Genomic DNA, 57,671 nt, shown 5'->3' on the forward strand with positions numbered 1-57,671 from the left:
GACGTCAAGGGAAGGGTGATCGTGCTGCCGGCGGCGAACTTCCCCGCCGCGATGGCGGGGATGCGCACCTCGCCCATCGATGCGGGCAACCTCAACCGCAGCTTCCCCGGCGACCGCGACGGCACCCCAACCTGGATGATCGCCCACTACATCGAAACCGTGCTCTTTCCCATGGCCGATGTGGTTCTCGACATCCATTCCGGCGGCTCCAGCCTGCTCTATATCCCGAGCGCGCTCGTGCATGAGACGCCGGACAAGAAGCGCATGGCGCGGCTGATCGAGCTCGTCGAGGCCTTCGGCGCGCCCATCGGCTACGTGACCCATGGCCGCAAGGACGACCGCACCGGCACGGGTGCCGCCGAACGGGCCGGCACGCTTCGTCTCGGCACCGAGCTCGGCGGCGCCGGCATGGTTGGCGTAGACTCGACGCGGATCGCCGAGGCCGGCGTTGAGCGCATCCTCGAGTATCTCGGCATCCTGAAGCCGACCCAGCTCAGCCGGGCCAGGCAGAAGACCCGGCTCATGGATGTGATGAGCCAAGCCTATTACGTCTATGCGCCCGAGTCCGGCCTGTTTGAGCCCTATGTCGATCTGGGTGCCACGGTGAAGAAGGGCCAGCCGGCGGGTGCGGTGCAGTTCGTCGACAATCCCCTGCGCCAGCCGGTGATGACCTATTTCGGCCATGACGGCATGGTCTTGTGCAAGCGCGTGCCCGGCCGCATCGAGCGCGGCGACTGCCTCTTCCATCTCGCCACCGACCGGCGTTGAACGGCGGCATCGAATGCCCCCACCCCGACCCTCCCCCAAACAAGTTGGGGGAGGGAGGAGGAGGATCGCGTCTAGCTCCCTCCCTCGCCGGAGGCGGGGGAGGGTTGGGGTGGGGGCATTCGCGAGATGAGCGAAGCAGATGCGATCGGTGGCACCGGCTCAGGCGCTGGTGTCGTCGGTCTCGGTTAGAACGCAGCCATTGATCCGCCAGCTCCCGTCCGGCTGCTGCTCCATCATGTAGAGCGCCATCACCGGCTTGCCGTCGGGCCCGATCACGAGCACGCGCTGGGTGAGTTGGCCTTGATAGTCGACGATGTCGCGAAACTGCACGTCGCGCGGCCGGTAGACCGGCCTATAGCCGCCCCGGACCATGGCCATGAAATTCTCCGGCGTGCCGAAGAGGCCATGGATCATCGGCGAGGCGAAGGAAAAGGCGAGATCGCCGTCGTCCTTCTGGAAGGCCTGGATCTGGTTCTGGATGACGGAGCGGATCGCCTGACGATCCGACTCGCCCACAGACGGGCTAGCCGCCTCAGCGCCTCCGCCGGCGAGCCAGGCAACAGCCATCAGCAGGCATACAAACAGTCGAAGCGGCGCGGCGCGGGGCTGCATGGGCGTCTCCCTCATCGAGGACTGCCGGCGCTGAAACCAAGCACCGCAATGGTGCCAGGCTCCGCCGCCGAACGCCAGGCCGTGCACCCGATTGTGATGGCGCCATGCTGAGCACGCCCGGCGCCAGGCGCGGTATGGTCGTGGCGCCCCGCCACCTCGCCGTCCATGCCGGACTCGCCGTCCTGCGCGCGGCGAAAACGCGGTCGAGGCGATGGGCGTCACCCATAGGCGCGGCGTCAAAGGAAGAGCTTGGCGATCTCGCCTACTGGCAAGTACAACCGCCGCCCAATCAGTGGCAGAAAGCGATAGTGCCCATAGAAAGTCCATGCATGCTCATCCTTCGCATCGACGACGAAGGCAAAGCTGGCAATTTCGCTGCGCAAGGTCCGGCTGAATGCGTCGAAAAGCAGCAATTCGCCGAGCCGCCGGCCGCGATGCCGAGTATCGATCGCAAGCCGACCCATCAAGGTTGCGGGAATCATCGGATAGCGCGGCAAACGTTTCGCCAAATTCGAGGGGAGATCGGTTAGCGAAACGCTCGTCGCTGAGAGCGTATAGTAGCCGGCGATAATGTCGTCGCCTTCCGAAACCAAAACAAAGCACGACGCGACGCGCCTCCGCGCATCCTGACCGGCTTGCGTCCAGAGATAGCGGTCGAGAGGCTCTACTCCTGAAGAGAAGCCGGACGGGTCATGGCGGCTAGCGAGCGCTTCGATCCTAAACCGCTCGGCTGCCGCCGACACTCAGCGCTCGATAGCCGCGATGTAGCGTCTGGCGGCGGCACGCAATCGCTCGATCGGCTCGCGCGGCTTCAGGAGCGATTCCGCAAAAGCGCGGCTCTGCTCGGCATTGAGCCTAATTATCTGCAGCTCATCGATCGTGCGCAGCGCGGCCTGTTGGACGCTTGAGACCACGAAATCCGTCAAGGTGCGTCCCTGCAGTTCCGCCGCGCGTTGGAACAGGGCCTTCTGATCGCGCGAAATGCGCGCCTCCAGCCGTTCCTTGCGCGCCTGCGGGCGCCTTGTCGTTTCTGCGGCCCTATTCGCCATCAGCGTCACTCCGTGCCCCAAAGGTATGTACGGCTAATCGCCGGACAATTCAAGAACTCTACCGTGATCGAGCCCGAAGGGTGAAAGGCCGCATCATTGAGAGAGCGAATCCAGCTGGAGGCAAGCGCGCGAATCCCGCGGGGTGGCCAGAGTTCGCTCGCCTAGAGAGTATTGGGCCGGTTTTCGGCTCTACTTCTGCTGAGAACACTCTTCGCGCTGCCTCTATCGTCATGCAACCTATGGACACAGTAATGACGTGCCCGCCAACGTGCTCTGCCGGGTTGGTCAGCTCCGGCTACAGACTCGTCAGCAGAACACGCTCCAAGCCCAATTGGAGGACGCTATGAACTTGAACGATCTCCTCGCAAAGCAGAGCATCGATCCGAGCCTGGTCGTCGTCATGCGCCATCGGCCTTTCGAGGAAGAGCTGAGACAGATCCTGCCATGGCTAGCGGCAGAGAAGCCGCGCCTGTACAACGCCTACCAGCAGTCCCGCTATGAAAGGCAGGAAAAAGCGCTGTCGCGCGCCCGGTACATCGTGTCCCTCATTGGGCATGAACCCGATCGCGCGCTGTTCGTCGGCGTATACAAGGTTGGCGCAACAAGGACACTCAGTCGCAAGCAGTTCTGGGAAATTCCTGCTAACCTCGACCTCAGATCATTTGGGATGACCGGGTTCTCAGAGAACGACAAGCGAAATTCCACCCTGTTGTTCGAACTCGACCAAACCGACGTCTACGCGAAATGGAAGGGAAAACTCGTCCTCGGCTGGCCAGGCGGCGGACGCACCTGGTGTCGTTGGGCAGAGCGTAACGAGTTTCCTGTCGAGGCTATCCTTGATGAGAGCTTGCTGGTCCGTGCCATGCCCATTGCCGAGGAGCTTAGACTGTCATGGAAGGAGCTGACGGCGCTCCCGAAGTCATGGGGAATAAGCTTGTCCCAGTGGCGTGGAATCTACCTGATCGTCGACGCATCGGATGGAAAAGGCTATGTCGGCTCAGCCTATGGCGCTGACAATCTCCATCGACGTTGGTTGAGCTACGGAGCGTCGGGCCATGGAGGGAACAAGAGGCTCCGAGAGCGCGACCCGTACAATTTCCGATTCTCGATCCTGCAACTCCTAGCCCAAGACACGGAAAGCGAACAGGTGCTGCGCATCGAGAGCAATTGGAAAGAGCGCTTGCACACGCGCAAATTCGGCCTCAACGACAACTAAGATTCACACTCCGGCCTGCAAAGGTGAACCATCTTCTCCGGCCGGCTCATCTCGGCAGATCGAGCGCGCTCTCCACCACCCTCACCGTCATCTTCTCGGCACGGCCGCGAATGTCGATGTCGTGCCGGGGAAAGCGGCCGAGATCGACGCCGGCCAAGGCCTCGACCGCGCTGGAGACGATGAGCTGCGCCTTGAACTCCTTCGACAGGCTCTCGAGCCGGCTGGCGCTGTTGACGGCATCGCCGATGGCGGTGAGCGAGGTCGCCCGTCCGTAGCCCATCTCGCCGACGATCGCCGCTCCGGCGTGAATGCCGATGCCGATGCGCAACGGCTCGGAGAGCTCGCTCGCCAGCGAGGAGTTGAGCGTCTGCAGGTTCTCCGCCATGGCGCGGGCGGCGGCGAGCGCCTCCTTGGCGCCGGCGGCGGGGCTGGATTCGATCCCGAACAACGCCATCACGCCGTCGCCGATGAACTTGTCGACGCGGCCGCCGGCGCGCTCGACCGCATGTCCCATCTCGGCGAAATACCGGTTGAGCAGAAAGACCACGTCGAAGGGCAAGCGGTGCTCGGAGAGCCGGGTGAAGGCTCTGAGATCGGCGAAGAGGATGGCGATCTCCTGCTCGCGCCCGGCGAGATAGCCCGGCCGCCGCAACGCCTCCCTGGGCGTCGCCGTCGGCGGCAGGAGCGGGCTCACCTCGAGATCCGCGCTCGGGCGGATCTGGCAGGCCAGGCGCACCTTGGGCGGCGCTCCCACCCGGTCCAGGACCTTCTGCTCCTCGGGCAATGGCGGTTCAAGGAGCTCAGCACCGGCGCCGACGCGCACCCGGCAGGTGGAGCAGCGGCCGCGGCCGCCGCAGACCGAGGCATGGGGTATCACGGCCGACCGGCTGGCCTCGAGCACGGTCATGCCGGGCTGGATGACGACCGCTCGGCCATCGGGATAGCGGAGCGTGATGCCGCCCCGCCGCACCTCCACCAGCTGGCGGACCCAGCGCGCGAGGAGGACGCAGGCAAGCGCCGCGGCGAAGCCGATTTGGATGTCATCCTGCAGCGCCAGCAGGCGCTCTTGCATCTCGGCCGAGGGCTGGCCGATGGCAGCCAACGCCCTTTGCAGCCAACGCTCGTTCTGGGCGAGGATGAGGACGTTGCGACCGGCAACGCCGAAACCGAGCAGCGCCAGGACCGGCATCAAGAGGACGGCCCCATAGAGGTAGGGGACGGAGCGGGAATACCAGGGGCTGAGCCTCAGCCAGAAATGCAGCCCGATACAGCCATGCAGCCAGGCGACCAGCAGCACCACAACCTGCAGCAGGCCCGTCTGGGGGTTAAAGACCCAGTAGCTGAGCAGCACGTATGTGTAGCTGTCGTTGATGTCGAGGAAGTCGTGGGCAAGGCGGGTGCCGAAATAGTGCTGCAGCAGCATCGGCGGGATGCTGAGGCCGAGGAGCAACTGGGCCGCTTCCCAGGGCGGCATGCGGAGGCTGCGGCGGCGGTAGATCGACCACAGGGCCAGCAGGATGTGGGTGCCAAAGGCGGTGTAAAACACCACCGAAACCGGCGGGAAGCGCCAGAAGCCGATGAAGACCTGGCGGGCCAGTTCGAGCGCGTCCAGGGAAATCAACCCGAAGGCGTGGTTGGTGAGATGTGTGACCACGTAGGTGAAAAGCACGAGCCCGGAGCCTAGCCGCGTGCGGCGCACCATCAGCGCCCAGTCGACGCGCAGGGCCGCCATCGTGACGGTTCCCATGGCTGGTGCGCTCATGCTATCTCCCGGTGCCGTCCTCGGCTCCAACCTAGCACGGGGCGCCTTTCCGGCCGCCACGATGTTGCCGCAATTTGCTCTTTGCAATGCCGTGCCGACGGATGGCCGCTTGCGCCGGCGCGGCGCCGACGACAACGAAGTATGAGGGAGTCCGCATGGCGGCGATGATCGAGATCGAGGGCCTGACCAAAAGGTTCGGATCCATTCTCGCGGTCGATCACATCTCCTTCGCCGTCGATCACGGCGAGGTGCTGGGATTTCTCGGGCCGAACGGGGCCGGCAAGTCGACGACGATGAAGATGATCACCGGCTTCCTGGCACCCAGCTCCGGCTCGGCCCGCGTCTGCGGCTTCGACGTGGCCGATCGTCCGATCGAGGTGAAGAAGCGTGTCGGCTACCTGCCGGAGGGCGCGCCCGGATATCCCGACATGACGCCGGCGGCGTTCCTCGACTTCATCGCGCGCATCCGCAGCTACTCCGGCGCCGAGAAGCGGCGGCGGGTCGCCGAAGCGGTCGCCAAGACGCAGCTGGACGAAGTGCTCTACCAGCCGATCGACACCCTATCCAAGGGCTTCAAGCGGCGCGTCGGCCTGGCGCAGGCGCTCCTGCACGATCCCGAGGTCCTGATCCTGGACGAGCCCACTGACGGGCTCGACCCCAATCAGAAGCATGAGGTGCGCACCCTCATCCGCGCCATGGCGGCGGACAAGGCGATCATCATCTCGACCCACATCCTGGAGGAGGTGGACGCGGTGTGCACGCGGGCGGTGGTCATCGCCCAGGGCCGCATCGTCGCCGACGGGACGCCGGCCGAGCTGGAGCAGCGCTCGCGCTATCACAATGCCGTGACCATCCGCTTGGTGAACGGCGCCGATCTCGGCCCCATTCGCGCCGCCCTTCAGCGGCTCTCCAGCGTGGCCGCCGTCGATGCCGACGGCACCACCAACACGCTGACGGCGTTTGCCAGCAATCGCGACCGCATCGTCGAGGAGGTCGGCCAGATCAGCCGCGAGAACGAGTGGCCCATCGCCGAGATTCGCGTCGAGCGCGGGCGCCTCGACGAGGTCTTCCGCCGCGTCACCCAGCCCTGAGCGGGAGCAGAGCACGAGCATGCTGAACACCTTCACCATCTTTCGCCGCGAGCTAACGAGCTACTTCATCACGCCGCTCGCCTACATCTTCATCGTCATCTTCCTCGCCACCGCCGGCACGCTGACCTTTTTCGTCGGCAATTTCTTCACCCGCGGCCAGGCCGATCTCGAGCCCTTCTTCGGCTTTCATCCCTGGCTCTACCTCATCCTGATTCCGGCGATCACCATGCGGTTGTGGGCGGAGGAGCGGAAGACCGGCACGGTCGAGCTTTTGCTGACCCTGCCGATCTCGATGACCCAGGCGGTCCTGGGCAAGTTCCTGGCGGCCTGGGTGTTCGCGGGCATCGCGCTCGCCCTCACCTTTCCCATGTGGATCACCGTCAATGTGCTGGGCAGCCCCGACAACGGCACCGTCCTCGCCGCCTATGGCGGGAGCTGGCTCATGGCCGGCGCCTTTCTTGCCATCGGCGCGGCGATCTCGCCCTTGACCAAGAACCAGGTGATCGCCTTCGTGCTGACCACGGCGATCTGCTTCATCTTCACCGTCAGCGGCTCGGGCCTGGTGCTCAACTTCTTCAGCGGCTGGGCGCCGACCTTGGTGGTGGACACCATCGCCGCCTTCAGCTTCATCACCAACTTCAACGCCATCGCCCGCGGCGTCATCGACTTGCACAACCTCATCTACTTCGCCTCGATCATCGCCTTCTTCCTGTTCGTCAACGTGCAGCTGGTCGACCTGAAGAAGGCCGGGTGAAGGGGAACCGACCCATGGAATCGCGCACCCTCAAGAGCCGCCAGACCCTGACCTTGATCGCGATCGCGCTCGGCCTGGTGCTGTTCGTCGCCGTCAACGTGATCGTCAACCACACCCTGCGCGCGGCGCGCGTCGATCTCACGCAGACCCGGCTCTTTACCCTCTCCGAGGGAACCCACCGGATCCTCGGCAAGATCGACGAGCCGGTCACCATCAAGCTGTATTTCTCGCCCCGGCTCGGGCGCGAGATCCCGCTCTATGCCAACTACCATGCGCGCGTGCGCGACCTGCTGGAGGAGTATGCAAGCCTCGCCGGCGGCAAGCTCAAGACCGAGTATTACGATCCGACACCTTATTCCGACGTCGAGGACCGCGCCGTCGCCTACCGCCTGCAGGGCGTGCCCATGGAGGCGGGAGGCGAGCAGGTGTATTTCGGGCTCGCCGGCACGAATTCGACCGACGACGAGGAGATCATCCCGTTCTTCCAGCCGGAGCGCGAGCGGTTCCTCGAATACGATCTGACCAAGCTCGTCTACAACCTCGCCAATCCGAAGCGCCGCCAGGTCGGCCTGATCAGCGCCTTGCCGATCGCCGGCGATGCCATGCCGCGAATGCCCGGGCAGATGCCCGCACCCTGGGTGGTCGTCGACCAGATCCGCCAGAACTTCACGCTCCGGCAATTCGGCAGCGATACCGCCAACATCCCCTCCGACCTCGACCTCATCATGGTCGTGCATCCGAAGGAATTGAGCGAAGACGGACAATATGCGATCGACCAGTTCGTGCTGCGCGGCGGGCGGGCGCTCATCTTCGTCGATCCCAATTCCGAGGTCGATGCCCAGCGCCCGAATCCGAACGGCGTGCCGGGACCGACGGCCTCCGACCTGCCGACGCTGTTCAAGGCCTGGGGGATCGAGCTCGCCCAGGACCGGGTGATCGGCGACCGCTTCACCGCGATGAAGGTGAATGCCGGAACCCAGGCGAGGCCAAGGGTCATGGATTACATCGCCTGGATGAGCCTCAAGGCTCCCAATATGAACCGCAACGATGCGATCGCCGGCGAGCTCAATCAAATCAACCTCGCCAGCGCCGGCATTCTGAAGCCCACCGAGGGTGCGGCCACCAGCTTCACGCCGCTCCTCTATGCCAGCCCCGGAGCGATGTCGCTCGAGGTCGACAAGATCAAGTTCGGGCCCGATCCGGCGCAGCTCCTCAAGGACTACAAGGCCGGCAACGAGCAGCTGGTGATCGCGGCCCGCGTCTCGGGCCCGGCGAAGACCGCGTTTCCCGACGGCCCGCCCAAGGTCGAAGGGCGTCCGCCGGTGCCCGACCGCGCGCCGCACATCGCCGAGAGCCAGGGCCCGATCAACGTCATCGTGGTGAGCGACACCGACATGCTGGATGACCGCTTCTGGGTGTCGAGCCAGGACTTCTTCGGTCAGCGCGTGGTGCAGCCGAGCGCCAGCAACGGCGATTTCGTCGTCAACGCGCTCGACCAGCTCATGGGCGGCGGCGACCTCATCGGCCTTCGCTCGCGCGGCATCTCGGCCCGGCCGTTCGAGCTGGTGCAGTCGATCCAACGCGACGCCGAGCAGCAATATCGCTCCAAGGAGCGCGCGCTCCAGGACAAGCTCAGGGAAACCGAGAAGAAGCTGAGCGATCTGCAGACGCGCGATCAGGCAGGAGGAGCCGCCATCCTCTCGCCCGAGCAGCAGAAGGCCATCGAGGACGCGCGCCGCGACATCATCTCCACCCGCCAGGAGCTGCGTGGCGTGCAACGCGATTTGAGGCAGGACATCGACCGGCTGGAGACGACGCTCCGGGCCGCCAATATCGCGCTCGTTCCGGTACTGGTGGCCATCTTGGCGATGGTGCTGGGCTGGGTCAGAATTTGGCGCCGGCGCCGCCGCGCGGCGACCGCTTGAGATAAGGGAGAAGCAGAGCCATGCGTCCCAATACCGTCGTCGCGCTCGGCGCGGTGACCCTGATCGCGACCGGCACCGCCGCCTATCTCGCCTATCAGCGCGCCGCGGCGACGCTGGGCCGGGTCGCGAGCGAGACCGTGCTGCCCGGCTTCATCGCCCGCGTGAACGATGTCGCCTCCCTGGAGTTCAAGCGCGCCGCCGGCACCGTCTCGGTGGCGCGCTGGGGCGATCTTTGGGTGATGCCGGATCACGGCAACTATCCCGTGCGCTACGAGGTCATCAAGCAGAACTTGGTGACCATGGGCGAGCTCACCACGGTCGAGGCGAAGACCGCCAAGCCCGATCTGCATGACCGCATCGAGGTCGAGGACGTGACCGCCAAGGACGCGAAGTCGACCCTGGTGTCGGTCAAGGACGCGCAGGGTCAGACGATGGCTGAGCTCATCGTCGGCAAGCGCCGCTACGCGCCGATCGGCGGCAAGGACATGGTCTATGTCCGCAAGCCCGGCGACAACCGCGCCTGGCTCGCCGTCGGCGTTTTCGACTTGCGGCCGCAAGCCTCGGAGTGGCTGGTCAGGGAGATCAGCAATGTCTCCGACCGGCGTTGGCGGCTGATCAGCTTCAGCCATCCCGACGGCGCCACCGCGTCCTTGTCGCGCAAGGACGTCGAGCAGCAGAACTACGACGTCGACGGGCTGCCCGAGGGCCGCCAGATCAAGCCGCCGGGGGTGGTGAATGCGACGGCGTCGGCCTTCGAGTTCCTCAATCTGGACGATGTGACGCCTGCCGGCCAGCTCACCGACACCACGCCGGTCGCGACCTCGGTCTTCGAGAGCTTCGATGGGCTGGCGATGAACGCGGTCTTGAGCGAGAAAGACGGCGCCTTCTGGGCCACCTTCTCGGCCGAGGCGAGGCCCGGCGCGGACGGTGCGGCTCCGGCCGACACGGCAAAGGACGAGGCGGCGGCGCTCAACGAGAAGCTCCGGCCCTGGGCCTACAAGCTGCCGGAATGGAAGGCTAACTTCTTCAAGCGCAAGATGGATGACCTGATCGAGGCGGCGAAGCAGTCGTAGGTGCCGCCGACCGGCCCCAGGCGTTGCCCCCGCCCCGGCCCTCCCACAACAAGTTGGGGGAGGGGGTCACAGGCTTCCGCGTCTACTCCCTCCCTCGCGCAAAGCGCGGGGGAGGGCCGGGGTGGGGGCACTCGCCGCCGGAACGCCGCCAGAACTATCGCCTGACCAGCAGCGCCTCTTGCTCTTCCCGCTCGGCTTGCATCGCCTCGATCTCGCCGGTCATGAAATCGCGGAGCGAGACGATGCCGCGCACCCGCCCCCGCTCGACCACGGGCAGGTGACGGAAGCCGCCCTCATGCATGAGGTGAAGCGCGTCGACCGAGCGCTGGTCCGGAGCCACGGTGGCGGGGTCGCGGGTCATGACCTCGGCGAGCTTGGTCTTGTTCGGGTCGAGGTCGCGGGCGACGACCCGGTTCAGGAGGTCGCGCTCGGTGAAGATGCCGACGAGGCGGCCGCCTTCGCACACCAGTGCCGCGCCGACGCGACGGGCGGCCATCTGGCGCGCCGCCTCGCGCACGCTTTGGTCGGGCGTGAGCTGCACCAGGTCCTGGTCGTGCACCACGTCCGGGATGATCTTGCGAATCATCGGAATTGGCCCTTCATATCCCCTCCAGCGATTCGTCGGGATTATGCGCCGGGCGCGTCCCGGCCTCAAACCGTTTCCCCAAGCCTGCCAAGCCCTGGTCCCGGCCTCCGGCAGGGCCGCCGCGGCTGGTGCCTCGGAGCTAGCCCCTATTTCTCCCCGGGATCGGCGCAGCCGAGGCTTCTTCGGGGTCCTGGAAGCTGACATGATGGGGGCGGGAGAAACCGAGGGCTCGGAGGCATGGCGGAGAAGACGCCGTTCCTGAATGGCGACCGCGGGCGCCGGCCGCGGCCGAGCTGGCGCTACCTGCTGGCTTTGGCGATCCTGGCCTTGCTCGCCGGCGGCATCTATGCCCTCGAGAGCCAGGAGAGCGCCAGGCTCGGCACCTATGCGCGGCTCGTCGATCTTGCCGCCTGGCAGCGCAGCCTTGCCTTGAAAGCGGTGCTGGCGGCCCATGATCTGATCGCCGGCGCCAGCAGCGATGCTCGGGCCGACGCGCGCGATCGGCTGATGCTGGCGATCGACGAGATGGCGATGGTGCGCGACCGGCTGTCGGCGACCGCACCGCTGCCGGCCGAGGCGGCCGTGGCCCTGGGCGGGTTCCTCGACCGGGCCCGGGCCCTCGCCGAAACCCCCGACCCGCCCACCGATGCGAGCCAGAGCGACTACCAGCGCGTGGTGGCTGACGGCGCCGGGCCGGTCGTGGCTGCCTTCGATCGCCTCGTCGGCCGCTTCCAGAGCGAGGCCCGCGACGCAGCCGAGCGCCTCGGCGACATCGAGCTGGCGGCGCTTGCCGCGAGCCTGGCGGCGCTCGTCCTCGTCGGGCTGCTGCTGCTCCGCCCCTTGGCGATCCGGGCGCGGGCCGCGCTTGCCGCGGCCCAGGCCCTGCAGGCGCTGCCCGCTCCCGCCCCTCAGCCCAAGGTCAGCGATCGGCGGCAGGGGGAATTCCTGGTCGATCTCGAGCAGGCGATGACTGGTGCGGTCAAATCCGTCGTCGGCTTGTCCGATGTCCTGGTCCTGGGGGCGGCGGGGCCGCTCAGCGAGCGGCAAAGCGACTTTGCCCGCCGCATTCGCGAGAGCGCCCAGAAGCTTGCCCTGATGCTGGAGGATGTGCGCGAGCTGGCCTTGATCGACGCAGGTAGGCTCGCCCTCGACGAGCGGCCGGTCGATCTGAAGGAAACGGTGATCGCCGTGCTGCGCACGCTCAAGGGTGTGGCCGAAGAGCGCAACCTGTCGCTGATGCACAGCCTGCCCGTGGACGCGCCACGCCTCAGGGCCGATCCGGCCCGCCTCAGGCAAATGCTCTTGAAGCTGCTGCACAATGCCATGCGCTATTCGCCCCAGGGCGCCAGCATCCATGTGCGGGTGGCGATCGCCGGCCATGGCGGCATGACCATGGCGGTCGAGGACGCGGGTGTCGGTATCGCTCAAGAGGACATTCCCCGCGCGCTCGCCCGCCTCGGACGCCTGGGCGAGCCCCAGATCGCGAGCGGGGGGGCCTCCGGCGGACGACTCAATGGCGCCGGTCTCGGCCTACCCCTTGCGAAGGAACTGGTGGAGTTGCATGGCGGCAGTCTCACGCTCGCGAGCCAGCCCGGCAAAGGCACCACCGCCACCCTGTCGTTCCCGGCCGAGCGCACGCTGCGGGGACCGGCCGGCGCCAGCGCCCAGCCGGCGGCAGCGGCGGGCTCTGCCGACTGAGGCTTAGCCCCTAGTTCTCGCTGGGCTCGGGTGGAGAATGGGGAGCGAGGCGGGCGTCGACAGCGGCACCTGCCGCTGGCTGCGGCGCTGGATGGAATCGACGGGGAATCCCCAAACGCCGCGGCTCTGCGCCTGCGCCAGCCGCTCGTACTGGCGATATTCGTAGGGCGCATCCGGCCCGGCGAGCGCCCAACCCTGCAACAGCATCCAGGCCGATAGGTCTTCCCCCTCGAGCCGGCAGAGGCCGACGATGGTGCCGTCGGGATCTTGGCGCATCTCCTGGCAATGCACGAAGTTGCTGCCGATCTTGAAGCCGAGCTGCAAGGCCGAACGCGATCCGCATTCGACCGGCCGCTCGAAGGTTCGGCACTGGCGCTCGCTCGGGGGAATCATGATGCCGTATAGCCGCACCGGCCGGCCGCCCACCGACAGCACGCCGTCAGGGCGAACGATGGCGTAGCTGGAGATCTCCGCCCTTGCCGGGAGGCCGGCAAGCAGGCATGCGAAGACGAGGAAAGTGGCGAGGGCGCGCATGATGCGCTAAATCTACGCACGGCATCGTGGCGTTACCATGGCGGCCCTCGGGTTGCGCGTCGGACGCGCCGCAGTCGCCAACCGCTCGCGCATTGCGATGGTCTATCCCCTTGTCGTAGCATCATATTGACCCTGCGCCCGACTGCTGGCGCACCTATTCCCCGAGTGGCATTGCGAGGTCGGACTTGAGCCAAATGCCGGAATCGGCAACCGCGGGCGGTGCCGAAGAGCGCCGCGACGCTTCCGGCTGGCTTGTCCGCACGACACAGCAGCCGATCTTCATCCTGGGGCGCGCCCTCTATCGCCTCGTGCCGCTCCCGCCCGAGCGCAAGGCGCGCATCCGACACCAGCTGCTCACCGCGTTCAGCTTCCTGCTGCCGCCCGCCCATCGCCGGCCGACCCTGACGCCCGGCCCGGAGAGCGCTCCCTTCCGCGTCGCCAACCACCTGCCCGGCCCAAGCGGTCCTGCCGCGGACCCGCCGATGGTCTCCGTCATCATACCGATGTATGACAAGACCGAGTTCACCCTCCGTTGCCTTGTCTCGATCGCCGCGCATCTCCCGAGCCACCGCTTCGAGGTCATCGTGGTCGATGACGGCTCGAATGAGGACGTGGCGCCGCAACTGCCCCGGCATCCGTGGCTTCGCTCAATTCGCAGCCCCGTCAATGAAGGCTTCGTGCATGCCTGCAACCGCGGTGCGACCTTGGCCCGCGGGCGCTACATCCACTTCCTCAACAACGACACGGAGGTGGAGCCGGGCTGGCTCGACGAGCTCATCGATACCTTCGAGCGGGTGCCGAATGCCGGGCTGGTCGGCTCGATGCTGATCTATCCCGACGGTCGGCTGCAGGAGGCAGGCTCGATCGTGTGGCAGGACGGCTCCGCGTGGAATTACGGCCGCCATGACGACCCCAGCAAGCCCCCTTACAACCACTTGCGCCCGGTCGACTATTGCTCGGGTGCCAGCATCATGGTGCATGCGGCGCTGTTCCGCGAGCTCGGCGGCTTCGATGCGCTCTATGCGCCGGCCTACTACGAAGACACCGACCTCGCCTTCCGGCTGCGCTCCCTCGGCCTCAAGGTGCTCTACCAGCCGCTGTCGCGCATCGTGCACCACGAGGGCGTGTCCTCCGGCACCGACCTCACGCGCGGCATCAAGTCGCACCAGGTGGCCAACGGCCGCAAATTCCTCAGGCGCTGGAGTACCGACCTCGTTCGCCATGGCGCACCCGGCTCGGTGCCTCAAGACGGGATGGATCGGCACTTTCGGGGGCAGATCCTGGTGATCGATGCGACGCGGCCGGAGATCGGTCGCGCCAGCGCTCCCGTCGGCGTCGGCGCACTCATGCGCGCCTGCCTCGAGCTCGACTTTAAGGTGACGTTCATTCCCGAAGCCGATGCCGGGGGAGCGCTCGCCGACGCCCTGGCGCTGCAACGCCTCGGCGTCGAGGCGATCCTGCGCCTGCCGATGGCGCGGCTGGGTGAGTTTCTGCGCGCCCATGGCAAGTCCTTCACCGCCGTGGTCGTGGCCGGACAAGAGAATGCGCGACCGGCGCTGCGCGAAGCGCGCCGCTTCTGCCCTGGCCGCCCCATACTGCTCTTGGATGTGCCGCGCCGCGCGGCGACGTCAGCGGCCGACCGGCTCGACGATCTGGATCTCTTGCGCGCCTTCGACCTGACGCTGGTCGCCAGCGGCGCGCTGCCGCGCCGATTGGCGGAAGCGGCACCGGATCTCAAGCTGGCGCTGTGGGCGCCGGTTCTGCCGCAGCTGAACGAGGCCCCGCCCTACGCCGCGCGACGCGATTTGCTCATCGCCGGCGACTTCCGCCAGAGCTATATGGTCGACGCGAGCCTCTGGTTCGTCCGCGAGATATGGCCTGAGGTGGCTGCTTCCCTTCCCGGCGCCATGCTTTGGATCGCCGGTCAACAGCCGCCGCCGAGCCTGACCGCTCTCAAAAGCGGCCGCATCAACCTCGCCACCACGGCGGAGGCCGCCCTTCGCCTGCAGGATGAGGCGCGCCTGCTGCTGCTTCCCCTTGGCTACTCAGCCGAGCCCCAGCAGAGGATCGCCGGTGCCAGACGCGTGGTCGCCGGAGCCTTCGCGCGCGGCCTTCCGGTCGTGGCGACGTCGCTTGCCGTCGTCGGCATCCCCAACAGCAACGGCCCGGAGCTCGTCATCGCCGAGAACGCAGAAAACTTCGCAAACGCGATCGGCGCGCTCTACGACGATGCCAGCCGATGGCAGGCCGCCTCCCTCGCTTCGCTCGCGCGCGCGGCGGTCGAGCGCGCGGCCTTGGCCGAATGCGGCGCAGTCAACGATATTCTCGCGGCCGTCGGAGTGAGCGGCGCCAGTCACAAACTCGACGCCGTACCTTAAGATGGGCCGGGACGATCTGCTCGAGATTAAAGATGATCGCATTCGGCGGCAGTTGATCGAAATAGGAGGGATCGATTAGCTGCCCGCCGAGCACGATCAGCCTGACAGCTTCTAAGGGTGGCTCGATGATCTCTGCTGTATGCCCCACGGCGACGAACCCATGCTTCAGGGCGAGCGCGACCTCCTCGAAGGCGTCGCTATGGGGAAAGCCAGGGGCCGAACGATCCAGATACCAAAGCCCAATTCCGTCACAATCAGCCGCTTTGGGCCCGTCTCGAAATGTGACGGTATTTGAAGACGATCAGCGCCCAGAAGCGCGACCGATCCTTCGCAAACGAAATGGCGGTAAGAACTGCCTCCAATCGTGCCCCCCTTTTACAGTCCGGACTCTCCCAAACAGTTCAAAAAATGGCTGTCATGCACGCCAAGTTGGCTGTCATCCGGGGAATCCCGGCGAATGCGCATCGATCAACAGAGCGCTATGGCGTTGAAAGCATCGCTGTAGCGGTAACCGAGAGGCTGCTGAATTGATCGAGCCGTCCCGCTACCTTGAGCTGGTGAAGAAGGCGCTCGTCAACGAGCTCTACATCGAAGCCGAGGCGGAGATTATCTACCTGCTCGACTGCATAGTCAGACAGCAGGACGTGGATATCACGGTGGCGTCTCGGATTCGGGACGCGCCGGAGATTCTGCAACGCGTCGCCGAGGGCAAGGCGATAGGCCGCACATTCTTCCACATCGCCAAGCATATCATGAGGATCGACGAGCTCGGCCGCGATGCTCTGATTAACCCGTTGCGCGGCGCGGTCGAGGTGGCTCACACCATGATTGGCCGCGCCAGGCTGGATAGTCTGCACGCCTGTCTCGACATGATCCAGTCAGACGCCGTTCCAGGCGACTTGATCGAGACAGGTATCTGGAGGGGCGGCGCCACGATCTTCATGCGCGCATGGCTTATGGCCCACGGCATCACCGACCGCATCGTCTGGGCCGCCGACAGTTTCGATGGCGTGCCCCCATCCACACTGCCGCAGGATGCCGCGATGGATCTCTCCAAGCGGACCCACGCCTTCCTGGCAGTTTCCCGCGCCGAGGTGGAAGAGTTGTTCCGCCGATACGACCTGCTGGACGGGCAGGTGCGATTTCTGCAGGGCTGGTTCCGCGATACGCTGCCTTCGGCGCCGATTGAGAGTCTTGCCGTGCTGAGGCTGGATGGGGACCTCTACGAATCCACGATGGACGCCCTGGTGGCTCTCTACGACAAAGTTTCACCAGGCGGTTTCGTCATCGTGGATGACTATTATAGCAACGCAACGTGCGAAGCGGCCGTCTGTGACTTCCGCGCGGCACGCGGAATAAATGCCGGCACGACCGATATCGACGCCGACGCGCTTTACTGGCGCGTGCCGTAGCGAGTTGGACGCCTTCAAGCACGGCGTCGAACTTGCCGTCTGCATTCTTCGCGGTTCTAAGTCTCAATTCATCGGACGTCGCAAATTAACCTTTGCGTTCCCGCGGCGGAAATGCCGGAAAATGATCGGCTTTCATGAGCTCGCAGTTTAGATTGTAATAAGGATCATAGGGAAGAATGGCGCCCCAGCGCTTATGCATTGTGGCGATTTCGCCCTGGTATCGAGCGTAATTATTCAAATCCGTGTCGGAACTGCGTGACGCGGATTCATGATGGCGAAGTACAGCGTGTGGCGACCAAATCAACGCGTACCCTGCCCGACGCAGTCGCAGGCATAAGTCGATATCGTTGTAGGCGATCCGCAGCCTTTGTTCATCGAGCCCGCCAACCTCCTGGTAAACAGCCTTGCGCAAAACCATGCATGCGCCGGTAACGGCGGATACTTGTTGGCATACTCTGAGCCGCTGTTGATGTCCCGGTGCTCCATCAGGCGAACCGGCGTAAGCATGTCCGGCGACGCCGCCCGCACCAAGAACCACGCCAGCGTGCTGTATTGTGCCATTCGGATATAGCAATTTTGGACCAACAGCGCCGACTTCCGGGCGCACGGCGTGCGACACGAGTTCGTTCAGCCATGACGCGTCGATGATCTCAATGTCATTGTTCATGAGGCACAGTAAGTCGCCGCTTGCCTTGCTGACGGCATAGTTATTGAGGCCGGAAAAGTTGAATGCACCGGGGCGGCGAAAGACGCGGACGCAGGGCTCTTTGGAAATACGCGCCAGGTAGTCAAGCGTCTCAGGCTCGGAGCTATCGTTGTCTACGACAAGAATCTCCTTGTTTGGGTAAATTGTCGCCCGCATCAAGCCAGAAAGGCATGTTCTCAATAAGGGTAACCTGTCGCGAGTTGGGACAATAATGGAGACGAGCGGAGCTGGGGTCGGTAAGGTTCTTCGTATCCGCCGTGTCGGCCCGTTGCGCTCAACCACCAGGGACGCATCAAGATGGTTGAGTCTTTCCTGAACAACCCGAGTCTGTTCCGCTTCGACCTCATCGGATCGAAGATGGCCCCGAGGTAGGTGCACGAGCACCTTAGGAACGTGTCCAACCTTAGGACGCTCGCTACCTAACGCCACGCGCAGCAAGAGATCGTACACATAACTATGCTTCAATTCTTCGCGAAACCCGCCATTGTCGCGGGCAAGTTCCGTGCGGATGAATACCGGAGTTCCGATATAGTCCTGTTCAAGCAATCGGTCGATATCCCAATCGGGCTTGAAGCGCGGACGACGACGCATTCCAGCGGCCGTGATCTCATCGTCGTCTGAATAAATTACATCCAAATGCGGCATTTGATCGATCGCTGCCGCAAATGTTTCGAGGCAATTTGGACTCAGCAACATCCCGCTCTGCAGAAACGCGGTGAACTCCCCGGACGCTTCCTGCAGTGCCCGGTTAACGTCCGATATCTGGCCGCTATCGGACTGGAATGTCCTCATCTGAACCAAACGGTGACGGGTGGGCGTCGCGAACGGCACCGCCAAAGAAATGACGGTTATCTCGTACTCCTGAAGCGTCTGGTTCTCGATGGACTGCAGCGTGGCAAGAGCATCGGCCTCGCCGCCGCAGAGAATGAGGAGCGTGAAGCGTGGACGCCGCGCGGACGGAGTGGCAATAGGCCGCAGAGGTCTATTCCTAGAGGCTCGTGGTGGCTCAAAGAGCTCCAGCCATCGGCTGTAAAGACTGTCTTCGCTGAATTCCAGGAGCTCTCCGGGAACGGCGTAATGATTTGCGAAGCTCGCCAGTAGTCCATAAATGGAATTCAAATCACGGCCGGGACCGGTGACGCACCTGGCACCTTTGGTAAACGCCTCGACCGCCTCTACCAGGTAACCCATATCCGCATAGCAGCGCGCGAGGTTTGCCCAGAGTTCGGCTCGACCGGGTTCATAATCCAAGGCTGCCCTGTGGAAGCGTTCCGCTTGGGAGAAGTCTTTGAACCTCTGTAAAGCAGACGCGTAATTGGCCAGCGTGTCCGGGGATTGGGGCCTTATGGCGAGGCTTCGCTGAAACCACGCCATGGTTTCTCCGCGAACATCCATGCAGCCAAGCGTTCCGGCAAGATTGTTTTGAGCTCCTTGGTGCGATGGGGCAAGCGCAATAGCGCGCCTAAGGGGGGCCACAGCCGACGTGAAGCGATGGACTTCGAGCCAGCACTTGGCCGACTCAATGTACGCTTCGACGAGCGTCGGGGCGACGGCGAGCGCCTGGTTGTGAGCCTCCAGCGCAGCGAGCCAATCCAACTTGGTCATATGCAGTAGACCAAGATTGTAGTGCACTACACCAAGATAGTAGACGAATGGCCCCGAACGGCCGCAACAGGCGAGTGCTCTGGTAAGGCTACACCAAGACTGTTCGGCGCGACCAAGATCACGGTACATGGCGCCAAGGTCGCACCAACCGGCTATGTGACTTGGCATGAGTGCAAGAGCGCGTTGGCGCGCGGACCGTGCGTAACGAAATGCTCCCAGTGTCTGTTCGATATGGGCAAAGCGTAGCAGAGCGCCGACCGGCAAGGCTGTTTGCGCAATTTCGGTTCCCCCCGCGCGCAGGCGAGTGGTTGTTATCGCGACGAGACGGTGGAACCATTTGGCTGCAGCTTCGAGCTCCCCCATTTGCCAGAATAATGTACCCAGGCGCTCGACAGTGTCAGGGGCAGCAGGGTCGAATACTAACTTCCGCGTAGTGTCTTGCCGATTTGGTGGCCCGGCATCCGTTTCTAGCATCCGAGGAATCCACCTTGATTGATCTGTCGAAGCGCGAGCTGCTCGTCAAAATGCAGCCCAGCGTCAACCCTACACGGGATAGGGTTGTCGGGCGTCGTGAGCTTTAGGCCATCTGCAGGTCGCATGACGCGCATGAGCACCACAAGGTTTGAATAAAACGCTCGCGGGTCTTGCTCACCAATTTCGTACCCTTGACTCATCGCATGCGCGACTTTAGCCGCGTCGGAGATCACGTTTGCGTCGCGCAAATATCCGCCCACAATAATTTGGCTCGTACCGATAGCCAAAAGCTGCTCTCGCAGCGCTTGGAGTCGCGCTCGCTGTGTCGCGGACACCTGCATTCCGACTGGAACATTTGGAAGTGTCGCCTTTGAACTCAGCGGTTCCATTTCTTTGAGGATAAGCAGCCGTTGCGCTGCGAGCTTTGCATTAAGGCGGATGCCATAGTCGAGCAACTCCTTGATGGCGTTGGGCATAGTCACCTTTGGATGAGTCGACATTCTCCGGATGAGTCCGCCTTTCCGGCGTCAGGATAGCTACCCGGGAGCGCAGGAGTAAACGCGAGGGTGACCCGCTGTCGAACGATGCGCTCTATCAAGGTGTGTTAACCCAGTACGGAGGACGCCAGGTGCTTGGCGGATCATACGCGCCCCCGAACTTGACCAATGCCGCCGTCGGACCGGTTGCGAATTAATTTACCTCTCCGCCAGCGGGTATGTTGACCTTGCCCAACGGCAGCCAGGTTCCCATCCAGCGGTGCAGCTTCTGATGCCTCTTCGGCGCGCTGCTAAGCAATCCGGATGCAGAGAGAATCAATGATGAGTAAAGCGGGACGCAGGATCTGCGTGCCATGCGTTCATTATACAGGCCAGCACGGCCTGCGCGGGCGTCGCGGCTGCCTGTGCATCTGGAAGAATGGTTGCGATTTGCCAAGACTCCCGCGGCGGCGTATCGTAAGTGACTTCTTTTAGCAAGTCGTAGAGTGGGTAGTAGTGGCCTACTCGATGTGTGGGGCGGCTAAGCGAAGGAGCTCGGCTGTCCCACTCACGACTGCTTCACCAGCTCGGTCCGGTCGTTCGGCTTGCACTTGAAGAGGGCCGCCTTCCATCATCCTTAAATCACGTCGGCGAAGCCGCGCCTGGCCTTCATGAAGGCGAGATAGCCAAGCCAGGCCACGACCCATGCGCCGCCGGTCGCCAGCGCGAGCGCCCGCCAGTCCGGCATGATCCCCCACAACAGGCTGTTGCGCGCCTCGGTGATGAAGAAGCCGAGCGGGTTCCACTCGATCCAGAACCGAAAGCTCTCCGGCACCGCCGAGACCGGATAGAAGAGCGGCACCACGAACATGAGCAGCATGACCAGGAGCTGGATCACCTGGCCGATGTCGCGAAGATACACCCCGGCGGCGGCGAGCACCCAGCAGATCCCGATGAGGCCAAGCGCAAACGGGACAAGGATCAGCGGGAAGGCGAGCATCGACCAGGAGAGCGTGCCGCCCAGAACCAGCGAGGCAACGAGCAGAATCGCCGTGTTGACGGCAAGCTGGAAGAAGGAGGCGACGATCGCGACTGCGACCAGCGCTTCCAGCGGGAAGACGACCTTCTTGACGAACATGCCCTGGGCGAGGATGAGGCTTGGCGCCCGGCCGACCGCATCGGCGAAGCACCAGAAAACGATCAAGCCGGCGAACAGCACCACCGCAAACTCGCCGGTCCCGCCCGGCTGGTCGCCCCAGCGCACCTGGAAGACGAAGCGGAAGACGAAGGTGTACACGAGAAGCGTCAGCACCGGAGTGATGATCGACCAGAACACACCGAGGAAGGAGCCGCGATAGCGCATCTCCACCTCGCGGCGCGCCATCTCCAGGATCAGCGCGCGGTGGCGCCACAGGGAGCGGAACGGACCCAACGGGCTCGCATCGATCGCGTTCACGGCGTCGGTGATCCTCAGTCCCATCGCCATCAAGCCCGCCCATAGACGTCGTCGAGACGCACGATGTCGTCTTCGCCGACATAGCTGCCGGATTGCACCTCGATCAAATGCAGCGGCTCCAACCCGCGATTCTCCAGCCGATGCGTCATCCCGACGGCGATGTGGATCGACTCGTTCGTGCCGAGTGCCGCCGTCTCCTCGCCTCTTGTCACCCAGGCGGTTCCGGCGACCACCACCCAGTGCTCGGAGCGATGCCGATGGCGTTGCAGCGACAACCGGCCACCGGGGGTGACGACGATGCGCTTCACCTGGAAGCCGGGCCCGGCATCGATCGACTGGTAGTGGCCCCAGGGCCGCCAGACCACCGGATGCGACATGGTCTCGGCACGTCCGGCCGCCTTCAGGAGGTCGACCGCGACCTTGACCGACTGCGCCGCCTTCTTCGCCAGCACCAGAACCGCATCGGGCTCGACGATGACGATGAGGTCGTCGACGCCGACCGCGACCAGGAGACGGCCGTTGCTTCTGAGATAGGAATTGCGCGCCTCGATGACCTGCACGTCGCCGATCACCGCATTGCCGGACGCATCCTTGGGCGAGACCTCGTCGAGGGCCGACCATGAGCCGATATCGCTCCAACCCGGATCGACCGGCACCACGGCGGCCAACGTCGTGTGCTCCATGACGGCGTAGTCGATCGACTTCGCCGGAGCCTCGGCAAATGCGGCGGCGTCGAGACGGACGAAGTCGAGGTCGCGCTTGGCATGGGCCAGCGCCTCCCGGCAGGCTGCCAGCATCGCCGGCTCCAGCCGGGCGAGCTCGTCCAGGTATGAGCGAGCCGACATGAGGAACATGCCGCTGTTCCAGTAGTAGCCGCCGGCCGCGAGGAATTTCTCCGCGGTCTTTCGGTCGGGCTTCTCGACGAAGGACTCGACCGATCGGCACTCGGCCAAGCCGGCGATGGCGCTCCCCTCGCGCACGTAGCCATAGCCCGTGTCCGGCCGCGCCGGGCGAATGCCGAAGGTGACGATCCGTCCCTCGACTGCGGCCGGCAGCGCCGTCTCGATCGCGGCCAGCAGCGCCTCGGGGGCGCGGATCAAATGATCCGACGGCAGCACCAGCATCACCGCCTCGGGATTCCGCTGCTGGAGAGCGAGTGCGGCCACGGCCACGGCCGGCGCGCTGTTGCGCCCCTCGGGCTCGAGCAAGGTCGCGGTGGGCGGCTGCCCGATCTGGCGCAGCTGCTCGGCCACGACGAAGCGGTGCTCGGCGTTGCAGACGATCAATGGCGGGCCGAACCGCTTGGCATCGGCAAACCGCGCCGCCGTCTGCTGCAGGAGGCTGAGCTCGCCCACGAGCGGCAGCATCTGCTTGGGATATTGCGCCCGCGACATCGGCCAAAGCCGGGTGCCCGAGCCGCCGGAGAGAATCACCGGATCGATCAGTCGCTGCACGCTGCGAGAACTTTCCCTGAGGTCGGGGCCATCGGGCTAACGGAGGCAGCGAGGACTGTCAATAAGAGGCTTGTCCGGGCCTGCCTGCTGAGAGGACATTACTCGGCCGCGATGGTCAAGCCGCGCGCCGAGGCGCACCCGGTTATGGCCTTGCGCATCCATCGCAAGCCCTTGCGGGCATTGGACGCTGCCTCGATTTTCTGGCATCTTTTCCCGGCAAGAAATGCCCGATCGCGTCGTCGACTTCGCCGCTACGCCTACTCGAACGCCGCAGCCTCGCGACAATTCTTGACGTCAATCGGTCGGTGCCGAGCGATGAAACCGGTCGCTCTGTCGCCTTGCCTGCTGCGGGCTAGAAGCCGCCCCATCGCAACGGCGAACCCTCGGGAGTGAAGAATGACCGTCCGGGTCGAGGCCCTGGCTGAATCTCTAAGGGCGGCGGCGGCCACGGCGACCTGGCGGCGCGCGCGCCGCCTGCAAGCCTTGATCTCGAGCGTGCGCCGACAACCGGACAATGACGCGCTCGCGAATGCCGTCGCGCTGCTGGCAATCCATGGCGGCTATCTCGCCGGAGACGCGCAAGGCCATCACCATCTTCTCATGACCTTGAGCAAAGTTGCCTACAGCGTGGCGGAGGTGCGTCAGGCTCGCACCGTGCGCGTGATGACCCGGCTGAGGGGAGAAGCCTCCGATCCACTGCTGAAGGAGCTCAAGCGCTGCTCGGCTGCCATCGATCGGTTGCGGGGCGAGCTCGCCCGGAGCGGCGGGGAAAACGCCGTCGATGGCGACCCCGGCGTGCAGATGGGCGCGGCGTCGACGGATTTCGAGAAATGGCCCAGGCCCAAATCTCAGGAAGCAACCGTCGACGTGGTCATTCCGGTCTACCGTGGACGCGAAGAGACCCTTCGCTGCATCTACTCCGTCTTGAGCGCGCCGACGAGCGTCGCCTATCGGCTGCGTGTCATCGACGACGGGTCGCCGGAACCCGCCTTGAGCGAGTCGCTCCAGCGGTTGGACTCGCTGGGACTGGTGAGCCTCGACCGCAATCCTGAGAACCTCGGCTTCGTCCGCACCGTCAATCGCGGGCTCAGCGCCGCCGGCAATCGGGATGTCGTGCTGCTGAACAGCGATACGGAGGTCTATGGCGACTGGCTGGGCCGGCTGCGTGCGGCCGCTTACAGCGCTCCCGACATCGGCACCGCAACACCGCTCTCGAACAATGCGACGATTTGTTCCTATCCCTACACATTGCTCGAGAACGTCATTCCGAAAGACACATCGTCCCGCGAGATCGACCGGATCGCCCAGACAGTCAACGCCGGAGAGGTATGCGCGGCGCCGACGGCGATCGGGTTCTGCATGTATATCCGGGCGGATTGCCTCGCTGCCGTCGGAGTGTTCGATGCGGAGACGTTCGGCAGGGGTTACGGTGAGGAGAACGATTTTTGCGTTCGTGCCGCGACAATCGGCTATCTCAACGTCATCGCTGCCGATTGCTTCGTGTTCCACCGTGGCGGCGTGTCTTTTGCGGAAGAGGCCGATACGAGGAAGATCGAGGCGATGAGGGTGCTGCGCCGGCTGCATCCGGGCTATGAGCCGAGCGTGCACGAGTTCATCGGTCGCGATCCCTTGGCAAGCGCCCGTCGCCGAATCGATCTTGTCCGGCTCAGAGAACGGCACAGGACCTATGCGCGAAAGGCCGTCCTGTTCGTCACGCATGACCTTGGGGGAGGAACCGAGCAGCACATCGCCGAGCTGAAGAACTTTCTCGGCGAGGTCGGCAGGCCGGTCGTCGTGCTTCGGCCGCGCGCGCGCGACTCAAGCTACCTCTCGATCGAGTCGTCGCTCGTCTGGTCGATCCCCAATTGCAGCTTCGATGTCGCCGCAGATTGGGCGGAGCTGGTGGAGACCTTGCGGATCATCGGCATCGAATTCGTGCACTTCCATCACTTGATCGATCTGCCGGATCGCATCCGCACGCTGCCGGCGGAGCTGGGCGTAAGCTACGACTACACGGCTCACGACTACTTTCCGCTCTGCCCGAAGATCAACCTCATCGACCACCAAGGGGTCCTGTGCGAGGTTGCCGGCGTGCGCGCGTGCAACGTCTGCCTCAGCCGCGAGCCCGGTCCCGTGCCGGTGCCGCAGGGAGCGGGAGATTGGCGCAAGAGCTTCGCGGAATTCCTCATCGGCGCGCACCGCGTGTTTGCCCCGAGCCACGACACCGCCGGACGGTTCGAACGCCATATCGCCGGGCTGAAGGTCACTGTGCGGGCGCATCTCGACGCCGCCACATGGACACGGAAGGAGCCGGTGCGGCGCATCGCCATTCCCCCCAAGCAAGGGACCCGCGTTCTTGTGCTCGGCGCCCTCAGCCCTGCCAAAGGCGCGCACTTGCTGCGAGCCTGCGTTCTCGACGCCGAGCGGCGGCGATTGCCTCTCGAGTTCGTGGTTGTCGGCATCGTATTCGATCCGACGCTGTTCGCCGGCCTGAAGAAATGCCGGGTTCTCGGCCCCTATCACAACGACGAAGTCGGCGGGATGCTTGCATCGCTGGCGCCGGATTGCTGCTTCTTCCCGGCGATCTGGCCCGAAACCTACAGCTACACGCTGTCCGCGGTCATCGTGAACAGGCTGTTTCCGGTGGTTCTCGACGTCGGCGCGCCGGCAGATCGATTGCGCGCCTTGGCTTGGGGTGCGATCCTGCCTCGCGACGCCACGCCGTCGTTCATCAACGAGCAACTGATGGCAGCCCCGAGACCGGAATTGCCGCCCGAAGCATTGCAGGACGCGTTTGCGCATTATGCGTCTCCCGCTGACTACTACCAGCGAGAAGAGCTAGCGACCTCGGCATGATCGTCGACGTAGCGCTGCTCCACGCTCGCCAGGCCTTCCACGGCTACCTGGAGCGGACCGCCGACACGGAAATCGCCATCGGTCGAGGCATTGCCATACCCATTCGCGGCTGGCTCAGACATGACCCCCGGCTGGCGCTCTCCATGCACCTTCACGCCGAAGGTTGGAGTGTCCCGATCATCTGGAAGGACGATCTCAGGCCGGATCTGATCAGACGCACCGAAGAGGGACGCTGGGACGCAAGCGGACTTTTCGGCGGCTTTTGGGGCCTGCTCAGGCTGCCGGGTGGCGCAAGTCTGCCGGAGCTTGCCCGTCTCGACGTGGCGCTCTCCGACGGCGAGCATGCATCCTACCAAATTCCGCTGCCGAAAGGCCGCGAAGGACCGCTACGGCCGGCCGAGAAGGCGCCGCCTCTCGCGATTTGCTTGGCCACCTACCAACCCGAGTTAAGCTTGCTCGAGCGGCAGATTGCGTCGCTCAGAGCTCAGAGCGCCGAAGACTGGGTTTGCTTTGTCCAGGACGACGCCAGCGAGCCCGATCGATACCGGGAGCTGATGCGGCTGACCCAGGCCGATCGGCGCTTCATCGTCGCCCGGAATTCCGCTCGCCTCGGCTTCGTCAACAATTTTGGCGCGGCCCTGGCGCGCGTGCCGGCGGGGACGTCCTTGGTGGCGTTGTGCGACCAGGATGATTGGTGGCACCCGGACAAGCTGCAGCAGACCATCGACGCTCTCGGCCGTTTCGACCTCTGCTACTGCGACTCGCGCGCCGTCGATGCCTTCGGGCAGGAGCTGGCACCCAGCATGCAAGCCGCATTGGGCGGGCATAGACCCTCCCTCGCCAATCTCCTATTGGGAAACCTCGTCACCGGTGCTGCGTGCGTGTTTCGTGGCGACCTCTTGGATCTGGTCCTGCCGCTCCCGCAGCTCGACGGCGTGGTCCACGACCATTGGCTCGCCGTCTGCGCCGCGGCCAGCCGCGGCATCAAGCAATTGCCGCGCGTCCTCTACGACTACACGCAGCACGGCGACAACGCCATCGGCTTTCCCACCGCCAGCCAGCGCCCATGGCCTCGCTGGATGCACCTGCGGTCCTTCAGCTTGGCTGGCGCGCGCCGCCACGACACGCATGATTTCGTGCGTTGCGGATACGAGCTCTACTACGGCGATGCGGCGCATTGGCGCCAGGTCGTAGCACTGGCAGAGACGCTGCGTTTGCGATGTCCAGGGCAGGAGCTAGGCCCAGTCGCGGCGGCGGCCCGCTACGGGATGGACCGGCTGACATCGCTCCTGAAAGCGGCATCCTGCCAAGCGGCCCATGCAGGCCAGACGCGCGAGCTTGCCTGGGCGATCGGCGGTCGCCTGCTCCGTCGCCAGATGCGCCGCCACCGTCAGGCGTGGACCGAGCTCATCCTTGCGCATGAAGTCGCCGCTACCAAGGTGCCCGGAGCCGCGGCCGCGATCCTCTCTTTGGGGGATGACCGCTGAGCCTCGGATTGGCAGAGTCGACCGCGCGCTCCTCGCGCCGGCGCGGCCGGGTTGGCCGTCCGCCGTTGACTGCGCAAGAGGCCTAGGTGATACTACTTGATCTTGTGGAGCAATGGGGCGAGTAATGAATAGAATGTTCCGTGTTCGCACCGTTTTACTTGCGATATTACTAATAATTGCGGCGGCCTGGTCTTTAAAAGGCGCGACCGCCGCCGACATCATCGAAATCGACAACAATCTCGTCGAGGGACAAACCGTCTCCGCCACCATCCGCGTCGTCGGCTACGCGCAGATCCCCAATCGCGACGGTTATGTCGACATTTTCTTCAACGGCACCAAGATCGGCCGCGCCACCTACGGCACCAATCGGCCCGAGGCCGGCTTGCAGAACATGGGCTACATCCTCGATGTCGACACCGAGCCCCTGGCGAACGGCACGACGCTGATCGAGGCCAAGGCGTTCACCACGGCGGGGGCGCCCGTCGGCACCGCCTCCCGAAACGTCCGCATCAACAATCTGACGCTGATCGGCGCGATCGAAACGCCGGCGAGCGGCTCGACCGTATCGGGCGGCAGCGTGGTCCTCAAGGGTTGGGCTTTGGTCAGCGGCGGATTCAAGAGCCTCGAGATGCTGATGGACGGCCGTTTGCTGACCACGCTCGCGCTCGACCAAGCACGGCCCGACGTACTGACGGCGTTTCCGGGCTATAGCATCGCCACCCCGGGCTACCAGAAGACCGTCGATCTCTCGACCTCCGCCCAGGGCAATCACAGCCTCGCCCTGGTCGGGGTTGCCACCTCCGGCCGCCGGCGCCAGATCGCAACCTCGGTCTTCAAGCTCGACCTCGGCCTGGCGATGATCGGCTCGATCGACAGTCCCCTGATCAATCAGGCCCAGGCGCTGACCGACCCGACGGTAACGATCTCCGGTTGGGCCTCGAGCCCGCTCGCCGTGTCAAAGGTGCGCGCCTACGTCAATGATCGCCTGGTCGGCGAGACCAGCTACTTCACCGACCGCGCCGACATCCGCGCGCTCATTCCCAGCAACGCCTATGGGTCCGGCTATTACATGGTCGTGCCCAACCTGACGTTCCGTGACGGCGACAACACGCTTACGGTGGAGATCACCGACGTGGCCGGACGACGCGCCTTGGCCGACAGAGGGCTCAGCACGAGGCCGAGCTTCAACGTCACGAGCGGGCGGCGTCTGGTTGGAGCGCATCTGCGTCCGAAGACCGACTACCGGACGGCGATCGCCAATTTCGGCACGGCGGTCGGAAAGACGCCCGACATCGTCATGTATTTCATCGGCTTCAAGAGCGGAACGAGCGACACCACCTTCAACACCTACCCCTATCTGCCGACGCAGATCGGGCTCGCCGACGCCATCCCCATGATCACCTGGGAGACGCTGGCAACGGGCGACGTGGTGCAGCCGGCCTTTACCCTGGATCAGCTCAACGCCGGCGCTTACGACACCTACATCTCGAGCTTCGCCGCGCAGATCAAAGCCTTTGGCGATCCGGTGCTGATCCGCTTCGACCACGAGTTCAACGGCGACTATTATCCTTGGGCGCCGGCCGCCAACAACAACGGCAACGATCCGGAGAAATACATCGCGCTGTGGCGCCGCATGATCGGCCTCTTTGAGACCGCGGGCGCCACCAACGTCTTTTGGGTCTGGGCGCCCAACTATCAGGCGCCGACCACCGTGGCGGCGCCCGCGAACGATCCCCTCAACTACTATCCCGGCGACGGCTACGTGGATTTCATCGGCGTCAGCGCCTACAACTGGGGCCAGGATCCGGTGCGCGGCGCCGGCTGGCAGGTGCCGTCGGTCCTATTCGGCAATTTCGTCGCCACCATGGCCCGCAGCGTATCGTCCAAGCCGATCCTGGTTTCCGAGATCGGCACCTCGCCCTCCTATAGCAGCAACAGCGAGCCCACCTGGATCGGCGATGGGTTCACGCTGCTCGGCACTTATTCGAATGTCAAAGGCGCGGTCTGGTTCAACGACTTCGCCTACGAGGACAACAACGGCATGGATTTCCGCGTGGCGACCACGGCCGACGGAGGGGCGGTGTCCGCCGATGTGACCACCGCCTTCAAGACGGCGATTCAAGGTTTCACCACGCGCAACTCGTCGGCCTTGCGCTTGCCGGAATCCGGCTGGTGGTATTCCGCCAGCGAGCAGGGCAGCGGCTACGCCCTGGAGTTCCAGCGCTCGAGCCTGTTCATGGCCGTCTACACCTATGCGAGCGACGGCACCTCCCAGTGGTACGTTTCGCTCGGCCCCATGCAGTCGCCCACCCATTATGATGGGTCGCTGCTGGCCTATCAGAACGGGCAGACCTTGTCGGGCAGCTATCGCCAGCCCACGGTGGGCACTTCGCCAGGAACGGTCGCCCTCGACTTCAGCTCGCGAACCGCCGCGACTCTCACCGTCGGCGGTCGGCAGATCCAGATAACCCGGTTTCCGTTCGTCACCAACGGCATCGCGCTTCGCGGCACGGCTGGGTATGCGCAGACCGGCTGGTGGTGGAATCCCTCGCAAAGCGGCACCGGATACTTCATCGAGAATCAGGCAACGAGCCTCTATCTCGCCGCCTACTACTATGACAGCCGCGGCCAGGCGACCTGGTATTACAGCAGCGCGCCGAACCTGCTCCCGACCGTCTTCGGATCGAGCCTCTATTTGACTGCGAATGGGCCAATGATCTCCGGCCGCTCGACCGGCAGCCTGACGTCTGCCTCCGTCGGCGGGTTCTCGCTCAACACCAGCGCGCCCGACACCGGCACCGTGACCCTGCCCAATTCGACGACGGTTCCGCTGCAGCGGTACAGGTTCCAGTAGGCGCTTCGGCGGATGGGATCGCTAGAGCGCCGCCGCGGACGCGGGCGCACGCGCGGTTCCCGGCGGGATGGCGGCATCGCTGCCGCCGGCGGCCCAAGGCCGCACGACGCGCGGCGGATAGGCGATCTCGATCTGGGCGGCCATCAGCGACAGATTGGGACTGAAATAGGGATCTGAGGCAAGCGCTGCTCGCCAGCGCGCCGTCATATAGTCCGCCTCCTTCTTGAAGCGCTCGCTTCGGTCGCCGTCGAACACGTCGGAGCCGCGCGAGGCCGATTCGAGATGGTATAGCTCCGCATAGGGCGTCCAGACGATGCGATACCCCGCTTCTCTGAGCCTGAGGCAGAGGTCGACGTCGTTGTAGGCGACCTTCAAATTGACCTCGTCGAAGCCGCCAGCCGCTTCGAACAGCCGTCGCTTCACGATCATGCAAGCCGCAGTCACGCAAGAGACGCTGCGCACGATCTGCAATTGTCCATAATAGCCGATATCAGAGCGCGAGGTGTGGGTTTCCAAATGTCCGGCCACGCCCATGACGCCAAGCACCACGCCGGCATGCTGAACCGTGTCGTTCCGGTAGTAGAGCTTGGCACCGACCGCGGCGATGTCGGCGGGGATGACTTGCGCCACCATTTCCTCGAGCCAATCCGGCTGCATCACTTCGATGTCGTTGTTGATGAAGCCGATGATCTCTCCGGTTGCGATGCGCACCGCGGCGTTGTTCAAAGCAGCGAAATTGAATGCGCCTTCGATCCGAAGCACGCGGACTCGAGGGTCGGCAACGATCTGGCCGAGATAGTCCAGGGTCGCCGGCTCGCGGCTCTCGTTGTCGACGATCACAACCTCGAGGTCGGGATAGGCGGTGCGGTTGAGCAGCCCATCGACGCAAGTCCTCAACAGCTGCAACCGATCGCGGGTCGGAACGATCAGCGTGACGCGCGACGCCGGATCGGGCAGGAAGCGGCGGGCGCGGTACCAGGCGGCGATGCGATTCTCCTGGATCTCCACCCGCTCGCCCGTCGTAACGAAATGGTCGCGCAAGGCGCGGCGCGCCGCATCGGTGGCCACCTCGAGGTTGCGGCTGGAGAATGTCCCGGCACCCGGAAAGATGCGCCAGTGATAAAGGACGAAGGGGATGTGCCTGATACGCTCCGGCTTGGTGCTGGCCGAGATCCTGAGCGCCAGGTCATGATCCTGGCTGCCCTCGAAGCCCTCGCGGAAGCCGCCGAGCTCGCGCACCCGGGATGCGCGATAGACGCCGAGATGGCTCACGTAGTTCTGCGCGATGAGGCGCTCGGGATCCCAGTCCGGCTTGAAGAACGCCCCGTAGCGCCGGCCATTTTCGTCGAGCTTGTCCTCATCGGAGTAGATCAGGTCCGCATCCGGATGCTCATTGAGCTCCGCCACGACCATGTAGAGAGCATGCGTCGGCAGCAGATCGTCATGGTCCATCAACGCGATGAAGTCGCCGGTCGCGATCTCGAGCGCGGAGTTGCTCGCGGCCGATATGTGGCCGTTCTCCTTGCGAATCACCACCTTGATGCGCGGCTCGCGCTTGGCATACTCACGCAGCGTCTTCGCCACATGCGGATCCGTCGACGCATCATCGGCGATGCACAGCTCCCAATCGGCATAGAGCTGTGCCACGATCGAATCGATCGCGGCCCGAAGATAGGGCTCGGGCGTATTCCAGACTGGCATGACGACGGAGATTTTCGGCCGCAGCTTCAGGCGGCCGATGTGCCGCGTGATCGCCGCCTCATCCTCCGGACCCAGCGTATCGAAAAGCTTGACCCAAGAGTCGTAGCTGGCCACGTCGGCGCTGAACAGCTTGGTGATCCCGTTCTTGAATTCCCCGAAGCCCTTGCGCGGGACCATCCTGAGGCCGCGGATGAAGGCGCGCGGGTATCTGATCATGGCGCGCATCGCCAATCCGATCGGGCGCACCTCGCTGATGGCGATCGGGCCGAGCTTGAACTCCCCCGGCCGGTCGGTCGGATCGAGCCGCAGCGAGACGGTTTCTTCCGGCAAGCGTATGAGAGTCCTGCAGACGCCGCTGCGAAGGATCGGCAGCGGAATGCCTGCCAGCAACCCGCGCGCCGGCTCGCCGAACGCGTAGAGCACCGGCCGAACCGGCGGCTGCGCGTCCTCCACCTCGAAGCGAATGAATGCCCAGCCTCGGGGCGCCCTCCCGCGCGCGCTGTCGATCCAAATCTGCGGATCGAATCCGTCGCTGCGCCAGCGGCCGCCGCCCAGATCCTCGAGCTCGTGGCTGCTTGCGATCCGCATCTTGTGTCGCCGCGGATGTCTCAGGCCCAAGAACAACCGCAGCAAGCGGCCGGCCAAGCGGATCGGACGCGACCACCGCCACGACCGCGACGACACCATCGTCTCGATCTGCTGCTGGCGGAGCTGCGCGATCGTCTCGACGTTGGCGAGGCGATTCCTCGTTTCGGCCAGCCGGGCTTCGGTGCCGCTGAGCTGCTCGTCGCGCGTCCGCAGCTCAGCCTCGACGCTGCGCAGCCCCTCATCGCGCCCGTGCAGCAGCGCGCCGACCTCCGCTTCCCGGTTCCTGGCGGCTTCAGCCGCGCCTCTGACGCGCTCCTCCAGGTCGGCGATGACCGCCGCCTTCGCTTCTAGGATCTTGCCGATCTCCTTTTCCCGGTTCCTGCCGGCTTCGGCCGCGCTACGGATGCGCTCCTCCAGGACCGCAATGGTTGCCGCCCTCGCCTCCAGGATCTCGCCGATCTCTTTTTCGCGGTTCCTGGCGGCTTCGGCCGCATCTCGGATGCGCTCTTCGAGATCGGCGGCGTCCCGTTCAAGATTGGCAATGTGGGTTTCGCGCTCATCGAGCCGCTCGGAGAGTCGGCTCGCGGCCGCGCCGGCCATGATGCCGGAGCCAAGCGCGCCGAAGAAGCTGCGGACCTCGGAGGTGATCTGGCCGTCCTTCGCCGCAACCCGGGTCAGCCATTCGATCGCCGTCCCGCCGGCGCCGACCGCGAGAACGCCCAAGCCATTGCTGTGCAGGAATGTGAAGGATGGAAACTGCCGGCTGATTTCCTCCCAAAACCGCCACACGCCGAAATCATGCTCGTGCACGTTGATGTCGTGGAACAGCACGACCGCGCGCTGGCTCAGCTTTGGCAACCAGGTCTCGAAGTCGTGCTTGACGGCTTCGTAGGTGTGCATGCCGTCGATATGCAGGAGATCGATCGAACGCTCGGAGAAATGCGCGGCCGCCTCATCGAAGGTCGACTTCATCAGCCTCGAGAAATGCCCGTAAAGCGGATCGTGGTAGGAGCTGAGGTCTCGATAGACGGTCTCGTCGTAGAAACCGGCATGCTCGTCACCCCGCCAGGTATCGACGGCGTAGCACCGCGTGGACAGGCCGAGCTGGAGGACCGCCTGACAAAAGGCGAGGTAGGAATTGCCCATATGGGTCCCGAGCTCGACCAGGAGCGAGGGGCGCAGCACGTCGATGAGCCAGAATGCGAACGGGGTGTGCCCGTTCCAGGCGGGCGGCGGCGGCAGCCGGCTCGGCGACTGCAAGGCAATCGCCCGCAGCAGCATGGCAGCCGTCGTCGGATCGATCATCGTGTCCGCCCCGGTGCCGGCTGACTCGCCGGAACGCGTGCGCGCCGCTTTGGTCATTTTGCCACGCTTGGAATGTCCCTCAACCCGTCTGGGGCGCCGTCAGGCCCGCCCGTCGATCGCGGCCTCAAAATCCGCCATTTCGCAGCACGCGACAAGGCTGACGAAATACACCGTCTCCTGGACCCGGGTCATCGCGATACGTCCGAAATTCACCCGTTGGAAGAATGGCTTGAGGCACTCGAACAGGCTCTCCTGGGTGAAGAAGTTGAGATGGGTGGATTCCAGGAGGTGCCAGGGTATGAGTCCATGGCGAGAGCCGAGCGGAATAGCCGACATGTCGGGCACGGTCAATATCGCCTGGCGCCGGCAGATGCGAGCGATTTCGGCGATGGCGGCCCGATAGTCCTCGATGTGCTCGACGACCTCCGTCGCCACCACCACATCGAAGCTCTTGTCGCCGAACGGCATGGGCAAGCGCCCGTCATACAGCCTCACATAGGGGGCCGCCTCGGCGAGGAGAGCGTCTCGAATGGGCCCGCGATCAAGTTCGATGCCGAAGGCCTCCCGACCTTGGGCGCGCATCGCAGCCACCAGCGGACCGGCGCCGCAACCGAAGTCGAGCACGCTGCCCCTGGTGGACTCGACGAGCGCCAAGACCTCGGGGTGTACCTGCAAGCCTGGAGGGCCAAATCCATAGATTTGGTCCCGTCCCAGCACGCGCTTGGAATGGAATAGCTCGTAGAGGCCGGGCTGCGTGAATGGCCTCGGCTGGATCACCTTCGGTGGATGTCCTTCGATCTCGACGCTGACCGGCACCGCCGGCCTCAAGAGCCACGCCTCGGGCACGAGATATTCAAAGACGAAGCCGGGCATGGCGAAGGGGGGGCGCGGAGAGGCGGGCACGTCCGGACGAAAGCAGCGATAGAGCTTGTTCAACTCGAGCACGTCATCCCCGAGGCGCAGCCTGGGCGGATGCAATCGCTCGCTCGTCTCGTACGACCATCCAAAGATCCGAATGAGGCCGGTCGGATCGATATTGATCCAGTCGAGAATGCCCCATGGCGTGGTCCATCCGAGCGGCGTCGCGTCCGCCTGCGATGGTTCCGGCGGCAAGTCCTTGCGGGACCGACGACGGAGTCGTCCGAGCATTGAGGAGAAAGCAGACACCCGGCGCGAACCTCTCTGGCAGCCAGCCTTCGGCGGACGCAAGCTCGGTTACGTCTGGCCACATTGTCAACATGGCAGATCCGAAGCCGCCATGCGCTCGGCCCCGGGCCCCGGCAAAGATCACCGGCCGCTGACTGCACCCTTTGCCGGAGCCGGCGTCAGGCTCGACGCCGGGCTCGCTGCACCGCTATAAGTCTCCGTCCGCGAACCGCGGATATGGCGGGCGACCTTCGGGTCACCCGCGCCCAAGACCCGGCGAATACCACTGCCTCCAGCCATGTCCTCCGAGCCGATCGTCCGCGCCCAGCATCTGGGGAAGGTGTACCGCCTCTATGACCGGCCGCAAGACCGCCTGCTCGAAGCCCTGTCCTTCGGCCGGCGACGGCTGCATCGGGATTTCCACGCCCTCGAAGACGTCTCCTTCGAGGTGGCGCGCGGCGAGACCATCGGCATCATCGGCCGCAACGGCTCGGGCAAGTCGACCTTGCTGCAGATGGTCGCCGGCACTCTCAACCCGAGCGCCGGCTCGGTCGCGATCAAGGGGCGGGTGGCCGCCCTCTTGGAGCTCGGCGCCGGCTTCAATCCGGAGTTCACCGGCCGCGAGAACGTCCTCATCAACGGCATGCTCCTCGGGCTGAGCCGGGAGGAGGTGCTGGCCCGGTTCGATTCCATCCGCGCCTTCGCCGACATCGACGAGTTCCTGGATCAGCCGGTCAAGACCTATTCCAGCGGCATGTATACGAGGCTCGCCTTCGCCGTCGTCGCCCATGTCGATGCCGATTTGCTGATCATCGACGAGGTGCTGGCGGTGGGCGATGCCTTCTTCCAGCAGAAGTGCATGCGGTTCCTCAGATCCTTCCAAGAGCGCGGCGCGATTCTGTTCGTCAGCCACGACACCGCCGCCGTCACCGCGCTCTGCGGCCGCGCGCTTTGGCTGGACCGCGGCCGGCTGCGCGCGGAGGGCTCCGCCGAAGCGGTGAGCAAAGCCTATCTCGATGCGTTCTTGCTCGGCGACCGCGTCGAATCGAGGGTTGGCGAGGGCGCTCCCGGCACCGTCCCGGACGAGCGCCGGCGGCGCGATCAGAGACTTGATCTCGTCAATGCCAGCCGCTGGCGCAACGACATCGAGATCGTGGCCTTGGATGCGCCCGGCGACGGACGCGGCCAGGGCGGCGCCACCATTCGATCGGTCGAGCTGCAGGACGAGGCCGAACGGCCGCTCGCCTGGCTCGTGGGCGGCGAGATCGTCAGATTGGTCCTCGAGGGCGAGGCGCATCGGCATATCGACGGCGCCATTCTGGGCTTCTATTTCAAGGATCGCTTCGGCCAGTTCCTGTTCGGCGACAACACGCTGCTCAAGACCGCGGAGCGACCGCTGGTGCTGGAAGCGGGCGAGGCTTGTCGCGCCGTTTTCACCTTCCGCCTGCCGCTCCTGCCGCCGGGCGACTATGCGGTGTCGGCGGCGTTCGCCGAAGGCCACCGCATCGAGGAGCACGCGCAGCAGCATTGGCTGCACGAGGCGTTGGTGCTCAAGGTGCACTCCAGCAGCGTCCATCGCGGCCTCATCGGCCTGCCGATGATCGACATCGCCTTGGAGCGAGGCAGCGTCGCCGGCAAGGCCGGCGCCGTGGCACCGGGCTAGATAGCGATGCATTTGAGCTCGCTCGAGCACGTCCAGGATCTGGTCGCCCGCCACCTCGACCCGGCGCGGCCTCTCGAGGTCGTCGACGTCGGCGCCCATGACTACCACGCCGGCAGCGGGCAGCCGATGCCCGGAAGCTATCGCAGCCTGTTCCAGCAGCCCAATTGGCGCTATCGCGGCATGGATCTGGCGCCCGGGCCCAATGTCGACATCGTGCAGCAGAGCGCCTATCGGTTCCCGCTCCGGTCTCGCTCGGTCGACCTGGTGATCTCGGGCCAGACCTTCGAGCATGTGGAGTTCTTCTGGCTGACCTGGCTCGAGATGGTGCGCGTCGTCCGGCCCGGGGGCTTGATCTTCCTGTTGGCCCCGTCCAGGGGACCCGAGCATCGCTATCCCGTCGATTGCTGGCGATTCTATCCCGACGGATTGCGCGCGCTGTCGAAATTCGGCCGGCTCGAGCTCGTCGAGGTCACGACCGATTGGCACCAGCACGCCGACACGGCCAGTGCCGCTTGGGGCGACACCGTCGGCGTATTTCGCAAACCGGCGGATGGCGCGGCCCGCCAGCGGCTGCGCGCGCTGGCCTTGGGCATCCTTGCCCGCCTGCTGGCTCGCTAGCCCCTATTTCTCACCGGGACCGGGGCAGCGACGGGCTCATGCGGTCACAGGCGAGGAAAGCCGCGAAGAGCGATGCAGAGCATCGGTCGAGTGGCTTGACGCGGCATATGACCGCAGGAGCCCGTCCCTTCGGGTCGCATCACGCGGCTTGCCCGACATCGTCGCGGGCCTCAGCCGTAGCTCCGCTACGCCTTTCGGCCCGCTCCTTGCGGGGCGAGCCGCGTGATGCGACGCTGCTCCCGGTCCCGGTGAGAAATAGGGGCTAGAGGCCGCCTCCGGCGAGGCTAGAGCGGCAGCGGCCCCAGCAGCACCGTCGCCAAGCACCCCAAGGCGAGACCGGGGCCAAAGGGAATGCGCTCGCGGCCTCCGACCCGCCGGCCGGCGAGGCGCACGAGCCCGATCGCCAGAAGCGTGCCGAGCGCTGCCACCAGCAGCACCGAGCTCAGTCCCTGCCAGCCGACCCAAGCCCCGGCGACGGCCATCAGCTTCACATCGCCGAGGCCGAGCGCCTCGATGCCTCGGAATCGGCGATAGACGGCGCGCACGACCCACAAAAGCCCGCCGCCGAGTGCGGCACCCGCGAGCCCGTCGATCGGCTTGGGCCAGCCATCGGGCCCGGCCAGCGCCGCCACCGCGAGACCCAAGGGCAGGAGCGGCAGGACCAAGGGATCGGGCAGGAGCTGGTGGCGGAGATCGACGATGGTGAGCGCCGCCAGCACCGCGCCGAGGAGCGCCACCGCCACCACGCGGCCGGCGCTTGGTTGGGTGGCGAAGGCCGCGAGAAACGCCAGCACCGCGCCGATTTCGCTCAAGGCATAATCACGGGCGATCGCCGTCCCGCAGGCGCGGCAGCGGCCGCGGAGGATCGCCCAGGAAATGACCGGAACGAGATCCCGGGCGGCGATCTCGACCCCACAGGCAGGACAGATCGAGCGCCCGAACCAGAACGAACGACCCCGATAGGTGGTCTCGCCGGTGAGCCCGGCCGCCAAACGGACGGAAGCGGCCGCGAGCAAGCTCCCTACGGCCGCAAAGACGGCGATGCCGGGAAGAATGCCGAGAGCGCCTCCCGGCCAAGGCAGAAAGAGCCAGCCGGTCACCATCGCGGCCTTGTGGGTGCCCGGCCGGCCGATCAGGCCGGGCGGCCGCTGGGATCCAGCCGGCGCGTCGCCCGGAACCGGCGAAGATAGGTCGGCAAGATCACCTCCGCCGCGGTCGGTTGGATCTGGAACGCCTCGAAGCCGATGGCTCCCGGCGAGACCACATTGTCGCGCTCGAGCAGCCGCACTTGGTCGCGGGTCAAGGGCGGCACCGGCAGAACCTCGAGGAATGCCGCCTCGAGCCGGGCCAACCAGAACGGCACCGGTGCCAGCAGCCGCTTGCGGCCGATCTCCGCCAGAATGAGCTCCATCAGCTCCTTGAAGGAGTAGATGCGGGGACCGCCCAGCTCATAGGTCTTGCCGTAGGTGCCGGGCTCGTCCAAGGCGGCCACGATCGCGTGCGCGATATCGTCGACATAGACCGGCTGGAACCGCGTCCGCCCGCCGCCGATCAAGGGCAGCGCCGGCATCATGCGCGCCATCGCGGCAAACCGGTTGAAGAAGGCGTCCTCCGGACCGAAGACGATGCTGGGGCGGATGATCGTCGCCTCGGCAAAGGCGCTGCGCACCGCGGCTTCGCCCGCGGCCTTGCTGCTTGCGTAGCGCGCGGCCGAGCCCGGATCGGCGCCGATCGCCGAGACCTGCAGGAGGCGCTGGACCCCGGCGGCGCGCGAAGCCGCAGCGACATTGCCGGCACCTTGGTGATGGATGGCCTCGAAGGTCCGGCGGCCACGCTGGTAAAGAATGCCCACGAGATTGATGACCGAGTCGGAGCCGACGACCGCCCGCCTCGACAGAGTCGAATCAGTGACCGACCCCCGCATGAGCGCGATCTGTCCCACGTCACCCATGGTCTTCAGAAACTTCGCGGCCTCCACGTCGCGCACGACCACGTTGACCCTGGCACCGGCGCGCGCCAGCCGGCGAACGACATAGCGCCCGATGAAACCAGAGCCGCCGAATACCGTGACCACCCGCGCCATCGCCCGTCTCCGCCGTCCAAGTGTCCCGCGTGTGATTCAGATTCCGAAATTCGCAGGTGAACTTCGGAATCATCACACAAGTGAGCGGCCGCATAATACCCCCCTTGGGGTGGCGACAAGGCGTCGAAAACGCCGCGGGAACCATCCTCGGCCGGCGCCTTGACAGGGCCAAGCCCGGCGGAGTTAATTCCCCACCCCACGCCCAGGTGGCGGAATTGGTAGACGCGCAGGTTTCAGGTACCTGTGGCCGCAAGGCCTTGGAAGTTCGAGTCTTCTCCTGGGCACCAGCGACCGCGACCCACCCCGGGTCGGTCGCGGTTTCGCGAAGGGTGAAATTCCTCTCTTGAACATCAAGCTCCATCAAGGCGACCTGCCCGACGGCCTCGATCTCGGGCCTATGGTCGCCATCGACAGCGAGACCATGGGTCTCCACCCCGAGCGCGACCGCTTGTGCTTGGTGCAGCTCTCCGCCGGCGACGGCTTCTGCCATGCCGTGCAATTCCCCCGCGGCGGCTACCGGGCGCCCAATCTCGCGCGCATGCTGACGAACCCGGCGGTGACCAAGCTCTTCCACTTCGGCCGATTCGACATCGCTATGCTCAGCCGGCATCTAGGAGTGACCACGGAGCCGGTCTATTGCACCAAGATCGCCTCCAAGCTGGTGCGCACCTTCACCGACAAGCACGGGCTGAAGGAGCTGTGCAAGGAACTCCTCGGGGTCGAGCTGTCGAAGCAGCAGCAAACCTCCGACTGGGGTGCCGCCCAGCTCTCCGAGGAGCAGCTTCGCTACGCCGCCTCCGACGTGCTGCATTTGCACGCCCTCAAGGCCAAGCTGGACGAGCTCCTGGCGCGCGAAGGCCGGACCGAGCTGGCGGAGCGGTGCTTTCGCTTCCTTCCGACCCGGGCCGAGCTCGACCTCGCCGGCTGGGTCGAGGACGATCTCTTCGCTCACTAGCCTGTCGCGGCAGCCGTTTGCAGCCCTTTGCGGCGCCGGCTTGCGGCCCCTCTATAGCCGGTGCCCGCCCCTGCCCGAGCGGCTGCGGCAGGGCGTCGGGCCTGGGCGATTTCATTGCATTTGCGCGGGTTTATCGCCATACTCGGGGCACGACAGGCAAGAACCGTGCCGGAACCCTCGGGGCCTAGTGTGCAGCGCAAAATGAGAGGGTCCTTGCTCCCCAAGCCGCAAACCCACCAAGACAAGACAAGCCCCGGCCTCGCCGCCGCGGGTCGGGTTCTCAAGCTCGAGGCCGGCGGGCTCCTGGCGCTTGCCGGCAGCTTGGGCGCCGCCTTCGAAGCCGCACTCAATCGGCTGGCCCAGGTGGCAGGCCGGGTCGTCGTCACCGGCATGGGCAAGAGCGGGCATGTCGCGCGCAAAATCGCGGCCACTCTCGCCTCGACCGGTACGCCCGCCTTGTTTGTGCATCCGGCCGAAGCGAGCCATGGCGATCTCGGCATGATCCAGAGCACAGATGCGGTGCTGGCGCTTTCCAACTCCGGCGAGACCCCGGAGCTGTCGGATCTGATCGCCTATACCAGGCGCTTCGCCATTCCGCTGGTCGCCGTCGTCGGCCGGGCCCCCAGCACCATCGCCGAGGCGGCGGACGTGGTGCTGGTGCTGCCGCGGGCCGAGGAGGCCTGCCCGATGGGCCTCGCCCCCACCACCTCCACCACGATGATGATGGGCTTGGGCGATGCGATCGCGATCGCGCTCCTGGAGCGCCGCGGGTTTTCGCCCGAGGATTTCCGGGTGCTGCATCCGGGCGGCCGCTTGGGTGCGAAGCTCTTGCGCGTCTCCGACCTCATGCACCTGGGCCAGGCGATGCCGCTAACCGGCCCGGCCACGGCGATGGCGGAAGCGATCCTGGTCATGACCGAGAAGCGCGTCGGCTGCGTCGGCATCGTCGAGGAGAGCGGCAAGCTCGTCGGCATCATCACCGATGGCGACCTCCGGCGCCATATGGGCCCTGGGTTTCTCGACAGCCGCGCCGAGGCGGTGATGACCCGGCAGCCGAAGACCGTGGGTCCGCGCACCCTCGCCGTCGAGGCCTTACGCCTGATGAATTCCAGCGAGCGGCCGTTCACCTGCCTCTTCGTCGTCGAGGGCGGACGTCCCGTGGGCGTCCTCAACGTCCATGACCTGCTGCGCGCGGGGGTGGCGTGAGCGTCATGACCGACGCCAGCCCCAATCTCGTCGACACGGTCGCTCCGCCGACGCGGCGCCGTGCGGCCATCCGTCTCCCCTTCGGCCGCCACTTTGCGGCGCTCAGCCCGCATTCGAGCCGTCTCGTGGCCTTGCTCAAGCTGGTCTTGCCGGTGGTCGCGCTCACGCTCTTGGGGCTGATCGTGCTCTGGCCGCAGCTCCGCGATGATCCCAGGCAGTTTCGCCTCGGCACCGCGCGGATCGATCCGGGCGAGGCCGAAGTCCTGCGCATGGTCAACCCCCGCTATGTCGGCCTCGACGGCGAGAACCAGCCCTTCGCGCTCACCGCCGACTCGGCGACACAAGTCGCCGGCAACGTCGACGTCATGCAACTTGTCCAGCCGAAGGCCGACCTGACGATGCGGGACGGCAGCTGGGTGGCGCTCAGCGCCCCTGCCGGCACCTATGACCGGGTGCGCCAGAGCCTGCACCTCTCGGGCGGCGTCAGCGTCTTCCAGGACGCCGGCTATGCGTTCTTCTCGCCCACCGCCGACATCGATCTCATCATCGGCGCGGCCAGCGGCGACGATCCGGTGCAAGGTCAAGGCCCGTTCGGCGATCTGACGGCGAGCGGCTTCCGAATCCTGGACAAAGGCCGCCGGGTGCTCTTGACCGGCAAGTCCCACCTCGTGCTGAAGGGCGAAGGCAGCGTTCCCGCGGAGGCGCGCCCGGCGCCGAAGACGTCGGGCAAGGAACGCTCGAGCCCGCCGACGACCAAGGGAGCCTCGGGATGAGGCGGGCGAATATTGGGGGCCTTCTCCTCGCCGTGACGCTGCTGGCGCCCGAAGCCGCACGCGCGCAAGGCATCAGCCTCAGCCAGAAGAGCGATGTGCCGATCGAGGTCGAGGCCGACCAAGGCATCGAGTGGCTGCGCGACCAGCAGGTTTACCTCGCCCGCGGCAACGCCAAGGCGACACGCGGGCAGGTCACCATCTACGGCGACACGCTCACGGCGCGCTACCGGCCGAAGAGCGGCGCCAAGCCGGCGACGGCCGATGCCGGCACCGGCAGCACCGAAATCTATCAGCTGGAAGCGCTCGGCAACGTCCGCATCGCCACGCCGACGGAAACCGCCTGGGCGGAGCGCGCCGTATACGACGCCGATCAGGCGGTGATCGTGCTGTTCGGCCGCAACCTCAAGCTCGAGACCACGACCGATGTGCTGACGGCCCGCGACAGTCTCGAATATTGGGACAAGCGCCAGCTCGCCGTGGCGCGCGGCAATGCGGTCGCCCAACGGGCCGATCGGCGCATCCGCGCCGATACGCTGAGCGCGCAGTTCGTCGAAGTCGCAGGCCGGGGCCAGAAGCTGCAACGCGTCGATGCCTTCGGCAATGTCGAGGTGCGCACCGATCTCGAGGTGGCGCGCGGCGACAAGGGCGTCTATCTCGCCGACCGCGAGGTCGCCACGCTGATCGGCCAAGTGCGCATCACCCGCGGCCAGAACCAGCTCGAAGGCGAGGTGGCGGAGGTGGACATGAAAAGCGGCGTCAGCCGGATGCTGAGCGCCACCCAGGGCCAGGCTCGCGTGCGCGGGCTATTCGTGCCCGAGCGCGCGCAATCGACCGCGCCAGCGAAGAAGCCCTGAGGTATGACCGAATCCCGCCCGATGCCACGGCTCGTCAAGACTAACCCCGGACTGGTCGCGAGCAATCTCGGCAAGCGCTTCAAGAAGCGGCCGGTGGTGCGCGACGTGAGCATCGCGGTCCAGCGCGGCGAGGTGGTGGGTCTGCTCGGCCCGAACGGTGCCGGCAAGACCACGTGCTTCTACATCATCACCGGCCTCCTCGCGCCCGATGTCGGCACCATCGCCTTGGACGGCCAGGACATCACCGACCTGCCGATGTACCGGCGCGCGCGCCTCGGCATGGGCTATCTGCCGCAGGAAGCCTCGATCTTCCGCGGGCTCTCGGTCGAGGCGAACATCCGTGCCGTCCTCGAGGTGGTGGAGAAGGATGCGGCCGCCCGCGAGGCCTATCTGGACGACCTGCTCGCGGAATTTTCGATCTCGCATCTGCGCCGCGCCCCGGCGCTGGCGCTGTCGGGTGGCGAGCGGCGGCGGGTGGAGATCGCCCGCGCGCTTGCCTCGCAGCCGAGCTTTATCCTGTTGGACGAGCCGCTCGCCGGCATCGATCCGATCGCCGTCAGCGACATCCGCGACCTCGTCGCTCACCTCAAGGATCGCGGCATCGGCGTGCTGATCACCGATCACAATGTCCGCGAGACGCTGGAGATCGTCGATCGCGCCTACATCCTGCACGACGGACGGGTGCTGATGGAGGGAAGACCCAGCGAGATCGTCGCCGACGAAAATGTGCGGCGCGTCTATCTCGGCGAGCGGTTCAGCCTGTAAAGAACCTGCGCCATGGCGATCTCACAGCGACTCGACCTGAGGCAAAGCCAATCGCTGGTGATGACGCCGCAGCTGCAGCAGGCGATCAAGCTCTTGCAGCTGTCGAATCTCGAGCTCGCCGATTACATCGAGCGCGAGCTCGAGCAAAATCCGCTTCTGGAACGCGACGAAGGTGCCAGCGAGCCAAGCGTCGCCGAGGAGAGCCCCGATCTGGCACCGGTGCCGGCCGATCCCTTGAACAGCGATGCGGCCGAGCTCACCCTCAGAGACACGCTGCCGGCCGAAGGCGATACGCCCCTCGATGCGGATGATTCCAATCTCTGGGCGAGCGCGCCCGCCGATTCCTTGCAGTCCTGGAAGACCGGCCGCGGTGGAACCGACTTCGACGACGACGATGCCGGGCTCGATTCCAATGCCAGCCGGCCGCCCACGCTCCGCGACCACCTGATCGACCAGCTCGCCGTCGAATTGAACGATCCCGTTGATAAGCTGGTGGGTTCGCATCTCATCGAGATGGTGGACGAGTCGGGCTATCTCCAGGGCGATCTCGACGAGACGGCAAAGCGCCTCGGCTGCGAGCGGAGCCGCGTGGAGGCGGTGCTGGCGCGCCTCCAACGCTTCGATCCTGCCGGCGTGTTTGCCCGCTCGCTGGCGGAGTGCCTGGCGCTCCAGCTGCGCGAGCGCAATCGACTCGATCCCGCCATGCAGGCGCTCCTCGACAATCTCGAGCTGCTCGCCAAACGCGACCTGACGCAGCTCCTCAGGCTCTGCGGGGTGGACGCCGAGGATTTGCGCGAGATGATCCACGAGATCAAGGCCCTCAATCCGAAGCCGGGCCAGGCATTCGACCAATCGCTGGCGCAGCCGGTGATCCCCGATATCATCATGCGCCCGCAGCCCGGCGGCAGCTGGCTCATCGAGCTCAACAGCGACACCCTGCCCAAGGTGCTGGTGAACACCCGCTATTATGCCCGAGTGAGCCGCTCGGCCCGGCGCAAGGAGGAGAAGGACTATCTCTCCGAGCGCTTCCAGTCGGCCAACTGGCTGGTCAAATCGCTGCACCAGCGCGCCACGACCATCCTCAAGGTTGCAAGCGAGATCGTCCGTCAGCAGGACGGCTTCTTCCGCCAGGGTGTCAGCGGATTGAAGCCGCTCATCCTGCGCGACATCGCCGAAGCCATCGCCATGCACGAAAGCACCGTTAGCCGGGTCACCACCAACAAGTTCATGGCCACCCCCCGGGGCATGTTCGAGCTCAAATACTTCTTCACCTCCTCGATCGCCAATTCCGCCGGCGGCGAGGCGCATTCGGCCGAAGCCGTCCGCTTCCGCATCAGGAGCTTGATCGAGGCCGAAGTCGCCGCCGAGGTGCTTTCCGACGATAAGCTCGTTGAGATTCTGCGGACCGAGGGCATCGACATCGCCCGGCGTACCGTCGCCAAGTACCGGGAAGCCCTGCGGATCCCCTCTTCGGTACAACGCCGACGCGAAAAATCCATGGAAATATAGAGGGTTAAGGGCAATTCGCGCGACACGAGATAGTCACCGCAGCCGGCTTGACTTGCGTGGATCGGGTTTCTATCGTCCGGCTCAAATGGGCCGCTGCGACCGCCCTTTGCGGGATGAGCGGCCTCAACCACGGGACTTCATGAAGCTGTCCGTCGCGGGCAAGCAGGTCGAGGTTGGATCGGCACTTCGCCACCACATCGACGCGATCCTGCCCCAGGCTATCGAGAAGTATTTCGGCAATCCCATCGAAACCGGCGTGGTCCTGAGCCGTGACGGGGCGGGGGTGCGTGCCGACATTTCCGTGCATGTCGGCCGTGGCATCCTGGTGCAGAGCCATCACGTGGCCTCCCAGGCGGTGCCCGCCTTCGACGGCGCTGCCGAACGGCTGGCCAAGCGTCTCCGCCGCTACAAGCGGCGGTTGCGCGACCATCATCGTCGGCCGGATGCCGCCAATGCCGAGCTGCCGGCGCGGCACTACGTGCTGGCGGCGGACGCCGACGCGCCGTCCGGCCGCCCCGCGGAGGGTGCGGCCGACCTGCCGGCGATCGTCGCCGAGATGGCGACAACCATCGAGCAGTTGAGCGTGAGCGAGGCGGTCATGCGCCTCGAGCTGGCGGAAATGCCGGCGCTTCTCTTTCAGAACAGCGCCCATGGCGGCTTGAACATGATCTATCGCCGCGCCGATGGGCACATCGGATGGGTCGATCCCCGCACCATCGACAAACAGTGACCGATCCGGACAGCCGAGGTTAGGCCGGGGGTGGATTTAGGGAGGGGGTGCGGCGCACCCCCTCCCCGACCCTCCCCGTAAAGCCGCGCCGGCCAAGCGCAAGCGGAACCATTGAGGACAGCCTATCGCCATGGACATGATCGACTTGATACGGCCGGAGAGCATCCTCCCCAGCCTTCGGGCCACCAGCAAAAAGCAGGCCCTGCAGGAGCTCTCGCGCCGTGCGGCCGAGCTCACCGAGCTGGACGAGCGCGAAATCTTCGATGCGCTCATCGAGCGCGAGCGCTTAGGCACGACCGGCGTCGGCATGGGCATCGCCATTCCGCACAGCAAGTTTCCGCGCCTCAAGCGGCTCGTCGGACTCTTCGCCCGCGCCGAGAAGCCGGTGCCGTTCGATTCGATCGACGAGCAGCCGGTCGACCTGATTTTCCTCTTGCTGGCACCGGCGACGGCGGGGGCCGATCACCTGAAGGCGTTGGCGCGCGTGTCGCGCCTTCTGCGCGACAAGAGCACCTGCATCAAGCTCAGGGGCTGCTCCGATGCGGACGCCATCTTCGCCTTGCTGACGGCAGCGCCGGCCAGCCACGCCGCCTGAGGCGGCTGGGTTCCGTCCAACTCTGGGATTGCTTGGCGATGCCGGCGCGCTTTGAAACCGGCACCTGAGCGTCTCAGTGCACGCTCAAGGGCTCCAGCTCATGCTGGCGCACGGCGGCGAAGGCGGTGTCGCGATCGCGGGCAACGCCCATCTCGGTGCCATCGGCGGCATGGATCGCATAGCCGACGACGTCGTTCACCACCACGCGCTTGACGTAGGCGAGGTGGTTGAGGCCGAGTGCCGCCACATCGGTCGGCGACATGCTTCTGAGGGTATTCACGGTCGTCATTTCTAGGCTCCTTTCCGGGGCGCTCATGAAGCCGCCCCGCGCTTGCCTGCGGACCCCGGCTGAGCACCGGGACCATCGGCCAAATCGACGGTCCGGGGCCGGCTTGCGCTTTTCGCCGCCGGCCGGATCTCGACCGTCTTCACGCGCGCCTCGGGTTGCGGGCGCACCAGATCGACATGCAGCAACCCGTTGTCGAGCTCGGCGCCGACCACCTCGATGCCGTCGGCCAGCACGAAGCTGCGCTGGAACTGCCGGGCGGCGATGCCGCGGTGCAGGTAGACGCGGTCCGGCGCATCCTCCTGGCGACCGCGGATGACGAGCTGGTCGTTCTCTACCTGGACGTTCAGGTCCTCGCGCCGGAATCCCGCAACGGCCAAGGTGATGCGCAGACCGTTCTCGCCGGTCTGCTCGATGTTGTAGGGCGGATAGCCCTCCGACGACATCTTCGAGATCCGGTCGAGGGTGCGTTCGAAATGATCGAAGCCCAGCAAGAGCGGGCTATTGAACAAGGATAGACGGCTCATCCATGCCTCCTCCCCACGTGAGCGAGCAGGCTTCGGGCCCTTGAGCGGCGCCCCAAACCGGCGGCCCCGATGGCGCCGCCGATGATGATGTGGGCAGGCGCGGGCGACCGGTCAAGACGCCGGCAAAGGCCGAAAAACCGTGGCTGAGGGCCTCACAGCATCGCGAGCGCGGTAACGAAGAGGCCCCAGAGCACCAGATCCATGATCCAGGATGTCGGGTTCTCGCCGGGGCCGAGGGTTCGCGGGACTGCATTCTGCATGGGCGCACCTCCTCCTATCCGCTGCTAACCTCGCTGAAAATGCAGCCGGGCGCTGTGACCGCCGTCACGGGCACGCCAAAATTGCCCCGGCCGGTTCGATGCGGCCTTCACCGCCGGCGGCGGCATGGTTGCCGGTTGGCTCCCTTGGGGAATCCCTTCGCGCCCACGCCCGCCAAGCCCATCTATCTGATCGGCCAACACTTTCGCCCAGTCCGTGCCGGTGAGCCGAGCGCATGGCCCGGGGTCGTCGAGGCGGAGACTGAAACGGCGAGGGCCCGGCCGTTGCCGGCCGAGCCCTCTTTCGAATTGGTGGAGCCAAGGGGGGGCTCCAACGAACCGCCACCTAAGCGCCTGATATAGCTGGACCTGAGGCCCGGCGGCAGGAGCCCAAGCCGCAGATTGCTACATCGCACTGCTACAGTGCGGGGTGGTCTGTGCGGGAAAGACGACTGCTACAACGGGGCGCTCGCTGGCACTTTCGGTGCTCCATCCCGGTCGATCTGCGGTCTCGGTTCGGCCGGCGCGAGATCGCCCTCAGCCTAAGAACCTCGGATATCATCGCCGCACGACTCAGGGTCCGGCAGGCATCCGCCCTCGCTGACCGTCTGTTCCAGGTGGCGCGCATGTCGACTGCGACTCGAGCCCAGCTTGAGGCAATGGCCCGGCGATGGTTCTGCGAGATCCTTGATCGTGGGGAACTCGCGATCATCGGGACCCCGACAACGACGGCCGACCTAGCGGCGCGGATAGAGAAGAACGGCCAGGTCGTGGCCGAGGCAGACCACTGGCTATAGACGCGGAACGTGAGCGCCGTTGCCGCGCTCACCGATGCCCGCTTGAAGGTCGAAGGCCTCAATATCGAGCCGGGCACAGACGATCATCTACGCGCCTCGCATCTCATGCTGAGGGCCTATGTCGAGGCGGCTTACCAGATCGCGGCCCGTGCCGAGGGAAGCTTTGCCCCGCCTTTCCGTGACGGGCTTTTTGTCGAACGCGTGACACCACCCCTGGCCGCTTCCACTACAACCGCATCGGAGACGCCATCCGGGCCGACACTCGGGAAAACCATCGAGAAATATCTGGCCGAGCGCTTGCCATCCTGGAGCCTCAAGACGCGGCGCAAGGAGGCCGCCATTCTTCGCCTGTTCGCCGAGGTCGTGGGGTCCGACAGCCGGATGATGACCATTGGCCTAACGGACGTTGTGCGCCTCAAAGACATCCTGCGAAGGCTGCCGGCGAACCATTCTAAGCTCTGGCCGGGCGTTCCAGTAGCCGAGGTCGTGGAACGGCCCAACCTGCCCGCAGCTATGTCGACCACGACCCTCAACACGTACCTGTCGAAGACGGGCGGGTTTCTCCGTTGGTGTGCGAGCCACGGCCTCACGGGCGCAAGGCTGGACGTCGCCGGCCTCAAGCTCAAGGCGTCCGGCAAGGCGAAAGAGAGGCGCGACCCATTCAGTGTCGATCAGCTACGGGCGATCTTTGCCGGCCCGCTCTATACCGGCTGCCTCGGCCCACGATATCGCTTCTGGCCGGGCACGGAACGTATTCGCGACGATGCCCGCTTCTGGGCTCCATTGATTGGACTGTATAGCGGCGCGAGGCTTGGCGAGATCTGCGGACTGCGGGTCGCCGACGTAGCGGAAATCGACGGCGTGCCAGTACTCAACATCCGAGAGACGGATGAGCGGGATCTGAAGACGACGGGCTCTCGCCGGATGGTCCCCATCCACGCCAGGCTGCTTGATGTAGGCCTTCTAGAGTATGCGGCCACTCTCAAGGCCAAACGCGAGGCGAGGCTGTTCCCAGAGCTTCGCGTGCGTTCGGACGGCTATATCAGCGATGAGATCTCTAGATGGTTCTCGCGCGGCCTCAAGAGGCTCGAAGCCAAGACACCGAAGACATCGTTCCATAGCTTCCGGCACAATTTCAGCGACGCGCTCAAGATGGCGGGCGTCCCTGGCGATCGGCGGCGCGCGATCATGGGCTGGACCAGCCGCGACATGGATGAGTCGACCTATGGAGGCAGCACGCCAGGTGCGGGCTTCTCATTGGCGACCTTAAAGGCAGACGTGGATCGCGTGGCCTATCCCCTGGATTGGGGCCACCTGACGCGGTAAGCGCTTCCCGGCGGTATCGCTGCACATTCGCCGCGCGGATCGGCCACGGACCCGGCATGGCTGCAAAGTGGCGATTAATAGTATTTGAGATAATTTAATCTATGCCAGTCTGCCATGCACGACTCGCACGACACTCGCCATGGTCATGCAGTAATAGCGCTTGTGCTCTCGTTTGACTTATGGCAGCCGGCCAACTATGCTGCTATCTCCAGTTTCGAGGAGATAGCAATGGCTCGCAAATATACGAAGCTCAACGCCGATCAGCGTCTCGCCGCACGGCGGCTTTCGGTCGGCGGCAACCCGCCCGACCCCGCAACGATCGCGTCCATTTGGGGCATCAGCGCCCGCTCCATGAGCAGCCTGGTTAAGGGACTGCGGCCAGGGGCGAACCTTAACGATCTCATGCTCCTTTGGAGCCTTGAGAGCGGCAAGAAGCTTACCCGAGCCGAGGGAATTCGCGCGCTACGTCGCGCCTCCCGGATCACGACTGAGCGGCTATTCGTGTGGGGCTCAAATGCCAACCGGATCGTTGCGGCCGGTACAGGATCACAAGAGCCGTTGCGCTAGCCCTTCAAGCATTCGCGTACCAATCGAGCTAGCCAGTCGTGATCCCGAGTCTCGACATGACGCGGGCCACCGAGGTTCGACGGTGTGTGAAGCTCACCCCAGACCAGCGGCTCGCGCTGCGGCTCGTGCGCTTGAGGCTACCGGATTGCCGGCCGGAATTTCTGGCGGGGCTCTTCGGGATCAGCCTGCAATCCGTAAATGCAGGCCTTGAAGGCGTAACGATCCTTTCGGGCGCTCGTGACCTTTTGGTCGCGTGGTGCGCCGACAGCAACCGACGCGCTTATGCCGAGTCCTCCGCAGTCGAGGCACTCGGCAGGGCGGAGCGTCTAGTGTGCGAACGGGTCGTGGTGGCAGGTGCATCCGGCCCTCAAACTCTAACCGCCCTTTTCGGGCAGGAGATCAACCATGCCTACTGTTTCTAGTGCGCCCGAATGTCCCGTGGATGCTGCGATCACTCGCGCCGATATCGATCGTCTACAGCACCTCCAACAGGAGCGTAGCGACTCCTGCGGCGCACTGCCGGACAGCGAACGCGCAGAGCTAGCGGGGTTAGAGGCGCTTTGGTCACGCTATCTAGGTTGGCGTGGAAAGGTGGAAGACTACTTCAAGGCGGCCGAACGCGCGGAGCAACAGGCGCTCTCTCCCAACCGGCACGATCCGTCCGGCGATCTTGGCAGGCAGGTGCTTGCGCTGGCCCGTGCGCCGAGTCGCCGGGTGATTGAGCGCGAGATGGTTGAGGTGCGAAACCCGGACGGCAGCATCATTCGAGTGCAGAAGACAGCAGAGCCCCAGCGGTATCGCTCGTCCGCCGAACTCCAGGCGGGCGGGCTCGCCCGCATTGAGAACGGCTTCGATCGTGGGCAAGGCCGGCGATGATCCCGATCGGCTTCGCGCTCACAAACGAGCTGGCGAAGAACAACACTTGGCCCATCCGCCTGTTCGCCATCGCCACGGACGGCCCCGCGCCGCTCTTCGTCACGGACTCAGACAAAGAGGTGCTTCACCAAGGCGTCCACTACGACCCGATGGGCATCTCCTATAGCCAAGGCACCAAAAAGAAGTCCCTCGAGCTCGACACCTACAGCGTGGTCGTCGACAACATCAACGGCGACATGCTCGCTTGGGCACTCACGACCCGGCCGATTGGCCGCACCGTGACGGCCTATAAGGGCCTGACCGCCGGGGCGACAGTGCTCGATGCCGGCAGCGACTGCCTCACGCTGATCGGGGTTGAGGCCGTCACCCTGTTCTCCGGCCGTATCACGGCGCTCAAGGCCGACGTCGAGATGGAATTCTCGGTCAAGTCGAACCTCTACCTCGCCGGACAAAGAGGACCGATCTCGATGCAGGACGTTAGTTGTCGCTTTCGAGGCCTCAACGGCTTCAAGGGTCCGAACTGCGGCTATACCGGCTCCGAGACTGCCTGCAACTTCACGTTTGCCCGCTGCCAGCAACTCGGCAACCAGCTTCGTTTCGGCGGGTTCCCTGATCTGACAGAGGGCGACTATCGATGACGACGAAGAGTGCCACGGCGGCCCGTAGACGCATCATGCTTGCCGTGTCATCCGTTTCTAGCGCGCGATCGTAGCGGCGGCCGTGTCATGTCGAAGGGATTTCACCTACTCGCCCCCGAGGACATCGCCGGCTATCAGTACGGCCGGCTCACGTTGCAAGACCTCGCGGCCAAAGCGGGCATCAGCAAGCAAGCGATCAGCCGAGGCTTGCATCGTCGCGGTATCGTCCGCGCCGCGAGTCCGCCAGAGGCCCCCACAGCGTCGCCGGAGGCCGTTGTTGCCACGATCGGCCCATCGGCGACAGCGCCCGTCGAAGCAACCCCAGCGCACCTCAGAGCCATCCCGGCGGCCAATGAAGGCTTCTCCGATGATGACGTGCGGCGATTGGCGGTCTCTGCGAGCTACCTCGCCATCCGTCGTGCCCATGCCATGCTTGGCGACAGTGCATCGCTTGGTGCAAGCGCCATTAAGGCGTTGATGACGAGCCTGACGATCGCGGTTAGCGAGTTGAAGGGATTGGGCGTGCTCGATGACGAGGCCGCGATCGTCCCCGAAATCAAGATACGGATCATGAGCGATGGCGAGGGCGCGACGCTCAAGGCCAAGACGAATGGCAAGTCGAGCGACCCTACCCTCGACCAGGACCAAGGGGTCAAATAATCCCCTCCAAACGTCGCCGCCGGAATGGCGGGTTTCCGCCACTGGCGAAGGCATCATCGATGGGGTTAAAAAACACTTGTTTGTCTCTGCCACCCGGTGGCCGGTGACGCCTTGGGTAATGCTGACGCGGGCAGCTTCTTGCCGACCCGGCCGCCCTCGGCGGATTGGCGCTCAAGGCGTTGCTGCCGGCCTCGCACTGGCGCTCGCGGAGCTGCGTGCGCTCGGCATGCTTAGTGGGCTCGGCATGCTTCGTGGGAATGACGGCGACATCGTGCCCGAGGTGCGCGTGGGTATGATGACCGAAGATGAGGATAGGGCGATGAAGGCCCAGTCGAACAGCGAGACGCCCGGCTAACGCCTCTCGGGCTATACCGCGCCAGGCTTGAGGCTATGGTGACTCGAAGTTAAAGGTATCCCATTGACCCTTCCAGGTGAAATAAGCATCGCGCCTTACAGACTTGAAATTCTCCCCGACCAGTAAGATAGAAAACCTATATTTCCCGACTGGCTCAAGTATCTTTTCAATTCGCAATGGAACTGAGGCGATCCCGGGGTAAAATTGATCTTTATACTTCTTCTCCTCATGTTCAAAATGCTTCTTCACGACGATAAGGTCAATATAGCGAATAACATCAGGCGGCAAATCAATCGCGGAGAATGCTTCCTCCCCACCTAGAGACCAGCATAGTTGGGCATTATCCGCGAAGACTGTCGAGTATTCATCTCGCTCATGCTGCTTGGCGATTTGCGTAATGTAGCATCTGCAAGATTTTGCCGTCCTTCGTCCGGTATTGGTCGCGAATAACCTAAGATATACTGCATCATTCTCGCCCAGGAACCGGCCAGTATTCTGATTGAACTCGCGGAACTTGGTTTCAGCCTTGCAATCGCTCGCATCGTTGAAGCCGACCCTTGCTGATGTCGAATACCACCAGTCGGTGGCCGGCTTTGAGAGCACGGCGACGGAAAAGCCAACAGCACCGCCGGCTAGGATTTTTGCGGCTTCGACCCAGGGATCAGTCTGCATTAACCCTCCACCATCCAACGCTGGCCTCTAATGAGGCGTCTGGCCAGGGCTGTCAATTCAGCCCTGACGGGTCTATCCCAACCCGGCAAAACACATGCCACTGGGTAAGCTCATATTTCTCGTCAGGTTGCTAAAACAAGTTGACAGAAGCGGTGGCGCCGCTTGCGGATCGGCCAGAGGGCGCATTGTTGCTCGCCGCGCTCCAGGCCGGTGACGTGCTGATCACCGCCAAGCTTGACCGGATGTTCCGCTCAGCCCTGGACGCTCTAGACGTGCTCGGCCGGCTCAAGGACCGTGGCGTGTCGCTGCATATGGTGGACTTGGGCGGCGACGTGACCGGGAACGGTATATCAAAGCTGGTCTTCACCATTCTGTCGGCCGTCGCCGAGGCCGAGCGAGATCGCATCCGCGAACGCATCCGCGACGTGAAGGGCGACCAGCGCGAGCGCGGACGCTATCTAGGCGGAAAGATACCGTTCGGCTGGCGAGTTGATGGTGACGGGGCACTGGCGCGGGTGCCTGAGCAACAGGCAGCCATTCACGAGCTGGTGCGTATGCGCTCTGAGGGCCGCTCGTATCGCGCCATCTCGCACCAGGCCGCCGCACTCGGCTTCCCCTTGTCCCATGAGGGCGTGAAGAACATCATCAACGCGGCGAGCCAGCGGACGGCCTAGGGGTGACGGCAAATGCCTGGCGTGCGGATAATGGTCGCGACCCTCGCCTTGTTGATGTCAGTCGCCGGCCCGGCTGATGCCCAGACAAACCCCTACATTGGCAGTGGCGGCCAGAACCCCTACTCAACCTCACTGCCTGGTGCGCCGCCGCTGATCGACATGGGCACGCCAGGCCCGCTCTATCGCACGCCCGAAACATTCGTCTTGCGCGACAGCAAGGGACATATCACCGGCACCATCGAGACGCCCCGAGGGGCCGTCGATGGCGACCTGATCGTACGCGACGATAAGGGCCGGCGGGTCGGGACGATCAAGCGGCCTACCTATTGATCCGTGGCGGGCTGGCGCATCTCCTTAGAGGGGCAGGCATAATGGAGCTAAATAAAAGCAACCGGGATCGTTTGATCTCAGAGCTGAAGCAGGAAATTAATGATGATCTTGTGCAATTAAAACATTTAGACATGCACGCAAAGGACATGACGAAGAAACAATTTGCGAAGATGAAAAGACAACTTGCACCACAGGCCGTGGGGGCGGCTTCGATTGCACTTCAACATATCGAAGCGATCTTTGCCGGCGACCTCGACGCAATTTCTCTTCTTCTAAGTACTCTTCCTGAGCAATCGGGCGGCAAAATCGCCGTCGCTATGTATAGGGCGGGCCTACCAGACGAAGCATTGAGGCGCGGCCTTGGGTCCGCGTGGGATCTAGGCCACAATTCGGTTCTTGATGCCTGCGAGGCCCATTTCCCCGACGATCCGAGGCATGGCTTTTTTCGCATGTTCGGCTCCGCGAAATTCCCGCCCCCGCCGGAGCTTCCTGAAACTGTGCAGATATGGCGGGGTGCGGCCGGCCTAACCAACAGCATTGCGAGGCGGCATGGCGCGTGGATGGCAAGCGGGGACCACAAAGACCCAAAGACGATAGCGATACACGGGCTGTCATGGACGCTAGATCGAGATATCGCCTGTTGGTTCGCGATGAGGGGCCTTGATAGCGAAAAGGATTCTGTTTGCGTGCTGAGCGCAACGGTGCCCCGACAAAAGATCGTTTATTACAGCAATGATCGGGATGAGCAGGAAGTCATAGTTGATCGCCCGGCTGGGGCGGCGGTGGACGGCACCCAGGCCGACTGGAAAGCCGGGCATCAGCGGGTGATGCTGGCACGCAAGCGTGAGCTTACTGCGCCAGCATAACTCCGTCCGTCTCCCACTGTGATCATGCAAGCCGCCGCGTCGGGACGATCAAACGGTCCTAGCCAATCACCAGCCGCAACTTAGATTGACCGCCAGGTTGACGGCTTCCGTCGTCAACGTCCTGCGGCGCTATCGAGACGGCGAGACTGGAACAATATCTGTCGCCAAAGTCATAACTGCCTTCTAGCAGCATGCCGCGAATGAGGGCGATGATCTCTTCACACGTGAACCCCATGCAGCCGAAGCGAGTGTCGTCGACCGTGATCTGAATTTGCACGCGCGCCTCCGTTGGTTGCGCGGCGAAGATGGCGCACGGCCGGCGCTGTGAGCAACCGTTATGGTGTTTGCTCAGTGGCTGAGCATGGGCATAAGTGACCGCTCATAGCGGGGCGAGAGGGATCGAAAAAAACGGGGTGGGGTGGGGGAGTCGAAGGGCATCGATCCATTGGGCGGTCGCAAAATCGGTCAACTGCCTGGCTAGCCTAGTATGCTAGTTGTGCGGGTCTTGGTGATCGGTATTAGGGCGCAAACGCCACAAGCGGAAAACCGAAGCCGGCCCATCTCATGCTGGGAAGGGCTCGGCGTGAGGTGCCACATCAAATTGGCGAGAGAGCTATTCGGCGACAACCTCACGCGGGGTCCAGTCTGCCGGACGGCGCTGTCTATCGCATTCCTCGTCGGAGCAGTTGTGCTGAGCGATATAGGGAAACTGGAAGCTAACGTGCTCTCTGTCTCTGGGGTTACCCCCTATGACTACTTGGACAGCAAAGCGGGTGACGTGCTTCTTGGTATTGGGGAAAACGTCGCTGTAGGTCGCCCATCCCCACAGATAGAGAAACTTCTTTTTTGCAATAACCTGCTCGATCACCTGCATGGATGTATAGACATCGTGACCGTTGACGGTCCCGTGTGGTGGCGCACTAAGAAAAATCGCACTTCTCTTGCTCGGAGGCATCTCAGCGGGCCAGTAGTCGGGGAAATCCCAATCGGGAGGTAGTTCGTCATCCCTGGGCTGGAGATTGATGTGATTGATCAGGAGGCGAGTTGGCGTATCCCCCGAGTTGGTCCAAATCGTTCGGAATCCCCAGTTGGTAATCTCACCAGTTTCGGGATTGAGATTTGCGATCGGAACAAAGGAAGCGGAAATGAATGCGCGCTGGCCGGCGATGAGCGCGCGCTCGGCTGTATCGGCGGCTCGCCGAGCCGCATCAGCAGAGTCTCTGCCGACCGCAGCCACTCTTTCGCTGGAGATAAACAGGGCAATCGTGGCGAAGACAAGCGCGGCGGTGAACGCGGCGATAACGAAGGTGCTTCCGGCGGTTATGACTTTCTCGTAGCGCTCTACAAGAGCGACAAAACGTTCCCGGTAGTTTTGGGGTTCTTGCTCCTGGGTCCTGCTGCCGCGATCTTGTTGGGCATTCTGATTGGCCCCTGGATTGGTGGTGCTGTAGTCATTTCGTGGTTCGTGCTGATCTGCTTTCTGCTGATCTCCGGTGTTTGGCCGTGAGAGCGACACGGCGAGACCTCCGACCACGGCCAGAATGGCGATCAAAGCAAATATGATTGCCATGGACCTTCCCCCGCTCATCAGCGCCCCCTATAGATCCTCCAATACTACCCCCTCCAACTCCAGCGCCGCCAGGCAAGCCGGGGTTACGCATGCTGAGGGCACGAGAGATCAAGGGATTTGGCTCTCTCGATCTGGCCCCGATTTGCGGCAGAGCCAGCGCGGGGTGTATAAGTAAAGAGGCCGGTCGGGTTCCAGCCCGACCGGCCTCTTTCATCTCAATTCTGTCCGCGACAGGTCCAACCCTTCGCGTGCGGCCGAACACAGAAAGCCCTCTCGTGTCCAGCGTTAAAGAGTCTATCGCAGCGCCCATAGCGGCGCAATCCTCCGTATTCGACGGCTTCTCCGTCTTCGCAGGTTGCTCGATGCCGGCTCGGCCAAGCACCCCGGCTGTGCTACTGCCTGTCCTTGATGATGGCGATGATGGCGATGACGCGCTGCCGTCTCCGCCGGCCTGTGTGCTGCCCTATCTGCCTCCAGAAAAGGTTAGTTCAAGGCCCGGCGCAAAAGTGCGTCTAGGGCCCGGCGCTCGCCGATATCGCACGCCGAAGCCCAA

50 protein-coding genes and 1 tRNA gene are annotated in these 57,671 nt (G+C 64.6%); 32 read left to right on the plus strand and 19 right to left on the minus strand.

Annotation, left to right across the window (positions count from 1 at the left end; all coding sequences use genetic code 11):
* On the plus strand, nt 1-768 hold a 768-nt coding region (locus tag HY058_14310), incomplete at its 5' end, for a succinylglutamate desuccinylase/aspartoacylase family protein (GenBank protein ID MBI3498469.1).
* Nucleotides 769-927: 159 nt separating this feature from the next.
* Here the strand turns inward: HY058_14310 and HY058_14315 are convergent.
* From HY058_14315 to HY058_14325, 3 genes are all read right to left on the minus strand, one after another.
* Entirely contained in the window at nt 928-1,335 is a 408-nt protein-coding gene (locus tag HY058_14315) for a DUF4864 domain-containing protein (GenBank protein MBI3498470.1), read from the minus strand.
* A gap of 281 nt (nt 1,336-1,616) precedes the next feature.
* Nucleotides 1,617-2,123, minus strand: a complete 507-nt coding sequence (locus HY058_14320) for a GNAT family N-acetyltransferase (protein ID MBI3498471.1) — start codon at nt 2,121-2,123, stop codon at nt 1,617-1,619.
* Nucleotides 2,124-2,429: a DUF1778 domain-containing protein gene (locus tag HY058_14325; GenBank protein MBI3498472.1), complete on the minus strand. Its 306-nt coding sequence runs from the start codon at nt 2,427-2,429 to the stop codon at nt 2,124-2,126.
* 343 nt (nt 2,430-2,772) lie between these two features.
* On the opposite strand from HY058_14325, the gene HY058_14330 reads away from it, so the two are divergent.
* Nucleotides 2,773-3,645: a GIY-YIG nuclease family protein gene (locus HY058_14330; protein ID MBI3498473.1), complete on the plus strand. Its 873-nt coding sequence runs from the start codon at nt 2,773-2,775 to the stop codon at nt 3,643-3,645.
* A 46-nt stretch (nt 3,646-3,691) separates the two neighbouring features.
* Here HY058_14330 and HY058_14335 read toward each other — a convergent pair whose 3' ends face one another.
* On the minus strand, nt 3,692-5,407 hold the full coding sequence (locus tag HY058_14335; protein ID MBI3498474.1) for an adenylate/guanylate cyclase domain-containing protein: 1,716 nt from the start codon (nt 5,405-5,407) through the stop codon (nt 3,692-3,694).
* Between the two features lie 164 nt (nt 5,408-5,571).
* On the opposite strand from HY058_14335, the gene HY058_14340 reads away from it, so the two are divergent.
* From HY058_14340 to HY058_14355, 4 genes are read left to right on the plus strand one after another with little or no spacing between them, the layout of a single operon-like run.
* A complete protein-coding gene (locus tag HY058_14340) occupies nt 5,572-6,498 on the plus strand; it encodes an ABC transporter ATP-binding protein (protein ID MBI3498475.1) in 927 nt (308 codons plus the stop codon).
* Nucleotides 6,499-6,517: 19 nt separating this feature from the next.
* Nucleotides 6,518-7,252: an ABC transporter permease gene (locus tag HY058_14345; GenBank protein ID MBI3498476.1), complete on the plus strand. Its 735-nt coding sequence runs from the start codon at nt 6,518-6,520 to the stop codon at nt 7,250-7,252.
* 14 nt (nt 7,253-7,266) lie between these two features.
* The gene (locus tag HY058_14350; protein MBI3498477.1) at nt 7,267-9,177 is read left to right on the plus strand and encodes a Gldg family protein; all 1,911 of its coding nucleotides are present in this window, start codon (nt 7,267-7,269) and stop codon (nt 9,175-9,177) included.
* Between the two features lie 20 nt (nt 9,178-9,197).
* The gene (locus HY058_14355) at nt 9,198-10,250 is read left to right on the plus strand and encodes a DUF4340 domain-containing protein (protein MBI3498478.1); all 1,053 of its coding nucleotides are present in this window, start codon (nt 9,198-9,200) and stop codon (nt 10,248-10,250) included.
* Between the two features lie 154 nt (nt 10,251-10,404).
* Here HY058_14355 and HY058_14360 read toward each other — a convergent pair whose 3' ends face one another.
* Nucleotides 10,405-10,836 (minus strand): CBS domain-containing protein, encoded by a 432-nt coding sequence (locus HY058_14360; GenBank protein ID MBI3498479.1) that lies wholly within the window; start codon nt 10,834-10,836, stop codon nt 10,405-10,407.
* A 237-nt stretch (nt 10,837-11,073) separates the two neighbouring features.
* Here HY058_14360 and HY058_14365 point away from each other — a divergent pair, with 237 nt between their 5' ends.
* Nucleotides 11,074-12,534: a HAMP domain-containing histidine kinase gene (locus HY058_14365; protein ID MBI3498480.1), complete on the plus strand. Its 1,461-nt coding sequence runs from the start codon at nt 11,074-11,076 to the stop codon at nt 12,532-12,534.
* 3 nt (nt 12,535-12,537) lie between these two features.
* Here HY058_14365 and HY058_14370 read toward each other — a convergent pair whose 3' ends face one another.
* Nucleotides 12,538-13,068, minus strand: a complete 531-nt coding sequence (locus tag HY058_14370; GenBank protein ID MBI3498481.1) for a thermonuclease family protein — start codon at nt 13,066-13,068, stop codon at nt 12,538-12,540.
* Between the two features lie 185 nt (nt 13,069-13,253).
* Between HY058_14370 and HY058_14375 the strand changes: the two genes are divergently transcribed.
* Nucleotides 13,254-15,446, plus strand: coding sequence for a glycosyltransferase (locus HY058_14375; protein MBI3498482.1), 2,193 nt, complete (start codon nt 13,254-13,256; stop codon nt 15,444-15,446).
* A 554-nt stretch (nt 15,447-16,000) separates the two neighbouring features.
* On the plus strand, nt 16,001-16,858 hold the full coding sequence (locus HY058_14380; GenBank protein MBI3498483.1) for a class I SAM-dependent methyltransferase: 858 nt from the start codon (nt 16,001-16,003) through the stop codon (nt 16,856-16,858).
* An 85-nt stretch (nt 16,859-16,943) separates the two neighbouring features.
* On the opposite strand, the gene HY058_14385 is transcribed toward HY058_14380, so the two are convergent.
* The 4 genes from HY058_14385 to HY058_14400 form a co-directional block, all read right to left on the minus strand.
* Nucleotides 16,944-19,169, minus strand: coding sequence for a glycosyltransferase (locus HY058_14385; protein MBI3498484.1), 2,226 nt, complete (start codon nt 19,167-19,169; stop codon nt 16,944-16,946).
* Between the two features lie 467 nt (nt 19,170-19,636).
* Nucleotides 19,637-20,119, minus strand: a complete 483-nt coding sequence (locus tag HY058_14390) for a hypothetical protein (protein ID MBI3498485.1) — start codon at nt 20,117-20,119, stop codon at nt 19,637-19,639.
* A 637-nt stretch (nt 20,120-20,756) separates the two neighbouring features.
* Nucleotides 20,757-21,599 (minus strand): ABC transporter permease, encoded by an 843-nt coding sequence (locus tag HY058_14395; GenBank protein MBI3498486.1) that lies wholly within the window; start codon nt 21,597-21,599, stop codon nt 20,757-20,759.
* 5 nt (nt 21,600-21,604) lie between these two features.
* On the minus strand, nt 21,605-23,020 hold the full coding sequence (locus tag HY058_14400; GenBank protein MBI3498487.1) for a mannose-1-phosphate guanylyltransferase/mannose-6-phosphate isomerase: 1,416 nt from the start codon (nt 23,018-23,020) through the stop codon (nt 21,605-21,607).
* A gap of 405 nt (nt 23,021-23,425) precedes the next feature.
* Here HY058_14400 and HY058_14405 point away from each other — a divergent pair, with 405 nt between their 5' ends.
* From HY058_14405 to HY058_14415, 3 genes are all read left to right on the plus strand, one after another.
* On the plus strand, nt 23,426-25,885 hold the full coding sequence (locus tag HY058_14405) for a glycosyltransferase (protein ID MBI3498488.1): 2,460 nt from the start codon (nt 23,426-23,428) through the stop codon (nt 25,883-25,885).
* Nucleotides 25,882-27,372, plus strand: coding sequence for a glycosyltransferase (locus HY058_14410; protein MBI3498489.1), 1,491 nt, complete (start codon nt 25,882-25,884; stop codon nt 27,370-27,372). Before HY058_14405 ends, HY058_14410 begins: the two co-directional genes overlap by 4 nt.
* Before the next feature lie 133 nt (nt 27,373-27,505).
* Complete coding sequence (locus HY058_14415) at nt 27,506-30,226, plus strand: hypothetical protein (GenBank protein ID MBI3498490.1); 2,721 nt, start codon at nt 27,506-27,508, stop codon at nt 30,224-30,226.
* A 21-nt stretch (nt 30,227-30,247) separates the two neighbouring features.
* On the opposite strand, the gene HY058_14420 is transcribed toward HY058_14415, so the two are convergent.
* A complete protein-coding gene (locus HY058_14420; protein MBI3498491.1) occupies nt 30,248-33,877 on the minus strand; it encodes a glycosyltransferase in 3,630 nt (1,209 codons plus the stop codon).
* Between the two features lie 42 nt (nt 33,878-33,919).
* Nucleotides 33,920-34,933 (minus strand): class I SAM-dependent methyltransferase, encoded by a 1,014-nt coding sequence (locus HY058_14425; GenBank protein MBI3498492.1) that lies wholly within the window; start codon nt 34,931-34,933, stop codon nt 33,920-33,922.
* A gap of 331 nt (nt 34,934-35,264) precedes the next feature.
* Between HY058_14425 and HY058_14430 the strand changes: the two genes are divergently transcribed.
* Nucleotides 35,265-36,629, plus strand: a complete 1,365-nt coding sequence (locus tag HY058_14430; GenBank protein MBI3498493.1) for an ABC transporter ATP-binding protein — start codon at nt 35,265-35,267, stop codon at nt 36,627-36,629.
* Nucleotides 36,630-36,635: 6 nt separating this feature from the next.
* Entirely contained in the window at nt 36,636-37,247 is a 612-nt protein-coding gene (locus HY058_14435; GenBank protein MBI3498494.1) for a class I SAM-dependent methyltransferase, read from the plus strand.
* 284 nt (nt 37,248-37,531) lie between these two features.
* Here the strand turns inward: HY058_14435 and HY058_14440 are convergent, their stop codons facing one another.
* Nucleotides 37,532-38,350, minus strand: a complete 819-nt coding sequence (locus HY058_14440) for a prepilin peptidase (protein MBI3498495.1) — start codon at nt 38,348-38,350, stop codon at nt 37,532-37,534.
* Nucleotides 38,351-38,379: 29 nt separating this feature from the next.
* A complete protein-coding gene (locus tag HY058_14445) occupies nt 38,380-39,330 on the minus strand; it encodes a complex I NDUFA9 subunit family protein (GenBank protein MBI3498496.1) in 951 nt (316 codons plus the stop codon).
* Between the two features lie 200 nt (nt 39,331-39,530).
* Between HY058_14445 and HY058_14450 the strand changes: the two genes are divergently transcribed.
* The 9 genes from HY058_14450 (at nt 39,531) to ptsN (ending at nt 46,717) form a co-directional block, all read left to right on the plus strand.
* Nucleotides 39,531-39,617 (plus strand) — tRNA-Leu (locus HY058_14450).
* Between the two features lie 56 nt (nt 39,618-39,673).
* Nucleotides 39,674-40,285 carry a ribonuclease D gene (locus HY058_14455; protein ID MBI3498497.1) on the plus strand — a complete coding sequence of 204 codons (612 nt, stop codon included), beginning with the start codon at nt 39,674-39,676 and terminating at the stop codon, nt 40,283-40,285.
* Between the two features lie 201 nt (nt 40,286-40,486).
* Nucleotides 40,487-41,491: a KpsF/GutQ family sugar-phosphate isomerase gene (locus tag HY058_14460; GenBank protein MBI3498498.1), complete on the plus strand. Its 1,005-nt coding sequence runs from the start codon at nt 40,487-40,489 to the stop codon at nt 41,489-41,491.
* A 5-nt stretch (nt 41,492-41,496) separates the two neighbouring features.
* Nucleotides 41,497-42,264 carry an LPS export ABC transporter periplasmic protein LptC gene (gene lptC / locus HY058_14465; GenBank protein MBI3498499.1) on the plus strand — a complete coding sequence of 256 codons (768 nt, stop codon included), beginning with the start codon at nt 41,497-41,499 and terminating at the stop codon, nt 42,262-42,264.
* Entirely contained in the window at nt 42,261-43,118 is an 858-nt protein-coding gene (locus tag HY058_14470) for a hypothetical protein (protein ID MBI3498500.1), read from the plus strand. The genes lptC and HY058_14470 overlap by 4 nt, the downstream gene beginning before the upstream one ends.
* Before the next feature lie 3 nt (nt 43,119-43,121).
* Nucleotides 43,122-43,883 (plus strand): LPS export ABC transporter ATP-binding protein, encoded by a 762-nt coding sequence (gene lptB / locus HY058_14475; GenBank protein ID MBI3498501.1) that lies wholly within the window; start codon nt 43,122-43,124, stop codon nt 43,881-43,883.
* A 12-nt stretch (nt 43,884-43,895) separates the two neighbouring features.
* On the plus strand, nt 43,896-45,392 hold the full coding sequence (gene rpoN / locus HY058_14480) for an RNA polymerase factor sigma-54 (GenBank protein MBI3498502.1): 1,497 nt from the start codon (nt 43,896-43,898) through the stop codon (nt 45,390-45,392).
* 139 nt (nt 45,393-45,531) lie between these two features.
* A complete protein-coding gene (gene raiA / locus HY058_14485; GenBank protein ID MBI3498503.1) occupies nt 45,532-46,122 on the plus strand; it encodes a ribosome-associated translation inhibitor RaiA in 591 nt (196 codons plus the stop codon).
* A gap of 130 nt (nt 46,123-46,252) precedes the next feature.
* Entirely contained in the window at nt 46,253-46,717 is a 465-nt protein-coding gene (ptsN, locus tag HY058_14490; protein ID MBI3498504.1) for a PTS IIA-like nitrogen regulatory protein PtsN, read from the plus strand.
* Between the two features lie 73 nt (nt 46,718-46,790).
* On the opposite strand, the gene HY058_14495 is transcribed toward ptsN, so the two are convergent.
* Entirely contained in the window at nt 46,791-47,006 is a 216-nt protein-coding gene (locus HY058_14495; protein MBI3498505.1) for a DUF1150 family protein, read from the minus strand.
* A 23-nt stretch (nt 47,007-47,029) separates the two neighbouring features.
* Nucleotides 47,030-47,530, minus strand: coding sequence for an Hsp20 family protein (locus HY058_14500; protein MBI3498506.1), 501 nt, complete (start codon nt 47,528-47,530; stop codon nt 47,030-47,032).
* A 1,063-nt stretch (nt 47,531-48,593) separates the two neighbouring features.
* Between HY058_14500 and HY058_14505 the strand changes: the two genes are divergently transcribed.
* The 6 genes from HY058_14505 to HY058_14530 all read left to right on the plus strand — a co-directional run bounded on the left by HY058_14505 (nt 48,594) and on the right by HY058_14530 (nt 52,651).
* The gene (locus HY058_14505) at nt 48,594-49,910 is read left to right on the plus strand and encodes a site-specific integrase (protein MBI3498507.1); all 1,317 of its coding nucleotides are present in this window, start codon (nt 48,594-48,596) and stop codon (nt 49,908-49,910) included.
* Nucleotides 49,911-50,138: 228 nt separating this feature from the next.
* Nucleotides 50,139-50,477 (plus strand): hypothetical protein, encoded by a 339-nt coding sequence (locus HY058_14510; GenBank protein MBI3498508.1) that lies wholly within the window; start codon nt 50,139-50,141, stop codon nt 50,475-50,477.
* 56 nt (nt 50,478-50,533) lie between these two features.
* Entirely contained in the window at nt 50,534-50,899 is a 366-nt protein-coding gene (locus HY058_14515) for a hypothetical protein (GenBank protein MBI3498509.1), read from the plus strand.
* Between the two features lie 169 nt (nt 50,900-51,068).
* A complete protein-coding gene (locus tag HY058_14520) occupies nt 51,069-51,353 on the plus strand; it encodes a hypothetical protein (GenBank protein ID MBI3498510.1) in 285 nt (94 codons plus the stop codon).
* Nucleotides 51,350-51,991 (plus strand): hypothetical protein, encoded by a 642-nt coding sequence (locus HY058_14525; GenBank protein ID MBI3498511.1) that lies wholly within the window; start codon nt 51,350-51,352, stop codon nt 51,989-51,991. The genes HY058_14520 and HY058_14525 overlap by 4 nt, the downstream gene beginning before the upstream one ends.
* Before the next feature lie 87 nt (nt 51,992-52,078).
* Nucleotides 52,079-52,651, plus strand: coding sequence for a hypothetical protein (locus HY058_14530; GenBank protein MBI3498512.1), 573 nt, complete (start codon nt 52,079-52,081; stop codon nt 52,649-52,651).
* A gap of 388 nt (nt 52,652-53,039) precedes the next feature.
* Here HY058_14530 and HY058_14535 read toward each other — a convergent pair whose 3' ends face one another.
* Nucleotides 53,040-53,678 (minus strand): hypothetical protein, encoded by a 639-nt coding sequence (locus HY058_14535; protein ID MBI3498513.1) that lies wholly within the window; start codon nt 53,676-53,678, stop codon nt 53,040-53,042.
* Between the two features lie 140 nt (nt 53,679-53,818).
* On the opposite strand from HY058_14535, the gene HY058_14540 reads away from it, so the two are divergent.
* The 3 genes from HY058_14540 to HY058_14550 are packed head-to-tail and all read left to right on the plus strand — an operon-like array spanning nt 53,819 to nt 55,548.
* Nucleotides 53,819-54,352, plus strand: a complete 534-nt coding sequence (locus HY058_14540) for a recombinase family protein (GenBank protein ID MBI3498514.1) — start codon at nt 53,819-53,821, stop codon at nt 54,350-54,352.
* A 30-nt stretch (nt 54,353-54,382) separates the two neighbouring features.
* Nucleotides 54,383-54,682, plus strand: a complete 300-nt coding sequence (locus tag HY058_14545; GenBank protein MBI3498515.1) for a hypothetical protein — start codon at nt 54,383-54,385, stop codon at nt 54,680-54,682.
* 41 nt (nt 54,683-54,723) lie between these two features.
* Entirely contained in the window at nt 54,724-55,548 is an 825-nt protein-coding gene (locus tag HY058_14550; protein ID MBI3498516.1) for a hypothetical protein, read from the plus strand.
* Nucleotides 55,549-55,606: 58 nt separating this feature from the next.
* On the opposite strand, the gene HY058_14555 is transcribed toward HY058_14550, so the two are convergent.
* On the minus strand, nt 55,607-55,825 hold the full coding sequence (locus tag HY058_14555; GenBank protein MBI3498517.1) for a hypothetical protein: 219 nt from the start codon (nt 55,823-55,825) through the stop codon (nt 55,607-55,609).
* A 336-nt stretch (nt 55,826-56,161) separates the two neighbouring features.
* A complete protein-coding gene (locus tag HY058_14560) occupies nt 56,162-57,118 on the minus strand; it encodes a hypothetical protein (protein MBI3498518.1) in 957 nt (318 codons plus the stop codon).
* Nucleotides 57,119-57,671: the final 553 nt, after the last annotated feature.

The sequence above is a fragment of the Pseudomonadota bacterium genome (assembly GCA_016195085.1).
GTDB lineage: Bacteria > Pseudomonadota > Alphaproteobacteria > SHVZ01 > SHVZ01 > JACQAG01.

What these genes read in the sequence shown, in the direction of transcription:
- HY058_14510 (MBI3498508.1), top strand. Translation starts at nt 50,139, where the DNA reads ATGGCTCGCAAATATACGAAGCTCAACGCCGATCAGCGTCTCGCCGCA.
- HY058_14415 (MBI3498490.1), top strand. Translation starts at nt 27,506, where the DNA reads ATGTTCCGTGTTCGCACCGTTTTACTTGCGATATTACTAATAATTGCG.
- HY058_14430 (MBI3498493.1), top strand. Translation starts at nt 35,265, where the DNA reads ATGTCCTCCGAGCCGATCGTCCGCGCCCAGCATCTGGGGAAGGTGTAC.
- HY058_14420 (MBI3498491.1), bottom strand. Translation starts at nt 33,877, where the DNA reads ATGACCAAAGCGGCGCGCACGCGTTCCGGCGAGTCAGCCGGCACCGGG.
- HY058_14325 (MBI3498472.1), bottom strand. Translation starts at nt 2,429, where the DNA reads ATGGCGAATAGGGCCGCAGAAACGACAAGGCGCCCGCAGGCGCGCAAG.
- HY058_14340 (MBI3498475.1), top strand. Translation starts at nt 5,572, where the DNA reads ATGATCGAGATCGAGGGCCTGACCAAAAGGTTCGGATCCATTCTCGCG.
- HY058_14365 (MBI3498480.1), top strand. Translation starts at nt 11,074, where the DNA reads ATGGCGGAGAAGACGCCGTTCCTGAATGGCGACCGCGGGCGCCGGCCG.
- HY058_14435 (MBI3498494.1), top strand. Translation starts at nt 36,636, where the DNA reads ATGCATTTGAGCTCGCTCGAGCACGTCCAGGATCTGGTCGCCCGCCAC.
- HY058_14460 (MBI3498498.1), top strand. Translation starts at nt 40,487, where the DNA reads ATGAGAGGGTCCTTGCTCCCCAAGCCGCAAACCCACCAAGACAAGACA.
- HY058_14355 (MBI3498478.1), top strand. Translation starts at nt 9,198, where the DNA reads ATGCGTCCCAATACCGTCGTCGCGCTCGGCGCGGTGACCCTGATCGCG.
- lptB (MBI3498501.1), top strand. Translation starts at nt 43,122, where the DNA reads ATGACCGAATCCCGCCCGATGCCACGGCTCGTCAAGACTAACCCCGGA.
- HY058_14525 (MBI3498511.1), top strand. Translation starts at nt 51,350, where the DNA reads ATGATCCCGATCGGCTTCGCGCTCACAAACGAGCTGGCGAAGAACAAC.
- HY058_14345 (MBI3498476.1), top strand. Translation starts at nt 6,518, where the DNA reads ATGCTGAACACCTTCACCATCTTTCGCCGCGAGCTAACGAGCTACTTC.
- HY058_14370 (MBI3498481.1), bottom strand. Translation starts at nt 13,068, where the DNA reads ATGCGCGCCCTCGCCACTTTCCTCGTCTTCGCATGCCTGCTTGCCGGC.
- HY058_14390 (MBI3498485.1), bottom strand. Translation starts at nt 20,119, where the DNA reads ATGCCCAACGCCATCAAGGAGTTGCTCGACTATGGCATCCGCCTTAAT.
- HY058_14470 (MBI3498500.1), top strand. Translation starts at nt 42,261, where the DNA reads ATGAGGCGGGCGAATATTGGGGGCCTTCTCCTCGCCGTGACGCTGCTG.
- HY058_14535 (MBI3498513.1), bottom strand. Translation starts at nt 53,678, where the DNA reads ATGCAGACTGATCCCTGGGTCGAAGCCGCAAAAATCCTAGCCGGCGGT.
- HY058_14500 (MBI3498506.1), bottom strand. Translation starts at nt 47,530, where the DNA reads ATGAGCCGTCTATCCTTGTTCAATAGCCCGCTCTTGCTGGGCTTCGAT.
- HY058_14360 (MBI3498479.1), bottom strand. Translation starts at nt 10,836, where the DNA reads ATGATTCGCAAGATCATCCCGGACGTGGTGCACGACCAGGACCTGGTG.
- HY058_14405 (MBI3498488.1), top strand. Translation starts at nt 23,426, where the DNA reads ATGACCGTCCGGGTCGAGGCCCTGGCTGAATCTCTAAGGGCGGCGGCG.
- HY058_14445 (MBI3498496.1), bottom strand. Translation starts at nt 39,330, where the DNA reads ATGGCGCGGGTGGTCACGGTATTCGGCGGCTCTGGTTTCATCGGGCGC.
- HY058_14335 (MBI3498474.1), bottom strand. Translation starts at nt 5,407, where the DNA reads ATGAGCGCACCAGCCATGGGAACCGTCACGATGGCGGCCCTGCGCGTC.
- ptsN (MBI3498504.1), top strand. Translation starts at nt 46,253, where the DNA reads ATGGACATGATCGACTTGATACGGCCGGAGAGCATCCTCCCCAGCCTT.
- HY058_14545 (MBI3498515.1), top strand. Translation starts at nt 54,383, where the DNA reads ATGGTCGCGACCCTCGCCTTGTTGATGTCAGTCGCCGGCCCGGCTGAT.
- HY058_14440 (MBI3498495.1), bottom strand. Translation starts at nt 38,350, where the DNA reads ATGGTGACCGGCTGGCTCTTTCTGCCTTGGCCGGGAGGCGCTCTCGGC.
- HY058_14395 (MBI3498486.1), bottom strand. Translation starts at nt 21,599, where the DNA reads ATGGGACTGAGGATCACCGACGCCGTGAACGCGATCGATGCGAGCCCG.
- HY058_14350 (MBI3498477.1), top strand. Translation starts at nt 7,267, where the DNA reads ATGGAATCGCGCACCCTCAAGAGCCGCCAGACCCTGACCTTGATCGCG.
- HY058_14550 (MBI3498516.1), top strand. Translation starts at nt 54,724, where the DNA reads ATGGAGCTAAATAAAAGCAACCGGGATCGTTTGATCTCAGAGCTGAAG.
- raiA (MBI3498503.1), top strand. Translation starts at nt 45,532, where the DNA reads ATGAAGCTGTCCGTCGCGGGCAAGCAGGTCGAGGTTGGATCGGCACTT.
- HY058_14515 (MBI3498509.1), top strand. Translation starts at nt 50,534, where the DNA reads ATGACGCGGGCCACCGAGGTTCGACGGTGTGTGAAGCTCACCCCAGAC.
- HY058_14315 (MBI3498470.1), bottom strand. Translation starts at nt 1,335, where the DNA reads ATGGCTGTTGCCTGGCTCGCCGGCGGAGGCGCTGAGGCGGCTAGCCCG.
- rpoN (MBI3498502.1), top strand. Translation starts at nt 43,896, where the DNA reads ATGGCGATCTCACAGCGACTCGACCTGAGGCAAAGCCAATCGCTGGTG.
- HY058_14560 (MBI3498518.1), bottom strand. Translation starts at nt 57,118, where the DNA reads ATGGCAATCATATTTGCTTTGATCGCCATTCTGGCCGTGGTCGGAGGT.
- HY058_14495 (MBI3498505.1), bottom strand. Translation starts at nt 47,006, where the DNA reads ATGACGACCGTGAATACCCTCAGAAGCATGTCGCCGACCGATGTGGCG.
- HY058_14530 (MBI3498512.1), top strand. Translation starts at nt 52,079, where the DNA reads ATGTCGAAGGGATTTCACCTACTCGCCCCCGAGGACATCGCCGGCTAT.
- HY058_14385 (MBI3498484.1), bottom strand. Translation starts at nt 19,169, where the DNA reads ATGACCAAGTTGGATTGGCTCGCTGCGCTGGAGGCTCACAACCAGGCG.
- HY058_14330 (MBI3498473.1), top strand. Translation starts at nt 2,773, where the DNA reads ATGAACTTGAACGATCTCCTCGCAAAGCAGAGCATCGATCCGAGCCTG.
- lptC (MBI3498499.1), top strand. Translation starts at nt 41,497, where the DNA reads ATGACCGACGCCAGCCCCAATCTCGTCGACACGGTCGCTCCGCCGACG.
- HY058_14410 (MBI3498489.1), top strand. Translation starts at nt 25,882, where the DNA reads ATGATCGTCGACGTAGCGCTGCTCCACGCTCGCCAGGCCTTCCACGGC.